47 protein-coding genes and 3 tRNA genes (1 of these 50 running past the window's edge) are annotated in these 57,671 nt (G+C 70.7%); 7 read left to right on the forward strand and 43 right to left on the reverse strand.

The features are described from left to right. Positions 1 to 259 precede the first annotated feature (259 nt). The 3 genes from HZZ10_RS08980 to HZZ10_RS08990 are packed head-to-tail and all read right to left on the reverse strand — an operon-like array spanning position 260 to position 3,741. The gene (locus tag HZZ10_RS08980) at positions 260 to 2,518 is read right to left on the reverse strand and encodes a heavy metal translocating P-type ATPase (RefSeq protein WP_179913251.1); all 2,259 of its coding nucleotides are present in this window, start codon (positions 2,516 to 2,518) and stop codon (positions 260 to 262) included. Positions 2,519 to 2,563: 45 nt separating this feature from the next. Then, on the reverse strand, positions 2,564 to 3,532 hold the full coding sequence (locus HZZ10_RS08985; RefSeq protein WP_179913252.1) for a DUF8832 domain-containing protein: 969 nt from the start codon (positions 3,530 to 3,532) through the stop codon (positions 2,564 to 2,566). Further along, the gene (locus tag HZZ10_RS08990; RefSeq protein ID WP_056136635.1) at positions 3,529 to 3,741 is read right to left on the reverse strand and encodes a heavy-metal-associated domain-containing protein; all 213 of its coding nucleotides are present in this window, start codon (positions 3,739 to 3,741) and stop codon (positions 3,529 to 3,531) included. The genes HZZ10_RS08985 and HZZ10_RS08990 overlap by 4 nt, the downstream gene beginning before the upstream one ends. Positions 3,742 to 3,950: 209 nt before the next feature. Between HZZ10_RS08990 and HZZ10_RS19145 the strand changes: the two genes are divergently transcribed. Together HZZ10_RS19145 and HZZ10_RS08995 are read left to right on the forward strand one after the other, a co-directional pair. Then, positions 3,951 to 4,157, forward strand: coding sequence for a hypothetical protein (locus HZZ10_RS19145; protein WP_218928605.1), 207 nt, complete (start codon positions 3,951 to 3,953; stop codon positions 4,155 to 4,157). Between the two features lie 9 nt (positions 4,158 to 4,166). Further along, entirely contained in the window at positions 4,167 to 5,438 is a 1,272-nt protein-coding gene (locus tag HZZ10_RS08995; protein WP_218928606.1) for an MFS transporter, read from the forward strand. A gap of 235 nt (positions 5,439 to 5,673) precedes the next feature. On the opposite strand, the gene eno is transcribed toward HZZ10_RS08995, so the two are convergent. The 7 genes from eno to HZZ10_RS19150 all read right to left on the reverse strand — a co-directional run bounded on the left by eno (position 5,674) and on the right by HZZ10_RS19150 (position 16,756). Next, positions 5,674 to 6,954 (reverse strand): phosphopyruvate hydratase, encoded by a 1,281-nt coding sequence (gene eno, locus HZZ10_RS09000; protein ID WP_179913253.1) that lies wholly within the window; start codon positions 6,952 to 6,954, stop codon positions 5,674 to 5,676. A 135-nt stretch (positions 6,955 to 7,089) separates the two neighbouring features. Next, positions 7,090 to 7,863 carry a nucleoside triphosphate pyrophosphohydrolase gene (locus HZZ10_RS09005; protein WP_179913254.1) on the reverse strand — a complete coding sequence of 258 codons (774 nt, stop codon included), beginning with the start codon at positions 7,861 to 7,863 and terminating at the stop codon, positions 7,090 to 7,092. A 116-nt stretch (positions 7,864 to 7,979) separates the two neighbouring features. Further along, a complete protein-coding gene (gene pntB / locus HZZ10_RS09010) occupies positions 7,980 to 9,398 on the reverse strand; it encodes a Re/Si-specific NAD(P)(+) transhydrogenase subunit beta (protein ID WP_056136631.1) in 1,419 nt (472 codons plus the stop codon). Between the two features lies 1 nt (position 9,399). Then, positions 9,400 to 10,959 (reverse strand): Re/Si-specific NAD(P)(+) transhydrogenase subunit alpha, encoded by a 1,560-nt coding sequence (locus tag HZZ10_RS09015; RefSeq protein ID WP_179913255.1) that lies wholly within the window; start codon positions 10,957 to 10,959, stop codon positions 9,400 to 9,402. 327 nt (positions 10,960 to 11,286) lie between these two features. Continuing rightward, positions 11,287 to 14,925: a transcription-repair coupling factor gene (gene mfd, locus HZZ10_RS09020; RefSeq protein ID WP_179913256.1), complete on the reverse strand. Its 3,639-nt coding sequence runs from the start codon at positions 14,923 to 14,925 to the stop codon at positions 11,287 to 11,289. 200 nt (positions 14,926 to 15,125) lie between these two features. Further along, on the reverse strand, positions 15,126 to 15,854 hold the full coding sequence (locus tag HZZ10_RS09025; RefSeq protein WP_156382885.1) for a hypothetical protein: 729 nt from the start codon (positions 15,852 to 15,854) through the stop codon (positions 15,126 to 15,128). 83 nt (positions 15,855 to 15,937) lie between these two features. Next, complete coding sequence (locus HZZ10_RS19150) at positions 15,938 to 16,756, reverse strand: phosphotransferase family protein (RefSeq protein WP_218928607.1); 819 nt, start codon at positions 16,754 to 16,756, stop codon at positions 15,938 to 15,940. 175 nt (positions 16,757 to 16,931) lie between these two features. On the opposite strand from HZZ10_RS19150, the gene HZZ10_RS09035 reads away from it, so the two are divergent. Next, positions 16,932 to 17,465, forward strand: a complete 534-nt coding sequence (locus tag HZZ10_RS09035; RefSeq protein WP_179913257.1) for a septum formation family protein — start codon at positions 16,932 to 16,934, stop codon at positions 17,463 to 17,465. Between the two features lie 106 nt (positions 17,466 to 17,571). Here HZZ10_RS09035 and HZZ10_RS09040 read toward each other — a convergent pair whose 3' ends face one another. Together HZZ10_RS09040 and HZZ10_RS09045 are read right to left on the reverse strand one after the other, a co-directional pair. Beyond that, positions 17,572 to 18,759, reverse strand: a complete 1,188-nt coding sequence (locus HZZ10_RS09040; protein ID WP_179913258.1) for a UDP-N-acetylmuramate dehydrogenase — start codon at positions 18,757 to 18,759, stop codon at positions 17,572 to 17,574. A gap of 101 nt (positions 18,760 to 18,860) precedes the next feature. After that, positions 18,861 to 20,234 (reverse strand): MFS transporter, encoded by a 1,374-nt coding sequence (locus HZZ10_RS09045; protein ID WP_228087325.1) that lies wholly within the window; start codon positions 20,232 to 20,234, stop codon positions 18,861 to 18,863. Between the two features lie 260 nt (positions 20,235 to 20,494). Between HZZ10_RS09045 and HZZ10_RS09050 the strand changes: the two genes are divergently transcribed. After that, positions 20,495 to 21,574: a LacI family DNA-binding transcriptional regulator gene (locus HZZ10_RS09050; protein WP_179913259.1), complete on the forward strand. Its 1,080-nt coding sequence runs from the start codon at positions 20,495 to 20,497 to the stop codon at positions 21,572 to 21,574. Between the two features lie 431 nt (positions 21,575 to 22,005). Here the strand turns inward: HZZ10_RS09050 and HZZ10_RS09055 are convergent, their stop codons facing one another. The 6 genes from HZZ10_RS09055 to HZZ10_RS09080 all read right to left on the reverse strand — a co-directional run bounded on the left by HZZ10_RS09055 (position 22,006) and on the right by HZZ10_RS09080 (position 23,917). Further along, positions 22,006 to 22,440, reverse strand: a complete 435-nt coding sequence (locus HZZ10_RS09055; protein ID WP_179913260.1) for a MaoC family dehydratase — start codon at positions 22,438 to 22,440, stop codon at positions 22,006 to 22,008. Next, complete coding sequence (locus tag HZZ10_RS09060) at positions 22,437 to 22,943, reverse strand: FAS1-like dehydratase domain-containing protein (RefSeq protein WP_056136610.1); 507 nt, start codon at positions 22,941 to 22,943, stop codon at positions 22,437 to 22,439. Before HZZ10_RS09060 ends, HZZ10_RS09055 begins: the two co-directional genes overlap by 4 nt. Before the next feature lie 23 nt (positions 22,944 to 22,966). Then, complete coding sequence (rpmG, locus tag HZZ10_RS09065; protein ID WP_082544193.1) at positions 22,967 to 23,137, reverse strand: 50S ribosomal protein L33; 171 nt, start codon at positions 23,135 to 23,137, stop codon at positions 22,967 to 22,969. Positions 23,138 to 23,222: 85 nt separating this feature from the next. Continuing rightward, positions 23,223 to 23,299 (reverse strand) — tRNA-Met (locus tag HZZ10_RS09070). A gap of 64 nt (positions 23,300 to 23,363) precedes the next feature. Beyond that, positions 23,364 to 23,435, reverse strand: a tRNA-Thr gene (locus HZZ10_RS09075). Positions 23,436 to 23,835: 400 nt separating this feature from the next. Next, a tRNA-Tyr gene (locus tag HZZ10_RS09080) sits at positions 23,836 to 23,917 on the reverse strand. Positions 23,918 to 24,093: 176 nt separating this feature from the next. Between HZZ10_RS09080 and rarD the strand changes: the two genes are divergently transcribed. The 3 genes from rarD (at position 24,094) to HZZ10_RS09095 (ending at position 26,676) form a co-directional block, all read left to right on the forward strand. Next, positions 24,094 to 25,101 carry an EamA family transporter RarD gene (rarD, locus tag HZZ10_RS09085; protein ID WP_308507541.1) on the forward strand — a complete coding sequence of 336 codons (1,008 nt, stop codon included), beginning with the start codon at positions 24,094 to 24,096 and terminating at the stop codon, positions 25,099 to 25,101. 190 nt (positions 25,102 to 25,291) lie between these two features. Further along, positions 25,292 to 25,789 (forward strand): YajQ family cyclic di-GMP-binding protein, encoded by a 498-nt coding sequence (locus HZZ10_RS09090; protein WP_200945532.1) that lies wholly within the window; start codon positions 25,292 to 25,294, stop codon positions 25,787 to 25,789. A gap of 2 nt (positions 25,790 to 25,791) precedes the next feature. Then, a complete protein-coding gene (locus HZZ10_RS09095; RefSeq protein WP_179913261.1) occupies positions 25,792 to 26,676 on the forward strand; it encodes an HAD family hydrolase in 885 nt (294 codons plus the stop codon). A 102-nt stretch (positions 26,677 to 26,778) separates the two neighbouring features. On the opposite strand, the gene HZZ10_RS09100 is transcribed toward HZZ10_RS09095, so the two are convergent. From HZZ10_RS09100 to HZZ10_RS09220, 25 genes are all read right to left on the reverse strand, one after another. Further along, entirely contained in the window at positions 26,779 to 28,380 is a 1,602-nt protein-coding gene (locus HZZ10_RS09100) for a methyl-accepting chemotaxis protein (protein ID WP_056136606.1), read from the reverse strand. A gap of 140 nt (positions 28,381 to 28,520) precedes the next feature. Further along, positions 28,521 to 29,423: a zinc metalloprotease HtpX gene (gene htpX, locus HZZ10_RS09105; protein WP_179913262.1), complete on the reverse strand. Its 903-nt coding sequence runs from the start codon at positions 29,421 to 29,423 to the stop codon at positions 28,521 to 28,523. A 181-nt stretch (positions 29,424 to 29,604) separates the two neighbouring features. After that, positions 29,605 to 30,978, reverse strand: coding sequence for an FAD-dependent oxidoreductase (locus HZZ10_RS09110; protein ID WP_179913263.1), 1,374 nt, complete (start codon positions 30,976 to 30,978; stop codon positions 29,605 to 29,607). 126 nt (positions 30,979 to 31,104) lie between these two features. Next, positions 31,105 to 31,584 (reverse strand): LpqN/LpqT family lipoprotein, encoded by a 480-nt coding sequence (locus tag HZZ10_RS09115; protein ID WP_179913264.1) that lies wholly within the window; start codon positions 31,582 to 31,584, stop codon positions 31,105 to 31,107. Continuing rightward, the gene (locus HZZ10_RS09120; RefSeq protein ID WP_056136600.1) at positions 31,584 to 32,279 is read right to left on the reverse strand and encodes a hypothetical protein; all 696 of its coding nucleotides are present in this window, start codon (positions 32,277 to 32,279) and stop codon (positions 31,584 to 31,586) included. The genes HZZ10_RS09115 and HZZ10_RS09120 overlap by 1 nt, the downstream gene beginning before the upstream one ends. Before the next feature lie 109 nt (positions 32,280 to 32,388). Beyond that, a complete protein-coding gene (locus HZZ10_RS19155; protein WP_218928609.1) occupies positions 32,389 to 34,101 on the reverse strand; it encodes a serine/threonine-protein kinase in 1,713 nt (570 codons plus the stop codon). Further along, a complete protein-coding gene (locus HZZ10_RS19495; RefSeq protein WP_179913265.1) occupies positions 34,098 to 36,296 on the reverse strand; it encodes an FHA domain-containing protein in 2,199 nt (732 codons plus the stop codon). The genes HZZ10_RS19155 and HZZ10_RS19495 overlap by 4 nt, the downstream gene beginning before the upstream one ends. A gap of 97 nt (positions 36,297 to 36,393) precedes the next feature. Continuing rightward, positions 36,394 to 37,194: a PP2C family protein-serine/threonine phosphatase gene (locus tag HZZ10_RS09135; RefSeq protein ID WP_179913266.1), complete on the reverse strand. Its 801-nt coding sequence runs from the start codon at positions 37,192 to 37,194 to the stop codon at positions 36,394 to 36,396. A gap of 323 nt (positions 37,195 to 37,517) precedes the next feature. Beyond that, a complete protein-coding gene (locus HZZ10_RS09140; RefSeq protein WP_179913267.1) occupies positions 37,518 to 38,531 on the reverse strand; it encodes a polyprenyl synthetase family protein in 1,014 nt (337 codons plus the stop codon). A gap of 117 nt (positions 38,532 to 38,648) precedes the next feature. Continuing rightward, positions 38,649 to 40,457 carry an NADH-quinone oxidoreductase subunit NuoN gene (gene nuoN / locus HZZ10_RS09145; RefSeq protein ID WP_179913268.1) on the reverse strand — a complete coding sequence of 603 codons (1,809 nt, stop codon included), beginning with the start codon at positions 40,455 to 40,457 and terminating at the stop codon, positions 38,649 to 38,651. Next, complete coding sequence (locus HZZ10_RS09150) at positions 40,454 to 42,127, reverse strand: NADH-quinone oxidoreductase subunit M (protein WP_179913269.1); 1,674 nt, start codon at positions 42,125 to 42,127, stop codon at positions 40,454 to 40,456. Before HZZ10_RS09150 ends, nuoN begins: the two co-directional genes overlap by 4 nt. Positions 42,128 to 42,140: 13 nt before the next feature. Beyond that, positions 42,141 to 44,054, reverse strand: a complete 1,914-nt coding sequence (nuoL, locus tag HZZ10_RS09155; RefSeq protein ID WP_179913270.1) for an NADH-quinone oxidoreductase subunit L — start codon at positions 44,052 to 44,054, stop codon at positions 42,141 to 42,143. Positions 44,055 to 44,082: 28 nt separating this feature from the next. Then, positions 44,083 to 44,382, reverse strand: coding sequence for an NADH-quinone oxidoreductase subunit NuoK (gene nuoK / locus HZZ10_RS09160; protein ID WP_012865773.1), 300 nt, complete (start codon positions 44,380 to 44,382; stop codon positions 44,083 to 44,085). A gap of 1 nt (position 44,383) precedes the next feature. After that, the gene (locus HZZ10_RS09165) at positions 44,384 to 45,259 is read right to left on the reverse strand and encodes an NADH-quinone oxidoreductase subunit J (protein ID WP_179913271.1); all 876 of its coding nucleotides are present in this window, start codon (positions 45,257 to 45,259) and stop codon (positions 44,384 to 44,386) included. After that, the gene (nuoI, locus tag HZZ10_RS09170) at positions 45,256 to 46,035 is read right to left on the reverse strand and encodes an NADH-quinone oxidoreductase subunit NuoI (RefSeq protein ID WP_228087327.1); all 780 of its coding nucleotides are present in this window, start codon (positions 46,033 to 46,035) and stop codon (positions 45,256 to 45,258) included. The genes HZZ10_RS09165 and nuoI overlap by 4 nt, the downstream gene beginning before the upstream one ends. Then, positions 46,028 to 47,401, reverse strand: a complete 1,374-nt coding sequence (gene nuoH / locus HZZ10_RS09175) for an NADH-quinone oxidoreductase subunit NuoH (RefSeq protein WP_179913288.1) — start codon at positions 47,399 to 47,401, stop codon at positions 46,028 to 46,030. The genes nuoI and nuoH overlap by 8 nt, the downstream gene beginning before the upstream one ends. Then, positions 47,401 to 50,052: an NADH-quinone oxidoreductase subunit G gene (locus HZZ10_RS09180; RefSeq protein WP_179913272.1), complete on the reverse strand. Its 2,652-nt coding sequence runs from the start codon at positions 50,050 to 50,052 to the stop codon at positions 47,401 to 47,403. The genes nuoH and HZZ10_RS09180 overlap by 1 nt, the downstream gene beginning before the upstream one ends. After that, entirely contained in the window at positions 50,052 to 51,401 is a 1,350-nt protein-coding gene (gene nuoF / locus HZZ10_RS09185; RefSeq protein WP_179913273.1) for an NADH-quinone oxidoreductase subunit NuoF, read from the reverse strand. Before nuoF ends, HZZ10_RS09180 begins: the two co-directional genes overlap by 1 nt. After that, a complete protein-coding gene (gene nuoE / locus HZZ10_RS09190) occupies positions 51,398 to 52,351 on the reverse strand; it encodes an NADH-quinone oxidoreductase subunit NuoE (protein WP_179913274.1) in 954 nt (317 codons plus the stop codon). The genes nuoF and nuoE overlap by 4 nt, the downstream gene beginning before the upstream one ends. Then, positions 52,348 to 53,703 (reverse strand): NADH-quinone oxidoreductase subunit D, encoded by a 1,356-nt coding sequence (locus HZZ10_RS09195; RefSeq protein WP_179913275.1) that lies wholly within the window; start codon positions 53,701 to 53,703, stop codon positions 52,348 to 52,350. The genes nuoE and HZZ10_RS09195 overlap by 4 nt, the downstream gene beginning before the upstream one ends. Continuing rightward, entirely contained in the window at positions 53,700 to 54,494 is a 795-nt protein-coding gene (locus HZZ10_RS09200) for an NADH-quinone oxidoreductase subunit C (protein WP_056136575.1), read from the reverse strand. The genes HZZ10_RS09195 and HZZ10_RS09200 overlap by 4 nt, the downstream gene beginning before the upstream one ends. Beyond that, positions 54,491 to 55,042 carry a NuoB/complex I 20 kDa subunit family protein gene (locus HZZ10_RS09205; protein WP_056136574.1) on the reverse strand — a complete coding sequence of 184 codons (552 nt, stop codon included), beginning with the start codon at positions 55,040 to 55,042 and terminating at the stop codon, positions 54,491 to 54,493. The genes HZZ10_RS09200 and HZZ10_RS09205 overlap by 4 nt, the downstream gene beginning before the upstream one ends. A 111-nt stretch (positions 55,043 to 55,153) precedes the next feature. Then, complete coding sequence (locus tag HZZ10_RS09210) at positions 55,154 to 55,516, reverse strand: NADH-quinone oxidoreductase subunit A (protein WP_056136572.1); 363 nt, start codon at positions 55,514 to 55,516, stop codon at positions 55,154 to 55,156. Beyond that, positions 55,513 to 56,808: a geranylgeranyl reductase family protein gene (locus HZZ10_RS09215; protein ID WP_179913276.1), complete on the reverse strand. Its 1,296-nt coding sequence runs from the start codon at positions 56,806 to 56,808 to the stop codon at positions 55,513 to 55,515. Before HZZ10_RS09215 ends, HZZ10_RS09210 begins: the two co-directional genes overlap by 4 nt. Positions 56,809 to 57,218: 410 nt before the next feature. Further along, positions 57,219 to 57,671, reverse strand: partial view of a demethylmenaquinone methyltransferase gene (locus tag HZZ10_RS09220; protein WP_056136568.1) — the 3' portion only. Its footprint extends 243 nt past the window's final position; the window shows 453 of its 696 coding nt (coding positions 244–696); the start codon falls outside the window, past its right edge; it ends in the stop codon at positions 57,219 to 57,221.

The following is a 57,671-nucleotide window of genomic DNA, read 5'->3' on the forward strand; positions in this document are numbered from 1 at the left end:
GGGAGGCACAGGCCAATCCTGCCCCGTCGGCCCGGAGGACGCAGCGCGCGACTCGCCAGCCTCCACATCCCTCACACACCCGCGCCCCGTCCGGGCGGCGCACGTGGTCAGGTGCGCCGGGTGGTCACGCCGTCACGCGGTCACGCGGTCACGCGGTCACGCGGTCACGCGACACTGGCGGCGTACCGCGCGGGGTCCGCGTCGAAGGCCGGCCCGCAACCTGCGCAGCCCGGGCGGGGGCTCGCCTCCGGGGATCTCATCACGTGGTGACGCTCCGGAACCCGCGCAGGCGCAGGCTGTTGCCCACGACGAAGACGCTCGAGAGCGCCATCGCAGCCCCTGCGAGCATCGGGTTGAGCATGCCGAGCGCCGCGACGGGGATCGCCGCGACGTTGTAGGCGAAGGCCCAGAACAGGTTGGTCTTGATCGTCCGGAGCGTCGCGCGAGACAACCGGATGGCATCGACGGCGCTGCGCAGGTCGCCACGCACCAGCGTGATGTCGGAGGCCTCGATCGCGACGTCCGCTCCGGTGCCCATCGCCAGGCCGAGGTCCGCCTGCGCGAGCGCCGGGGCGTCGTTGACGCCGTCGCCGATCATCGCGACGACCCTCCCCTCGGCCTGCAGGCGGGTGACGACGTCGACCTTGTCCTTCGGGAGGACCTCGGCGATCACCTCGTCGATGCCCACCTCCGCGGCGATCTGCCGGGCGACGGCCTCGTTGTCCCCGGTGAGGAGCACGGGGGTCAGACCGAGCGCCTTGAGCTGGGCGACGGCCTCGGCGCTCGTCGGCTTGACGGTGTCGGCGACCACGAGGACACCGCGTGCCTGCCCGTCCCAGCCGACAGCGACGACGGTCTTCCCCTCGCCCTCGGCCTGGGTCTTGGCAGCGACCAGCGCAGGGCTGAGCTCCTGGGACCACTCGGCGAGCAAGGACTGGCGACCGACGAGGACGGCACGGCCGTCCACGACACCCTGCACCCCCTTGCCCTCGACGTTGGCGAAGTCCTCAGGGACCGCGAGCGCCCCGACCTCCTGCCTCGCACCCTGGGCGACAGCCTGCGCGATCGGGTGCTCGGAGGCGTCTTCGAGCGAGCCGGCGAGCCGCAGCAGCTCGGCGCGGTCTGTCCCGGGCTCGACCACGACGTCGACGAGGGTCATCTTCCCTGTCGTGACAGTCCCGGTCTTGTCCAGGACGACGGTGTCGATCGCGCGGGTCGACTCGAGCACCTCCGGGCCCTTGATGAGAACGCCCATCTGCGCACCCCGGCCTGTGCCGACCAGGAGCGCCGTCGGCGTCGCGAGCCCGAGCGCGCAGGGGCAGGCGATGACCAGGACCGCGACCGCAGCCGTGAAGGCCGCGCTCACGGGGAAGCCTGCGCCCAGCCACCCGCCGAGCGCTGCGGCGGCGATCACGATGACGATCGGCACGAACACACCGGAGATCCTGTCGGCCAGGCGCTGGACCTCGGCCTTGCCGGTCTGGGCGTCCTCGACGAGACGGGCCATCTGCGCGAGCTGGGTGTCTGACCCGATGCGGGTCGCGCGGACCACGAGGCGTCCACCGGCGTTGGTCGTCGCGCCGGTGACGGCGTCCCCTGCCGAGACCTCGACAGGGACCGACTCACCCGTGAGCATCGACTCGTCCACGGCGGACGTCCCGGACACCACGACACCGTCCGTGGCGATCTTCTCGCCCGGCCGCACCACGAACTCGTCGCCCGCAGCGAGGTCCTCGACCGGGATCTTCGTCTCGACGCCGCCGCGCAGCACCGAGACCTCTTTGGCGCCGAGCTCGAGCAGCGCGCGCAGGGCCGCCCCCGCCTGCTTCTTGGAACGCTTCTCGAAGTACCGACCGGCGAGGATGAACATCGTGACGCCGGCACCCACCTCGAGGTAGATGTTCGCCGCACCGTCGGACGGTGCGAGCGTGAGCTCGAAGGGGTGCGTCATGCCCGGGGTGCCCGCGGTGCCGAAGAACAGCGCGTACAGCGACCACAAGAACGCGGCGGAGGTACCCACCGAGATGAGCGTGTCCATGGTCGCGGTGCCGTGCCGGAGGTTCGCCCACGCGGCCTTGTGGAACGGCCACGCCGCCCACACGATCACCGGGGCGGCGAGGACGAGCGAGGCCCACTGCCAGTAGGTGAACTGCCAGGCCGGGACCATGGCCATCGCGATGACGGGCACCGTCAGCACGACAGCACCGATCAGCCGGTGGCGCAGCGAGACCAGCTCAGGGTCTTCGCCGTCTGCGGTCGGACCGTCCGTGCTCCCGCCCACGGGGGCGGGCAGAGCAGCGCCGTACCCGGTCTTCTCGACCTCGGCTATCAGCATCGCCGGGTCGAACCCGTCCGGGACCATCACCCGGGCCTTCTCGGTCGCGTAGTTCACGGTCGCGACGACGCCGTCGAGCTTGTTGAGCTTCTTCTCGATCCGCATGGCGCAGGAGGCGCAGGTCATCCCGCTGATCTCCAGCTCGATGCCGGCGGTCACGCCCGGAGGGGCAGTCGTGCTCATGTCAGTTCCTTCTCTCGGCTGGTGGGAGTGGGTCCGACCTCTCGGTCAGTGCCCCTCCGGGTGCGGTCCGCTCTCGGGTCCCGCGGGGTCGGCGCCGGGAGCGGCGTCGAGCACGAGCTCGGCGGTGCGGACCTGACCGTCGACCTGGAAGTCCAGGTACAGCAGGTACCGGCCCGCGGTCGGGGTCTGGGCTGCGAAGGTGATCTCCGGCCCGGCTGTCTGACCGGGCTCCGGGTCGCCGCCCTCGGCGTGGACGTGCAGATAGGCGAGGTCGCCGTCGCGCAGCGCGACGAGGTGGCCGAAGGCCCCCAGGTACGGCTCGAGGGCGACGACAGGCTCGCCGTCCCTGGTGACGGTGAAGGTGAGCTCGCTGGCCTCCCCCGCGACCAGCTCGCCGTCGACGGTCACGGTGAAGCCGTCCACCTGGTCGCTCCGGGCCGGCTGCGGGACCACGGGGACCAGGTCCCCGGCGACCTGGACCGTGCGAGTCAGCGTGAGGGACTCCTCGGCGCCGGCCGGCGTGACGTCGGCGTAGACGCGGTAGCTCCCGGCTGCTGCCCACTCCCAGGGCGTCGACCAGGTCCCGGTGGTCTCGTCCAGCTCGGGGTGGACGTGGCGGAACTGGCTGCCGTCGGCCCGCACCACGATCAGGTGCAGGTCCTTCTCGTGCGCTGTCGTGTACTGCGTGACCGGCGCCCCCGAGGCGTCCCGGACCTGGAAGCTCAGCTCGCCGGTCTCACCGACCTGCATCGGTGCGTCGACCGACGAGAGCTCGTACCCGGCGGCGCCGAGCGCGAGGCCCGCGAGCCCGCTGTCCGCAGGTCCGGTCGCTGTGGTCTCTGTCGTCACGGCGCTCTCGGCTCCGTGGTCTTGTCCGTGCTCGTCCATCTCGTCCCCTCTGGTCCAGCTGTCGACGGTGCTCTCGGGCACGACCGCCCCAGCGACGCCGTAGGCGCCACCGAAGGTCAGCGCGATCCCGAGGCCGTAGAGACTCAGTCGCGCCCAGGTCTTCATGCGGACCGCACGGCCGAGTAGCCGGCCTCGTCGACGGCCGCCAGGACCTGTGCGTCGTCGAAGGCACCGGAGCCCGTCACGACGAGCCGGCCTGTCGCGGCGCTCACCTGGATGTCGACGACCCCGGCGACCGCGCCGACCTCCTCGCGGACCGAGAGCTCGCAGTGCCCGCAGGTCATGCCGCTCACCTGGTACTCCTTTGTGGCCATGACGGACCGTCCTCTCATGCGTCTGGATACCCCCACGGGGTACCTCGTGCCCTGGAACGTATACCCCGCTGGGGTATTCCACAAGGGCGGGTCGAGAGATGCCACGTTCGCTGCGCTCCAGAGTCTTGTATACCCCTACGGGGTACGTCCGTGGATCCGAACAAGTTGTTCACCAGCAGGTTCGGCTCGCGCTGACACCCATACCCCCCATGGGTATTTCTTGGCGAGCGCCGGGTCCACCGGCCCATCCTCAGGAGGAGATCTCATGTCTACCCACCCCCCCGCCGTCGTCCAGGAAGCGGTGGCTCGGCCTCGCGCTCATCGCCACGGCCCAGTTCGTGGTCATCATGGACACGTCGATCATCGGAGTCGCCCTCCCGGACATCCAGGCAGACCTCGGCTTCACGCCCGAGTAGTTGTCCTGGGTGTTCAACGCCTACGTCGTCGCCTTCGGGGGCCTGCTCCTGCTGGGCTGTCGCCTTGCCGACGTCTTCGGCGCCCGCAAGATCTTCGCGCTGGGCTGGGTCGTGCTGATCGTCGGGTCTGTCCTCGCCGGAGCCGCGAGCAGCATCGGGCTCGAGATCGCCGGCCGGGCGATCCAGGGTGCCGGGTCGGCGATGATCGCCCCGGCCGCACTGACCCTGCTGATGATGCTGTTCGGCGGCACACGCGACCTGCCGAAGGCCTTCGCCGTCTATGGCGCGGCGGCTCCGGTCGGAGGCAGCGCCGGGGTCTTCCTCGGAGGAGTCCTCACCGAGTACGCGAGCTGGCCCTGGGTCTTCTACGTCACCGTGCCGATCGCGGTCCTGGTGCTCGCGTTCACGGCGTCAGCCCTCCCGCGCACCGAGAAGAAGGCCTCAGGTTCCATCGACGTCGTCGGTGCGCTCACCGTGACCCTCGGTCTGGCGGCGCTCGTCTACGCGGTCGTCAACGCCCCGGAGGTCGGGTGGCTCGCGCTGCCGACCCTCGCCGCGCTGGCCGCCGGCGTCGTGCTGCTGGTGATCTTCTTCGTGGTCCAGGCGCGGAGCCGCAACCCTCTGCTCCGGCTCGGGCTGCTGCGTGCGCCTCTGCTCGCTGCCGCGAACGGCGCACAGCTGATGCTCGGCGCCGCGTGGGTCTCGATGTGGTTCTTCCTCAACCTCTACCTGCAGCAGGTCCTCGGCGCGAGCGCCTTCGCGGCCGGCGCGGCGCTCCTGCCGATGACAGGGCTCGTCGTGCTCGTCATGCTCGCTGTCGCACCTCGGCTCCAGGAACGCTTCGGCGCGAGGTCGCTCATCGTGACGGGGCTGCTGCTGCTCGCAGCCGGGCTCGTGTGGCTGTCCTTCGTCCGTCCTGACGGCAGCTATGCCGTCGACGTGCTGCCCGCCTCGCTCCTGGCCGCCCTCGGCATGTCCCTCACCTTCGTGCCGTCCCTCGGCACGGCGATCAACGCCGCGCCACCCGCTGAGACCGGAGTCGCGTCGGGCCTCGTGAGCACGAGCTACCAGATCGGCTCCGCGCTCGGGCTCGCCGCGCTCACGGCCATCTTCTACGTGGTCGCCGGCACCGACCCCGCACCGGTCGACCTCACAGCCGGTTACTCGGCCGCCTTCGTCGGAGCGGCGGTCCTCGCACTCGTCGGCGCTGTCGTGACGGCCGTCGCGATGTCGAGGCCCCGCGTGGGCACTCACGCGACCGACGCGCCGGTCAACGGCTAGCGGTCGGCGGTCGGCCAGCGGTCGGCATCGACCAGCGGGCGACTGGCGGTCAGCGGCCGGCTGGCGGTCAGCGGCCGGACAGCAGCGTGTGTCTCCTGCTCGTGCCAGGTCGACGCGACCAGCCTCTCGCAGGAGACCACGACCGGTCTCTCACCGGAGACGACGACGCCCGGTGGCCCCTCACGGGACCACCGGGCGTCGTCAGCAGGTCAGCGACCTACCTGTGAGCTGATGCTCAGGCGTTCCAGCGCGGGAAGGCCGAGGCACCGGCGTAGACAGCCGAGTCGCCGAGGGACTCTTCGATACGCAGGAGCTGGTTGTACTTGTTGATGCGCTCGCCACGGGCGGGGGCACCGGTCTTGATCTGGCCAGCGTTGGTCGCGACGGCGAGGTCGGCGATCGTCGTGTCCTCGGTCTCGCCCGAGCGGTGCGAGATCATCGCGGTGAAGCCGGCGCGCTGCGCGAGCTGGACAGCGTCGAGGGTCTCGGTGAGGGTACCGATCTGGTTGAGCTTGACGAGCAGCGAGTTGGCCGAGCGGGCCTTGATGCCCTTGGCCAGACGCTCCGGGTTGGTGACGAAGAGGTCGTCACCGACGATCTGCACCTTGTCGCCCACGAGGGCGACGAGCTCGGCCCAGGAGTCCCACTCGTCCTCGGACAGCGGGTCCTCGATCGAGACGAGGGGGTAGTCGGCGACGAGCTGCGCGTAGTACGCGACCATGTCGGCCGGGCTCGTGGCCTTGCCCTCGAACTGGTAGGCACCCTCGGAGAAGAACTCGGTCGCTGCGACGTCGAGCGCGAGGCCCACGTCGACGCCCGGCTTGAAGCCGGCCTTCTCGATCGCGACGAGGATCAGGTCGAGCGCGGCACGGTTGCTCGAGAGGTTCGGCGCGAAGCCACCCTCGTCACCGAGACCGGTCGAGAGGCCCTCGCTCTTGAGGACGGACTTGAGGGAGTGGTAGACCTCGGCGCCGATGCGCAGGCCCTCGCGGAACGAGGTGGCGCCGATCGGGGCGACCATGAACTCCTGGATGTCGACGTTGGAGTCGGCGTGCGACCCACCGTTGAGGATGTTCATCATCGGGACGGGGAGGACGTGAGCGTTCGGGCCGCCGACGTAGCGGAAGTACTCGAGGCCTGCGGACTCCGCAGCGGCCTGCGAGACGGCGAGCGAGACGCCGAGGATCGCGTTGGCGCCGAGCTTGCCCTTGTTCGGGGTGCCGTCGAGGTCGATCAGCGTGGAGTCGAGCTCGCGCTGCTCCTCGGCCTCGAGGCCGATGATCTCGGGGGCGATCTCTTCGTTGACGGCGTCGATGGCGCCCTGGACGCCCTTGCCGAGGTAACGGCCCTTGTCACCGTCGCGGCGCTCGACTGCCTCGAACGCACCCGTGGACGCACCGGAGGGCACGCCTGCGCGGGCGGACGAGCCGTCGTCGAGGACGACCTCGACCTCGACAGTGGGGTTTCCGCGGGAGTCGAGGATCTCGCGTGCGTAGACGACTTCGATGCTGGCCACAGATGCTCCTTCTAAGGACTACGGGTTTACGACCCAACACTAGTCGGATCCGGGCGGTCCTGGGGCGGGATGTTCGACCTATGGCGCACACGATCACGCCCGAGCCACCCCCGCGTCACCGCTGCGCCACGTCGGTCAGGGGCCCGCGTGACGCTCCACGTCACGGATCTCAGACTCGAGCGTGCGCAGGGCCGCGCGGAGCGCACCTTCGGCGTCGACGTCTGCCGCCTGGGCTCTGCGGACGACGGCGAGCAGCTCCGCGCCGACCTCCTCGGAGGTCAGACCTACCGGGCCGGGCGCCTTTGCCGCCCCGCCGTCCGCTGCCCCGTCGTCCGGCAAGCCCGCACGCTGGGCTCGCGAGACGACCTTCTGCGCGCGCGAGAGTGCGCCCTGGTCGAGAGGGATGCCGTCGAGGACCGACGCACGAGCCTTCTCCTGCTGCTTGATCTGGTCCCAGCGCGTGGTGAGGTGCGCGGCGTCGACGTACTCGTCGTCGCCGAACACGTGCGGGTGGCGACGGTGCAGCTTGGCGACGAGGTCGGCGGCGACGTCGTCGAGGGTGAAGGGGTCACCGTGGTCCTCCGCGGCGATCCGCGCGTGGAAGACGACCTGGAAGAGGACGTCGCCGAGCTCTTCGCGCAGCCCGGCCCTGTCCCCGGTCTCGATGGTCTCGACGAGCTCGTAGGTCTCCTCGAGCAGGTACCTCACGAGCGACTCGTGGGTCTGCTCGGCGTCCCACGGGCACCCGCCCGGGGAGCGCAGCACGTCCATCGCCTCGACGAGGTCGCGGAGCGGGTCGGCGTCGCGGAGCGCGTCGGCGTCGCGGAGCGCGTCGGCGTCGCGGAGCGGGTCGCGGACGGTGCCGGAGGGCTCGGTGCCTGACGGCTCGGTGCGGGCAGCAGAGGTCATGCTCCGATTCTGCCGCAGCCTCGACGCACGACGGGCTCGTCGCCACCACGAGGGTGGACGACGAGCCCGTCAGCGGGGGCTGGGGACGGCCTGCGGTCGCAGGCCGTCCTCCTCGGTCAGACCGAGACCTTCTCCTCCGCGCCGATCGCGGCGACGATGTCGTCGACGCGCTGCTTTGCGTCGCCGAAGAGCATCGCGGTGTTCTCCTTGAAGAACAGCGGGTTCTGGACCCCGGCGTACCCGGTGGCCATCGACCGCTTGAACACGACCACCTGCTTGGCCTTCCACACCTCCAGGACGGGCATCCCGGCGATGGGCGAGCCCGGGTCGTCGAGAGCGGCCGGGTTGACGGTGTCGTTCGCGCCGATGACCAGCACGACGTCGGTCTCGGGGAGGTCGTCGTTGATCTCGTCCATCTCGAGGACGATGTCGTACGGGACCCTGGCCTCGGCGAGCAGCACGTTCATGTGGCCCGGCAGGCGCCCGGCGACGGGGTGGACACCGAAGCGCACGTCGACGCCCTGGGCCCGCAGCCGCGAGACGAGGTCCGCGACGGGGTACTGCGCCTTGGCGACGGCCATGCCGTAGCCGGGGGTGATGACCACGGAGCGGGCTTCCGAGAGCATCTCGGCGACCTCGACGGCGGTGACCTCGCGGTGCTCGCCGTAGTCGGTGTCGTCGGAGCCTGCGGCGGGAGCACCGTCGTCGGAGCCGAAACCGCCCAGGATCACCGAGACGAAGGACCGGTTCATCGCCTTGCACATGATGTACGACAAGATCGCACCGGAGGAGCCGACGAGCGCACCGACGATGATCAGCAGGTTGTTGCTCAGCATGAACCCGGCCGCGGCGGCAGCCCACCCGGAGTACGAGTTGAGCATCGACACGACGACAGGCATGTCGCCGCCTCCGATCGACGCCACGAGGTGCCAGCCGATCGCGAGCGCGACGACCATCATGACGAGCAGCGGCCACACCGAGGGGCTGGCGAGGAACCAGACGAGCAGCCCTGCGCACGCGAGAAGCCCGGCGAGGTTGAGCAGGTTGCGCCCGGGGAGCGTGAGCGGCGAGGACTTGATGCGCGCCGAGAGCTTGAGGTACGCGACGATCGACCCTGTGAAGGTGATGGCCCCGATGAAGATCCCGAGGAACACCTCCACGAGGTGGAGCGTGTCTGCGTGGGTCTCGGTGAGGTAGGAGTTGACGCCGACCAGCACTGCGGCGAGACCGACGAAGCTGTGCAGCATCGCGATCATCTCTGGCATCTGCGTCATCTCGACGCGTCGTGCCTGCCAGGTGCCGACGCCCGCACCGACGACGAAGACCATCGCGATGAGCAGGGCTGTGACCAGGACCGGCCGCTCGCTGCTGTCGAGGCCGAGGGCCACGGTCGCGAGCAGGGCCAGCCCCATGCCGAGCATGCCGAAGATGTTGCCGCTGCGGGCTGTGCTCTGCTTCGAGAGCCCGGCGAGGCTGAGGATGAAGAGGATCGCGGCGAGGACGTACACGGCCTGCGCGAGGGAGGCGAGCGTCATGTCAGGCGTCCTTCCGGAACATGGTGATCATGCGGTAGGCCACGAGGAACCCGCCGAAGATGTTGATGCTGGCGACTGTCGCGGCGACGAGGGCGAGCGAGGTGACCCACCAGTCGTCGCTGCCGATCTGCAGCAGCGCGCCGACGAGGATGATCCCCGAGATGGCGTTCGTCTGGGCCATCAGCGGGGTGTGCAGCGAGTGGCTCACGTTGGAGATGACGTAGTAGCCCACGAAGACGGCGAGCACGAAGACCGTGAAGAACCCGACGAAGGCCGGTGGGGAGAACGCCACGGCCAGCCCGAGGAGCACTGCTCCGAGCCCGTAGGTCGCCAGGCGGCGCTGGCTCTGGCGCCGGGCGGCCTCGGCGGCCAGCCGAGCCGCCACCACGGGGTCGACGGCGGGGACCGCTGCGGCGACCGGGGCCGGCGCTGCTGCCGAGACCTGGACGGGCGGCGGGGGCCACAAGACCTCTCCCCCGAGCGTGACGGTCATCCCGCGCTGCACGACATCGTCCATGTCGAGGACGATCTGGCCGTCCTTGCCGGGCGTGAGCAGCTTCATGAGGTTGACGATGTTCGTGCCGAGGAGCTGCGAGGTGTGCTTGGGCAGCCGGCTCGCGAGGTCGGTCCAGCCGATGATCGTCACGCCGTCGTCGGTGACCACGACGCTCCCGGGGACCGTGAGCTCGCAGTTCCCGCCGCCTGAGGCGGCGAGGTCGACGACGACGCTGCCTGGACGCATGGCCGCGACCATCTCGGCCGTGATGGTCCGCGGAGCAGAGCCCCGCACGAGGGCCGTCGTGATGACGATGTCGGCCCAGGCGCTCTCCTGGGCGTACATGACGGCGGTCAGCCGCTCCTGCTCGTCGGTCATCGCCTGGGCGTAGCCGTCCGAGGACACCTCTTGCTGGGCGGCCTGCGCCTGGACGAACTCTGCGCCCATCGACTCGATCTGCTCACCGGCCTCGGGCCGCACGTCGAACGCTCGGACCTGCGCGCCGAGGCTGACCGCGGCGCCGATCGCCGCGAGCCCGGCGACGCCGCCGCCGATGACGAAGACCTTGGCCGGAGCGGTCTTGCCCGCTGCCGTGACCTGCCCGGCGAACATGCCGCCGTAGGCCTCGGCGGCCTCGATGACCGCGCGGTAGCCCGCGACGTTGGACATGGTGCTGAGGACGTCGAGCGCCTGGGCGCGGGAGATCCGCGGGACAGCGTCGAGGGCGAGGGCGTTGACGCCCTGCTGCCAGAAGGCCTGGACGAGGTCCGGGCGTGCGGCCGGCGCCATCATCGAGACGATCGTCGCCCCCGAGCGCAGCCGCGCGATGTCGTCGTCGGCCGGCGGGTTGACACAGGTGACGATGTCGCTGGCCCACACCTCGTCGTGGCCGACGACCGACGCCCCGGCGGCGACGTAGCTCGCGTCGTCGAAGCTGGCCTCTGAGCCCGCTCCGCTCTCGACAGCGACGTCGTAGCCGAGCGCGACGAGCTGCGCGACCGTGGTGGGGGTCGCCGCGACGAGCCTCTCCCCCGGACGTGTCTCGCGGGGTGCTCCGATCTTCATCGATTCTCCTCGTTCACTGGTCCGTGGACAGGCCGGTCGGCCGGAACCGGGTGCTGGGACTGCGTGCGCCCCGGCTGATGGAGCCTGGTCTACCACACACGGCGGTAAGCGTTTTCCAAGCGGCAGTCGACACTCCGTCACCGGTCTGGTCTGGAGGTGGTGGGGAGGCGTCGTGCGCCGACCCACCGTCCATGGTGACGCACGACTGACCGCGGACGCAGGGACCTAAGCCCTTGCTGACCTGCGTCGCCGGCCGGTCGCGTCGTCGCTGCGGGTACTGGGCACCCGGCCTGCCGTGGGCTCCCGGCCGGCTGCCCAGCGCGCCCGCTACCGGCGCGTCCCGACCGACGCTGCTGCCGACACGTCGCCCGTGATGACAGCGTCGATGAGCTCCGTGGCCCAGGCGAGGATCTCCGCCCCTCGCAGCGGCCGACCGCCGATGCGACCGGTGGTCGGGAAGGGCACGAGGACCGAGCGGATCGCCGGCTTGAGGATCGTGCCGGGGTACAGACGCTTGAGGCGCAGCTCAGCAGACTCGGCGAGGTCGACGGGCGCGAAGCGTACGTACTTGCCCTGGGCCGTGACGTCGGAGAGCCCGGCAGCCCGCGCGTGGTTGCGGAAGGCCGCCACGTCGAAGAGGTTGCCGACCACCTCGGGGACCGCACCGTACCTGTCGACGAGCTCGGCTCGGATGTCCGCGAGGTCGGCGTCGGTCTGGGCCGCCGCGATCTTGCGGTACGCCTCGAGGCGCAGCCGCTCGTGCGCGATGTACTCGTGCGGCAGGTGCGCGTCGACGGGGAGCTCGATGGTGACCTCGGGCGCCTCTTCCTCGGCCTCGCCGCGGAAGGCTGCGACGGCCTCGCCGACCATCCGCACGTAGAGGTCGAAGCCGACCCCGGCGATGTGCCCGGACTGCTCACCGCCCAGCAGGTTGCCTGCGCCGCGGATCTCGAGGTCCTTCATGGCCACGGCCATGCCCGAGCCGAGGTCGGTGTTGGCCGCGATGGTCGCGAGACGGTCGTGCGCAGTCTCCGTCAGGGGACGCTCGGGCGGGTAGAGGAAGTACGCGTACGCCCTGTCCCGCCCACGCCCCACGCGCCCGCGGAGCTGGTGCAGCTGGGAGAGGCCGAGCATGTCGGCGCGCTCGAGGATCAGCGTGTTGGCGTTCGAGATGTCGAGCCCGGTCTCGATGATGGTCGTGCAGACGAGCACGTCGAACTTCTTCTCCCAGAAGTCCATGATCACGCGCTCGAGCTGGTGCTCGCCCATCTTGCCGTGAGCCACCTCGATGCGAGCCTCGGGCACGAGCTCTTTGAGGCGCGCGGCCGTCCGGTCGATCGAGTCGACCTTGTTGTGCACGTAGAACAGCTGGCCCTCGCGGAGCAGCTCACGGCGGATCGCCGCGGTGATCTGCTTGTCGTCGTAGGCCCCGACGTAGGTGAGCACCGGGTGGCGCTCCTCAGGCGGCGTCGCGAGCGTCGACATCTCCCGGATCCCGGTGACAGCCATCTCGAGGGTCCTGGGGATCGGCGTCGCGCTCATCGCGAGGACGTCGACGTTGGTGCGCAGCTGCTTGAGCGTCTCCTTGTGCTCCACGCCGAAACGCTGCTCCTCGTCGACCACGACGAGCCCGAGGTCTTTGAAACGGATGGACCCTGACAGCAGGCGGTGCGTCCCGATGACCACGTCGACGGTGCCGTCCTTGAGACCGTCGACGACCTCCTTCGCCTCCTTGTCGGACTGGAAGCGCGAGAGGCCCTTGACCACGACGGGGAATCCCGCGTAGCGCTCGGCGAAGGTGTCGTAGTGCTGCTGGACGAGCAGGGTGGTCGGGACCAGGACCGCGACCTGCTTGCCGTCCTGCACGGCCTTGAAGGCAGCCCGGACCGCGATCTCGGTCTTGCCGTAGCCGACGTCGCCGCAGACCAGACGGTCCATGGGGATCGTCTTCTCCATGTCCTGCTTGACCTCGTCGATGGTCGCCAGCTGGTCGGGGGTCTCGGTGTACGCGAAGGCGTCCTCGAGCTCGCGCTGCCACGGGGTGTCCGGCCCGAAGGCGTGGCCCTTGGTCGCCATGCGCGCCGAGTAGAGACGGATGAGCTCGGAGGCGATCTCCTTGATCGCCTTCTTCGCCCTGCCCTTCGTCTTGGCCCAGTCCGAGCCGCCCATCTTGTTGAGGGCCGGGGACTCGCCACCGGTGTACTTGGTCACCTGGTCGAGCTGGTCCGTCGGGCAGAAGAGACGGTCTCCGGGCTGGCCGCGGCGCGAGCTCGCGTACTCGATGACGAGGTACTCACGGGTCGCGGCAGCAGCACCGCCACCCAGGGTGCGCTGGACGAGCTCGATGAACTTCCCGACACCGTGCTGCTCGTGCACCACGAAGTCGCCAGCCCTCAGCTGGAGGGGGTCGACGATGTTGCGGCGCTTCGACGGCATCTTGCGCATGTCGCGGGTCGAGGACCCGGCACGGCCTGTCATGTCCGACTCGGAGAAGACGGCGATCTTGAGGTCGGGCGCGACGAACCCTGGGCCGAGCGGCGCCGGGGTCACGAGGACCACCCCGCCCTCGGGGTCCGTGGTGATCTCCCCGACGAGACGCGCCGGTGCGTCGGCGCTGCTCAGCTGCTCGACCATGCGCTTGGCCGGGCCGTGGCCCTCGGTCGTCATGATGAGTCGCCAGCCGGCGTGCTGGAGCCCGCGGACGTCGTCGAGGGCGCGCGAGACGTCACCGTGGTACGCCTCGACCTCACGGGCACCGATGCGCAGCACGTCGGCGTCAGGGTCCTGGACGGGGGCGTCGTCGTCGGTGTCGTCCTCGGGGTTGTCGAGGCCGAAGGGGCTGAGGGTCCACCACCCGAGTCCGCGGCGGGCCGAGAGGTCGCGGGCGTCCTCGATGGTGTCGAAGGACGCGGCGCTGAGGTCGATCGGCGTCGAGCCGCCGGCTGCGGCGGACGTCCAGGCGGCGGCGAGGAACTCCTGGGTGGTCGCCACGAGGTCGTGCGCCCGGCGGCGGACCCGCTCCGGGTCGCTCAGCACGACGAGGGCGTCGTCGGGGACGAGGTCCAGGACCGGCACCATGCGGTCCACGAGGACCGGGGCGAGGGACTCCATGCCCTCGACGGCGATGCCGGCGCCCATCTTGTCGAGCATCTCGGCGGCGCCGGGGAGCTGCTCGACGAGGGCCGAGGCGCGGTCGCGCACGTCGTCGGTGAGCAGCATCTCGCGGCACGGCGGCGCCCAGACGCCGTGATCGGCGATCTCGAGGCTGCGCTGGTCGGCGACGGCAAACCAGCGGATCTCCTCGACCTCCTCGCCCCAGAACTCGACACGCAGCGGGTGGTCCTCGGTCGGCGGGAACACGTCGAGGATCCCACCGCGCACGGCGAACTCGCCGCGGCGCTCGACCATGTCGACGCGTGCGTAGGCGGCTGCGGACAGCCTGTCGGCGACGTCGGCGAGGTCGGCGCGGTCACGGACCTCGAGGCGCACGGGCTCGAGGTCGCCGAGCCCCTCGACGACAGGCTGGAGCAGGGCGCGCACGGGCATGACGAGGACGCGGACCGGTCCTGTCATGCCGAGGTCGGCCGAGGGGTGGGCCAGACGGCGGAACACGGCGAGGCGCTTGGCGACGGTGTCAGACCGCGGAGACAGACGCTCGTGCGGGAGCGTCTCCCACGCGGGCAGCACCGCGACGTCGTCGTAGGGCAGATAGCAGCGCAGCGCCGAGGCGAGGTCGTCGGCCTCGCGGCCCGTCGCCGTGACGACCACGAGCGGGCGCGAGCCGTCGGCGCCGGTCTCCGGGATGAGGCCTTCGCTCGCACGGGCACCGGCCATCGCGGCCAGCAACGGCGGGCGCACGCCCGCCGGGCCGATCACGTCGAGCGCGCCGCGGGACCGCACACGGTCGACCGTGGCGCGCGCGCCCTGGTCCTCGAGGAGAGCGGAGATGATGCCCGTGAGATTCATATGTCCTTCACCAGTGCCGACGATCGGCCGGCCAGACGCCGGTCGTGCGCCCGCGCTGCGCCCGGCACAGCTGGTCGGGGCAACGCGAACAGGCCCGAATCATGAATGATCCGGGCTACGTGGTTCTAGCGTACGACGCACCACCGACATCGCGCGGGGAGGCCCCCGCCAGGACCGAGGAGGCCCCACGGGCACCAGGGTCAGCGCTGGTCGTCGGGGATCGGGATCGGCTGCGGGCCGGGCCGCGGCGTCCGGTCCGGCGGGGTGAGAGGGCCGGGCTCACCACCGGGGCCTGTGGGCACCGGGAGCGGGAGCGGGTCGACCGTCGGTCCCGGGGCTGGTGCGACCGGGGTGCTGGTCGGCGGTGGCTGCTGCTGGAGCAACCACTCCTCGTGCGAGTCAGCGACGATCCCGGCAGCATGCTGCAGGCTCGCCGTCGTCGCGCGGAGCCTGGTCGTCGCCGTCTGCACGTCGCTGAGCCTCGTGCGGTCCACGTCGGCGTCGAGGGCGCTCTGCGCCACCGCGAGCGCGTCGACCAGCCCAGTGCGCGACGCGGGGTCGGCGACCTTGCCGTCCGTCGCCCTGAGGAGCTCGTCGGCGGAGAGGACAGCCGTCTCGAGGGTCGAGCGCGAGGAGTCGAGGTCGGCGAGCGCCGCGTCGAGGTCGGCGTCGGGGGTCGACGTGGCACTCGGCTCAGCCGTCGGTGAGCTGGTGCCTGGGTCGTCGGTCACCGTGCCTCCTGGGACAGGCTCGCGCTGGCTGGCGAGCAGCACGAGCACGACGACCGCTCCGACCACGAGCAGCACGGACAGGAGCGCGAGGAGGATCTGCCTCTGGCGGCGGGCGGACAGCGCGTCCGGTGCGCCGTCGTCGGGCAGATGGTCGAGCGGCGAGCGGTCCTGCGGCATCACGGCCCCTGTCAGTGGCATCGGTGCGGCTCGTTCGAGGGGTGAAATCTACAGGCTCGGAGAGCCTGCTGTCAGACCACTCGTCCGCGGCTCTGGTGAACCTGTCACGCCCGGGCTGTGGACGGAGGCGATGCCGGCGCCGGCCCCGCCGTCGTCGCCAGCTCTGCCTCCGCGAGCGCAGCCCGCACGGGTGCGAGCCCGTCCTCGTCGTACCTGTCGCCGACGTCGTCGAGCATGTACCGGCACGCCCAGGCCGTGGCCCGGGCTGGCACCAGGTCGAGCTGCGCGCTCTCGGTCCACCCCTCGAGGAAGGCTCGCCAGGTCGGGTCCCCGAGCAGCGGGACGGCGTGGGGGTCGAGGTGGAAGATGCTCGCCGTACGCGCCCGGTCGAGGGCGGCAGGCCCGGCCGCGGCGTTGGTCCAGTCGATGACGGCGGTGACCTCGTCGTCGTCGCCGAGCACGATGTTGAGAGGGTGCAGGTCGAGGTGCAGCAGCACGTCCTCCTCGCTCCTGGCGTGGTCGTCGTCCCCTCGAACCCTGGCGAGCCCCGCAGGCGGCCGGACGGTGCTGATCGCGACCTGGGCTCTGCCGCATGCTGCCCCACGCCTGCGCGCCCTGTCGAGGCTCATCCCGTCGAGCGCAGCCGCGTCGGTCCCCGGCGCACGGCGGATCAGTGCCGCTGCACCGTCGCCCGAGGGGCTGTCGTACCGGTCCACGAGCTCGGGCACCGGGACCACGGCTGCTGCGGCCGAGGACGCGAGGTGCTCGTGGTCGAGCACCTGCGGCCAGCTGAGACGCAGCACGACGTCGTCGACTCCGAGCACCCGCCCGGTCGCCCCTCCGAGCGGCACGAGCCGCTCCGGGTCCAGCCCGAAGCTGCGCGACGCGTCGCGCACCAGCCGGGCGACGTCCTGCTCGTCCATGACCTTCCCCTCCCTGCGACAGACCGGTGTCGCGCAGACCGATCATCACCCATGGTGACTTCTCCCCCAGCCTCCCACGAGAATTCAGCCCCTTGACCTGCGCTCACGCGGCTACGATCGGCGTGCCTGCAGCCCTCCGGTCGCAGAGCCCCTCACGAGAGAAGGCACTCCCACCATGTCGCCGTCCCTGTCCCGCCCCTCCGGCCTCCCCCTCCGCGGCCTGTCCGTCGTGGCACTGTCGGCCGTCGCTGCCCTCGCCCTGTCGAGCTGCTCCGTCTTCGACAGCTCGGGTTCCTCGAACGAGCCCCCGCGCGACGAGACGAACGGCCAGATCACCGAGACGGCCGACGCCGACGTCTTCTCGATCAAGGTCGGCGACTGCCTCGACTACGTGGCCCTCGGGTCGGGCGAGATCAACTCGGTCCCCGTGGTCCCGTGCGGCGAGCCGCACGACGGCGAGGTCTACGCGGAGATGTCGCTGCCCGACGGCGACTACCCCGGCGACGACGCCATCAGCCAGCAGGCAGACACCTACTGCTACGACCAGTTCGCGACCTTCGTCGGCATCCCCTGGGACGACTCGTCGCTCGACTACTCCCCGCTGACCCCGACGGCTGACAGCTGGGAAGGCTTCGACGACCGTCTGATCCAGTGCGTCGTCGCCTCGCAGGACGACGTCACCGAGTCCTTCAAGGGCTCGCAGCTCTGAGCTGCTCGGACGACAGGCCACGGGCCGCCCTACCTCTAGGTAGGGCGGCCCGTGGCCTGTGAGCAGGCTGTCGTCTGTGAGCAGACCTCAGAGGGTCAGCTGGGCCTCAGAGCGACACCCCGACGAGCACGGGCTCAGGCACGAGCTCGATACCGAAGGCGGCGTCGACACCGCCCCGGACCTCTCGCGCGAGCCGCACGATGTCGTTCGCGGTCGCGTGGCCACGGTTGGTGAGGGCGAGCGTGTGCCGGGTCGAGACCCTCGCGGCGCTGTCCGGCCCGTCGACGCCGTATCCCTTGCCGAAGCCGGCACGCTCGATGAGCCACGCGGCCGAGACCTTGACGACGCTCGGGTCGATGGTGCCGAGGGCAGGGCCTGTCGTCGTGGTCGGGGTCGCCGTCCGCACGGGGAACACCGGGACGCCCTCGGGCAGGTCCGCGACGAGGTCCGCGGGGATGATCGGGTTGGTGAAGAAGGAGCCGGCGCTCCACCGGTCGTAGTCCGGCTGGTCACCTGTGTCGAGCAGCATCCCCTTGCTGCCGCGCAGCTCGAGGACGGCGTCGCGCACAGCGCTCGTCTCGGCGCGGGCGCCCTCCTCGACCCCGAGCCGGCGGGCGAGCTCGGGGTACACGATGGGCGTCGAGAGCGTCCCGATGCGCAGCTGGAAGCTCACGTCGAGGACGACGTAGCGCGGGCTCGGGTACCACGGCGCCCGCGGGTCGACGTCGCCAGGCTCGCCTGCGCGCGAGTGCGGCATCTGCGTCGAGCGCTTGAGCATCGACGTGCGGTAGCCGAAGTCCAGGTCGACGAGGGACAGTGTGCGCACACGACCGCGCCCGCGGTCCCAGACCCTGACGTTGGCGACAGAGCCGGAGATCTCCTGGCCGTAGGCGCCGATGTTCTGGACGGGGGCTGCGCCGACGGTCCCCGGGATGCCCGAGAGAGACTCGACGCCGACCCAGCCACGGTCGATGACCTCGGCGACTAGCTCGTCCATGCTGTGCCCTGCCGGCGCCGTGAGGTTCGCACCACCGCAGGAGTCGGCGCTCTCGACCCGCAGCCCGGAGCGCTGGTCCTGGATCACGACCCCGGAGAAGCCCTCGTCGGCGACGAGCAGGTTGGAGCCGCCGCCGAGGATCAGCACGGGCTCACCCGCGTCGTCGGCCGCCCGGACGGCGTCGATCAGCTCGGCCTCGGTGGTCGTGCGGACCAGGGTGTCCATGTCCCCGCCGACGCGCAGCGTCGTGAGGTCGGCGAAGGTGGGCTCGGCCAGTGTTCTCAGGTCCTCGGTCACCCCGCCAGTTTAAGACTCCGAGCCCTGTCTGCGCTGCGCTGGGCAGGTGAGGATCTAGCGCAGGCGAGCTGACAGGAGCCAGACCGGCGGGGCAGCACGCCTCAGCCGCGCGAGCGGGCCTCGGCCCGGGCGACGTCGTCGTCCTCGTCCATGAGCACCTCGACGGCGAAGGCGTCGGCGACCATGTTCTCGGCCACCGCCATCTCCATGCCGAGGGTCGTGGTCTCGGTCCGACGCTCGTCGTCGGTCGGCGCCGAACCGTCGACCCGCGAGCTGTCACCCTGGGCACCCGTGGTGTCCTCGGGGACCAGGCGGGCGACGTGCTTGGACAGCAGGATCGAGAGCACCACGAACACGGTGATGCCGGTGAGCGTCTGACGCGCACCGATCGACTCGGCCAGCAGGCCGACCACCGGGGGCGCGACGAGCGAGGACATCGAGGCGAAGGCCGAGACCACCGAGACACGAGCCGCGGCCTTGAGCGGGTCGTCCGAGGCGGCCGCGATGCCGACAGGCACAGCCAGAGCCGCGCCGAAGCCCCAGAGGACGACGCCGACGGCGGAGACCGCGAGGGTCGGGCCGAAGCCGAAGAGCAGGAGGCCGACCATCGAGACCACGCCCGAGGCCCGCAGCACGAGCACGCGCCCGTAGCGGTCGATGAGCCGCGTGCCGAAGATCCGCACGACGGTCATGGCGGTGACGAAGGCACCGAAGACCAGCGCACCGGTGCTCTCCGAGGCAGCGAAGCCGTCGACGACGCTGATCGCCAGCCAGTTGTTGGCCGAGCCCTCGGACAGCGATGCGGCGAGGATGACCACGCCGATGAAGAGGGTGCGCGGCTCGCGCCAGGCACCCAGGGCGGACGCCAGGCTGGCACGCCGGGCGCGGACCACGGCACGGGCACCTGTCGTCCCTGGAGCAGCCTGGACCACACCGCCGCGGATCTCGGCCTTCTGCACCCGACGCACCCGGGCTGTCGACGCACGCTCCCAGCGGACCTCGCCCGCGAGGTGCGTGTCGTGGATGATGTAGCGCACCGAGACCAGGCGCCAGACGAGCGTCAGCGTCGTCATCACGAGGAACTGCACCACGACGGGGACCTCGAGAGCCGAGGACCCGGCGCCGATGAGCGACCCGAGGACGGCGCCGATCGAGAAGGCTGCGTGGAACTGGGGCACGATCGCCCGACCCATCCGCCGTTCGACGCTCGCCGTCTCGACGTTCTGCACCACGTTGAGCAGCGCGATGCTCATACCGTTGAGGAAGATGCCCACGACCAGCACCCAGGTGTGCCCGACCGCGGGGCCGATGCCCTCGAGGGCCAGCGCGAGGAAGCTCGACGAGGCCGCGAAGACGTAGACCGGCGTCCCGCCGAAGCGCAGCACGATCGATCCCGCGAAGGTCACCATGACGAGGGAGCCGACGGCTCCGGCCAGCATCACGGCGCCGAGGTCGGCTGTGGTCAGCCCGAGCATCTCCCGGATGGTCGGCAGGCGCGCCAACCAGCTCGAGGTGTTGACCCCGAGGATGAGGAAGAGCCCGAGGAGGGCGATGCGCGCGTGGTGGAGGGCGCGGTCGGGTGAGGTCGAGGCCTTGATCGTTCTGTTCCTTCGCTGTCGAATCGATTCGAACGCCTGCCACGGTACTGATCGAATCGTTCCGAGGCTTGCTGACAATTGTCAGGTACGCTGGCGGCGTCCGTCAATCAGATGCGCCCAGGGGAAGCGAGGATCACATGTCGGTTCACCGTCCGACGCTCGCGAGCGTCGCCGAGGTGGCCGGTGTCTCGATCTCGACAGCCTCTCTCGCCTTCGCCGCCTCCGGGCCGATCGCCGAGAAGACCCGCGCCCGCGTCATGGCCGCAGCCGAAGAGCTCGGCTACCGCGGCCCGAACCCGCTGGGGCGCCAGCTGCGCTCCGGCCGCTCGGGCATCGTCGGCGTGGTCATCGGCGACAAGCTGCGCCGGTCGTTCCGGGACCCTGTCTCCGTCCAGGTCCTCGACGGCCTGGCCAGCACCCTCGGCTCCCTCGGCCTGGGGGTCCTGCTCATCCCCGGGACGAGCGACGAAGAAGGCCTGCAGACCGTCGACCCGCTCATCGAGACCGCCGCGATGGACGTCGCGATCCTCATCTGGGGTGTCCATGCGAACGACAAGAGCGTCGAGGCGCTCGAGCGCCGCGGCGTGCCGATGGTCGTCGGGGAGGGGCGCCCGCTCGAAGGTGCCCCGCTCGTGGGGATCGACGACCGCGGCGGAACCGCCGAGCTCACGCGGTACCTGACGGATCTCGGCCACGAACGCATCGCCGTCGTCAGCCTGCCCTTCTCGGCCGACAGGCGCTCGGGCGAGGCCACCTCCCTCGACGACATCGAGTGGACCCCGACGCGCAACCGTCTCGCGGGGATGCACGACGCCGGGGTCGACCCCGTGCTCGTGTGGGAGACCGAGGCGTCGCTCGTCGAGCACGGCCACGCCGCCGCGATGGAGGTGCTCTCCCCCGAGCGCTGGCCTGACGTCTCGCAGCGACCGACGGCCCTCGTCGCCCAGTCAGACCTGCTCGCGGCCGGGGCGATCCTCGGCGCCCGCGAGCTCGGCCTGCGGGTGCCGGAGGACGTGTCGATCGCCGGCTTCGACGGCCTCGACCTCCCGTGGCTCGGGGCCGACGTGCTGACGACCGTCCGTCAGCCCCTCGCCGACAAGGGTGCCGCCCTCGGTCACGCCGTCGAGGGGATCCTCGCGGGCGACGAACCTACGGTGACGATCCTCGGCGTCGAGCTCGTCGTCGGCACGACCACAGCTCCCCCAGCACAGAGCTGATCAGTCCCGCGTCTCCCAGAGTCACGAGGTCTCCACCGAGTCGCGAGGTCGTACCCGTAGGCACGAGGTCTCACCCGTGGGCACGAAGTCTCACCCGTGGGCACGAGGTCGCCCCGGAGTCGCGAGGTCGTACCCGTAGGCACGAAGTCGCATCCCCAGTCACGAGGTCGTACTCGGTGGCACGAGGTCGTCCGGACACGCCAAAATCCTGAGGATCCGTGGGCGATACCGCGTGTCCGTACGACCTCGACGAAGAACGTGCGACCTCGTGGGTGTCAGTGCGACGTCGACGAAGGACGTGCGACCTCGTGCGCGAGCATGCGGGGTTGGACGTGAGCGCGCTACCTCATGCGTGAGCGCGCTACCTCGTGCGTGAGCGCGCTACCTGGCGCGCGAGCGCGCTCCCCCGTCAGAGGAAGACCTCACCGGGCTCAGAGGGCGACGACGGCCTGAGACTTGCCGAGGACGCGGGCACCCTCGAAGGTGACCGTGAGGTCGACGCGGGCCGTGCGAGCCTCGAGGTCGATGGCACCGATGACGGCCGACACCTCGACCACGGCCTCTCCCGGGTTCGGCACGGGGACAGGTCGCGTGAATCGCGTCTGGTAGTCGACGACCCGACCCGGGTCGCCCGCCCAGTCTTCGACGAGAGCTACAGCCGCACCCATCGTGAACATGCCGTGGGCGATCACACCGGGGAGACCGACGCCCTGGGCGAAGGTGTCGTTCCAGTGGATGGGGTTGAAGTCTCCGCTGGCACCGGCGTAGCGGACGAGCCTGGAACGGTCGACGGTGACAGTCCTGGTGCCGACGACGGACCCGACCGTGAGGGTCGTGATGTCAGGGACGGGGCTGAGCGTGGTCACAGACCCTCACCTCGGACGGCGAGCGTGGAGCTCACGCTCGAGACGAGCTCGGCACCCTCGGTGCTGGGCGCTGCCTGGCTGGTCGCGGCGTCCGCGTCGGCGGGCAGGGCGTAGATGTCGCAGCGTGTGCTCACCATGGCGAGACCGGCGCGCTCGGTGATCGACACGACGTGCAGGACCGTCACGAGCTCGTCGCCGGCGACGATCGGACGGTGGTGCACGAACCTCTCGTCGGCATGGACCACGCGAGAGAAGTCGACCCCCGCCTCGGGGTCCTCGATGTACTGCGCCTCAGCGCGCTGTGCCACGAGGACCGCGAAGGTCGGGGGTGCGACGATGTCCGGATACCCCAAACCCCGCGCTGTGACCACATCGTGGTGCGCGGGGTGGGACGAACCTACTGCAGCAGCGAACTCACGGATCTTCTCTCGGCCAACCGAGTACGGGGCATTGGCCGGATACTCGCGCCCGACGTAGTCGAGGTTGACCGAGGAGGATGTCATCGCTGCGCTGGTGACCGAGAAGGTCAGCGGGTCTCGCGGTGCGGGTTGTGCTTGCTGCAGCGCGGGCAGAACTTCGCGAGCTCGAGACGGTCGGGGTTGTTCCGACGGTTCTTCTTCGTGATGTAGTTCCGCTCCTTGCACTCGACACAAGCGAGCGTGATCTTGGGGCGAACGTCTGAACTCTTGCTAGCCACGGTCGTGCCACCTCTCGCGCCGCCGGGGGCGCTACGAACTTCGGATGACGCACACCGCCGGCCGGCGCGCGCGTGTTGCCAGTGCTGGTAGCGGGGGCGGGGCTCGAACCCGCGACCTCACGATTATGAGCCGTGCGCTCTGACCAACTGAGCTACCCCGCCGCATCGATGTCCAACGTCTGACGCAGGAGACATAGTCCCACGCCTGACGCCGACACACCAACAGAGCCCCCGATGGGAATCGGACCCATGACCTCAGTCTTACCAAGACTGCGCTCTACCACTGAGCTACGGGGGCAGCGCGGAAAACATTACATGCTCAGGGGCTGGTAGACGAAATCGGCTCCGTGTGGTTCCGATCACGGCCCTGACGCTCCGCGAACGACAACGATACAGCAGCCCAGGAGTGCTTCTGCACACCGCTGCCGACAGCCCGTCGCACCCCCCGGAGAGCACCGCCAGACGGCGGGTTCGCGCGGGATCGGGCGCGGCCAGCTCGCGCCGGACCCACAGGACCGGCAGGGTGCGCCGGGGTCCGCGCGCAAGACCGGTGGGCGACGACAGTGCACGCACGCCGGACCCGCGCGTGACGGCGCAGGCACGCACGACCGGTCAGAGGAGAGCAGAGCAGGCTGCACCCCGACGCCAGACCCGGGAAGCACCGAAGGCGCCACCCTGACGGGTGACGCCTTCTCGTGTGGCAACTGAGGGATTCGAACCCACGTAGTCTGTGACGGCTGATTTACAGTCAGCTCCCTTTGGCCGCTCGGGCAAGTTGCCGTGATGACTTCTGCGGGTAGATCGTGCTGGTCAGCACCCGGACGAGCCGGATGCAGCCACCTACGCTGCAGGAGCACCCCAACAATACAAGAGGGTCCGGCCAGGACGAAATCCGTGGCGCGAAGGTGTCGCAGGACACCCTGACCTGGCAGGCACCAGCGGCGTACGGTGGCGGCGTGACGACATCTCCAGCCTCGCCCACTCCCGCCACCCCGGGGAGTCCCGACGGACCGGGTAGCACCGCCACCGACGCCTCGGCCAGCACCACCTCGACAGACGCAGCCCGCGGATCAGCGCGCTGGGGCCTCACGCTCGGCATCGCCAGCTACGCCATGTGGGGCACGCTCCCCCTCTACTTCCCGCTGCTCCAGCCAGCCGGGGCGCTCGAGATCATCGCGCACAGGATCGTCTGGAGCCTGCTGTTCTGCCTCGTGCTCCTCCTTGCCACCCGGCAGATGCGCGGCTACCTGGCGGTCATGCGCTCGGGCCGCATGCTCGCCGTCCTCTCGGCCGCCGCAGTGCTGGTCGCGGCCAACTGGACCATCTACGTCTTCGCCGTGACGTCGGACCACGTGGTCGACGCTGCCCTCGGGTACTTCATCAACCCGCTCGTCACGGTCTTGCTCGCGGTGCTCGTGCTCAAAGAACGGCTGCGCCCTGCCCAGTGGGTGGCGCTCGGCTTCGGCGGTGCCGCGGTGGTGGTCATCACCGCAGGGCTGGGGACAGTGCCCTGGGTGGCTCTCGGTGTCGCCTTCTCCTTCGGCTTCTACGGGCTGCTGAAGAACCGTGCCGGCCGGACCGTCCCGGCGATCCCCGGTCTCGCGGTCGAGACGACGGTCCTGGCCCCCGTCGCCGTCCTCTACCTCCTCTGGCTGGGCGCACAGGGCACGAGCACCTTCGTCCAGGAGGGCACGGGACACGCGCTGCTGCTCGTGTCCTCAGGCATCGTCACCGCGCTCCCCCTGCTGTGCTTCGGCGCGGCCGCCCGCCTGCTGCCGCTGAGCGTGGTCGGGATGCTCCAGTACCTGGCGCCGATCATGCAGCTCGCGCTCGGGGTGCTCGTGTTCCACGAGGAGATGCCCGTGGTGCGCTGGGTCGGGTTCTCCCTCGTGTGGTGCGCCCTGGTGCTGCTCACGGTCGACGCACTCAGGTCTCTGCGGGTCGCCCGCGTCGCGCAGCGCTGATCTCGCCACCCCGCTCACCGTCTCACCCCGCCTGCCGCTGCTGCCGTCACGCTCCGTTCGCTGTCCCCTCAGGCCCCGCTGAGCACGTCCTGCCGGGTGCCCACGAGCGTCGTCCACACCCCCTCACGCGCCCTGCGCGCATCAGATACCGTTGCCTGAACCCCTATCCCGTCTCACGAGGAGTCTCACCGTGGCCGATTCATCGATGGACATCGTCAGCAAGGTCGACCGCCAAGAGGTCGACAACGCCCTCAACCAGGCGGTCAAGGAGGTCGCGCAGCGCTACGACTTCAAGAACATCGGCGCGTCGATCGCCTGGAGCGGCACCGAGAAGATCGTCATGATCGCGAACTCCGAGGAGCGCGTCCTCGCGATCCTCGACGTGCTGCAGTCCAAGCTCATCAAGCGTGGTGTCTCGCTCAAGCACCTCGACACCGGCGAGAACGAGCCGCAGCTGTCCGGCAAGGAGTACCGCCTCGAGGCGACCCTCAAGGAGGGCCTCGCGGGCGAGAACGCCAAGAAGGTCACCAAGCTGATCCGCGACGAGGGCCCCAAGGGCGTCAAGACGCAGATCACCGGCGACGAGGTCCGCGCCACGAGCAAGTCGCGCGACGACCTGCAGGAGGTCCAGGCGCTCCTCAAGAACGCCGACCTCGACTTTGCCGTGCAGTTCACCAACTACCGCTGACCGTGCCGCTGCCCCGCGTCGTCGCGACAGACCTCGACGGCACGCTGCTGCACTCCGACGGCTCGTTGTCGGAGCGGTCACGTGTCGCGCTGCGCGCCGTCGAGGACGCCGGCGTCCACGTGCTCTTCGTGACGGCGCGCCCGCCGCGCTGGCTCACCGGCCTGGCCGACGCGATCGGCGGGCACGGGCACGTGATCTGCCTCGGCGGCGCGGGGGTCTTCGAGGTCGCGACGTCGCGGGTCAGCGAGGTGCACGCCTTCGGCGAGACGGCGGTCCGCGAGGTCGTCGCCGACCTGCGCCGCGCGGTCCCGGGCATCGCCTTCGGCCTCGAGGGGCCTGACGGACCGTCCTTCGACCCACGGTTCTACGCCGAGGACGACCATGTCGTCGCGGAGGCGCCCCGGGTCCCTGTCGAGGACCTGCTCGACCAGCCTGTCGGCAAGCTGCTCGCACGGCACCGCGAGATGCCCGACGAGACCTTCTTCGACGCCGTCCGGGAGACCGTCGGCGAACGCGCGATGCTCGCCTTCTCGGGGGCCGCAGGTCTCGCCGAGATGACGGCTCCGGGCGTCACCAAGGCGACGGCGCTCGAGCACTGGTGCTCGAGCCGCGGCATCGACGCAGCCGACGTGTGGGCCTTCGGCGACATGCCGAACGACCTGCCGATGCTTCGCTGGGCCGGTCGCTCGATCGCCGTCGCGAACGCGCACCCCGACGTGCTCGCCGCCGCGACCCACAGCACGACCTCGAACGACGACGACGGCGTGGCCCGAGCCCTCGAGGCCCTGGTCCCCGACGTTGTCGAACCTGAGGTCGTCTCTGAGGACCTCACCGAGGAGCTCTCGGGGAGCGTCGAGCAGGACGCAGCCCCCGAGGCCGTCTCCTGACCTGGGTCCACGCCGGATCCTGACCCGGTCCGTCGATCGACGCGGCGGTGCACTCCCTCTCGGGAGGCACCACCACGCGGGCTGGACGCGTGACCGCGCTGCTCAGAAGGTGAAGCGCCGCACCTCGGTGCGCAGCGCCGACGCCATCGCGGCGAGGTCGTTGACCGCCGCCTGCGTCTGCGCGGCGGCCTCGGTCGTGAGCGTGGCGGCACCCGAGACACCCGTGATCGTCGCGGCGATCTCGCCGCTGCCGTCGGCCGCGACCTGGACCGAGCGGCTCATCTCGGCCGTCGTGGCGGTCTGCTCCTCGACCGCAGACGCGATCGAGAGCTGGAACTCGTTGATCTCGGAGATGATCGTCGAGATCTCGCTGATCGCCTCGACGGCCCCGCTCGTGTCGGACTGGATGGACTCGACCCGGCGCGCGATGTCCTGCGTCGCGCGGGCGGTCTCCTGCGAGAGCTCCTTGACCTCGTTCGCGACGACCGCGAAGCCCTTGCCCGCCTCACCGGCGCGCGCAGCCTCGATGGTCGCGTTGAGAGCGAGCAGGTTGGTCTGCTCGGCGATGCTCGTGATGACCTTGACGACGTCCCCGATCTCCCGCGACGAGATGCCCAGACGGCTGACCCGCTCGGTGGTCTGCTCGGCCGAGGCGACTGCCTGCGCGGCGACGCGCGCTGCGTCGTTGGCGGACTGCGAGATCTCCCGGATCGCGGCGCCCATCTCGCCAGCGCCGTCGGCCACACGGCCCACGTTCTGCGACACCTCGTCGGCCGAGGCTGCGACCACGCCCGACTGGGCCGAGGTCTCCTCGGCGGCCGAGGCGATCTGCGCCGCCGTCGCGGAGAGCTCTTCGGAGGCCGCGGCGACACCGTCGGCCGAGCCGACGACCGAGGACATGACCGACCGGACGTCGAGGATCGCAGCGTCGAGGGCCTGCGCCATGCGTCCGATCTCGTCGCCCGAGGTGACACCCGTCGTCGCGAGCAGGTCGCCCTGCGCGAGGCGGTCTGTGGCCTTCTGCACGCGGCGGACGTCGCGCAGGATCGCGCGGGTGACGAAGAAGGCCAGGAGCCCCGAGGCGAGGATCCCGACGGTGAGCGTCACGGCGACGAGGATCATCGCGGCGCGCGCGTTGGCCGCCCCCTCGGCGGCGCGGCTCTCGCCCTGGGCTGCCTGAGCCGTGGTCTCGGCTGTGAAGGGCTCGACGAAGGCCGTGATCATCGGCCGGATGGTCTCCTGGAAGTTCGTCGCGAACCCGGCGTCGTCTCCGGCGTCGGCGAGCGAGAAGAGCTCACCCTCCGAGGCCTCGTAGAAGGCGTCGAGCTTGCTGCGGAAGGAGTCCATGCTCGCGCTGTCGATCTCGAAGGGCGCGTAGTCCTCGATGAGCGCGTCGATCTCGCCGCGGCGCTCGGTGAGCTCGGTGCGCAGGACCTCGCGGGTCTCCTCGTCGGCCATGCCGTACTGGGTGATGCGGGCTCGGTCGCCCTGGAACGCACGCTGGATCTCGCCGAGCACCACCATCGGGGCGACGTTCTCCGTGTAGAGCTGCGCCTGGCCGTCACGCAGCGACGCGATGCGCTGGACCGCGAGCAGTCCGGTGACGAGCGCGGCGACGGCCATGAGGGCGATCGCGGCACCGATCTTCAGACCGAGAGGTCGGTTCGACAGGGAGTGCCACGGGCGGCGGGGGGTGGACGGCATGAGCGTGCTCCTCGATGAACATGGGCGCACCCTGGCGGGTGCTCCACACTCATCGGCCACGCACGTCACGCTGTGACATGTCCCCCGGGTGATATCCGGGGGACGGTGTGACACGGCGTCGGCCGCGCTACCCCGACCTGTCAGTACCGGGTGATCGGCCCGTCCTGCGTCCCCCGGCGGCCTGCAGGTCCGCCGGCCATGCGCTCGAGCCGCTGGATGCGCTCAGGCATCGGCGGGTGGGTCGCGAAGAGCCTGCGGGCCCCACCCCCGCGGAAGGGGTTCGCGATCATCATGTGCGAGACGTCGACGAGACGCTGGTCCTGCGGCAGCGGCGCACGCTGGGTCCCGGACTCGAGCTTGCGCAGCGCGGAGGCCAGGGCGAGCGGGTCACCGGTGAGCTTGGCACCGTCTTCGTCGGCGTCGTACTCGCGGGTCCGCGAGATCGCGAGCTGCACGACCGTCGCGGCGAGCGGGGCGAGGAAGGCCATCGCGAGCATGGCGAGCGGGTTGCCTCCGCGGTCGCGGTTCCCACCGAAGAACATCAAGAACTGCGCGATCCCGGTGATGACACCGGCGAAGGCCGAGGCGACCGACGAGGTGAGGATGTCGCGGTTGTAGACGTGCATGAGCTCGTGACCGAGCACCCCGCGGAGCTCGCGCTCGTCGAGCAGCGTGAGGATCCCCTCGGTGCAGCAGACCGCGGCGTTCTGCGGGTTGCGGCCCGTCGCGAAGGCGTTCGGCGCGGCTGTCGGCGACACGTACAGGCGAGGCATCGGCTGGCGGGCGGCTGTCGAGAGCTCCCGCACGATCCTGTACATCGCGGGCTGCTCGATCTCGCTCACGGGGCGCGCGTGCATCGCGCGGATCGCCAGCTTGTCGGAGTTCCAGTACCCGTAGGCGGTCGTCACGACACCGATGCCGCAGAACAGCACGAGCATCGTGCCGCTGCCCTGCCCCACGAGAGCCCACAGCCCGAGCAGCACGGCCCACATGAGACCGAACAGCACGGCCGTCTTGAGTCCGTTGTAGTGCCTGTGCCCCATCGTGCCCACCTCTGGTCTGAGTCTTGCGTCGTCTATCTGCCACAACGCACGAGCCCCCGTGGGCGTTCCCGTCTCCAGGAAGCTCACAGGGACTCGTCAGCGGCCGGTCAGCCGGGACCGTGCCGTCGGACCGGGGCCATACCGACGCCGGACAGGCCGGGGTCGGTACGGCCGGCGTCGTTCAGCGCCCGAGGGTGATGTCCAGCATCTCCTCGCGCGAGACGACCTTGATGCGCTCGCGCCCGACGGCCTCGCCGAGGGCACGCTCGTGCGCGTCGAGGAGCTCCCAGCCCGACCACTGCACGACCTCGACCCCGCGGTCCGCGAGGAACCCGGTGATCGCGTCGGGCGAGGGCTGGGGCGCTGAGGCGAAGCCGTCCTGGACGCTGTCCTCGACGAGGTGACGGATGGTCTCCGAGGCGTCGGACTTGGTGTGGCCGATGAGACCGACGGGGCCGCGCTTGATCCAGCCTGTGCAGTACACGCCCTCGAGGTGCTCGCCGTCGAGGTCGAGGACCCGGCCCTCGGCGTTGGGCACGACACCCTTGACGTCGTCGAAGGGCAGCTCGGCGAGCGGAGAGCCGAAGTAGCCGACCGCGCGGTACACGGCCTGGACGGGCCAGTCGTGCGTCTCGCCGGTGCGGCTGACGGTGCCGTCGCCGTTGAGGCGGGTGCGCTCGGTGCGCAGCGCGTCGACCTTGCCGTCGCCGTCGGTGTCGAGGATCTCGGCCGGAGCGTGCAGGAAGTGCAGGTGCAGGCGGCGCGAGGCGGAGAAGGTCGACGGGTCCTTGAGGGTCCAGTCGGTGAGGGTCTTGACGACCTGCTTCGTCTGGTTGGACGAGCCGATCGCGGCCATCGAGCCCTCGTCGAACTCGAAGTCCTCGGGGTAGACGATCACGTCGACGTCGGGGACGTGCCCGAGCTCGCGGAGCTCGAGCGGGGAGAACTTCGCCTGCGCGGGGCCGCGGCGGGCGAAGACGTGCACGTCGGTGACGGGCGAGGCCTTGAGACCCTCGTAGACGTTCGCGGGGATCTCGGTGACGAGCAGGTCGTCCGCGTGCTTGGCCAAGACCCGGGCGACGTCGAGGGCGACGTTGCCGGCCCCGATGACCGCGACCTGCTGCGCCTCGAGCGGCCAGGTGGTCGGGACGTGCGGGTGGCCGTCGTACCAGGACACGAAGTCGGCCGCGCCGTAGGAGCCGTCGAGCTCGGTCCCCGGGATGTCCAGGGGGGCGTCGGTGATCGCACCCGTCGAGAAGATCACCGCGTCGTAGAACTCGCGGAGCTCGTCGAGCTTGATGTCGATGCCGTAGTCGACGTTCGACAGCAGGCGGATGTCCCCGCGCTCGAGCACCCTGTGCAGGGCGGTGATGATCTGCTTGATCCGCGGGTGGTCGGGCGCGACGCCGTAGCGCACGAGACCGAAGGGCGCGGGCAGCCGCTCGAAGAGGTCGATGGAGACGTCGAGCTCCGTCTTGGAGAGGATGTCGGCGGCGTAGATGCCGGCCGGTCCGGCCCCGACGATCGCGACGCGCAGCTGACGGTCAGTGCTCACGGAGATGCATGCCTTCCGGTAGGTGTCCCGAGCGCGGCTCGGCAGAGTGGTGCTCCTGGTACTTAGTCTAGGCTTACCCGCGCCGCTCAGGGACGACGGAGGGCCCTGGACAGGCGCACCAGGGGCTCAGCCCGCGAGGCGCAGGCTGTCCTGGATCTCACGGACCTGGCCGAAGAACGCCTCGGTCTGCGGGCCTGTGCACGTGCCCGTGACCTGCACGACGTCGAAGACCGGGCCGTTCTCGAGCACGCACATGCGCAGGGCCTGGACGAGCGTGCCGCCCTTGCCGTCGGAGAAGTACCCCTCGACCCGCATGCCGGGCGCCCCGAGGATCTCCACCGAGTCCTCACGCAGGGTCTGGGTGAACCTGGGCAGGGCCTTGAGGCTCTTGTTGACGGCGGCACGCGAGTCGGCGACGGTGTGGCCGACCCCGAACCTCTGTACCGTGACCAGCACGTTCGGCCGGAACTGCCCCGAGGGGACCTCCGCGGCGAGGGCCAGCGGCAGCCCGACACCGGCGAGGGCGACCCAGCCGTCGGGCTGGTCGATCTCGAGCGCCGGGTACGCCGGGAAGGCCTCGGACGGGAAGGCGAGCGTGCCGGGCATCAGTCTTCGGAGTCCACGTCGAGCAGAGGGAGGTCGGCCGAGGTCACCAGGCGGGAGGTCACCGCGTACTCGACGAGCCGGGCACGACGGTTGGTCGCGAGCTGTTTGGGTCCACCGCGCAGACCCTTGACACCCATGCGGTCCAGCTTGTCGCACACGTTGTCGAGCTTGCGGTTGAACCGTGTGGTCGCCCAGCCCAGGCGCTTGGCGGCCTCTGCGGTCGACGGGATCTCGCTCAGACCGGCGCCGTCGCGCTTGAGCATGGGCTCGCAGAGCGCGACGATCAGCTGCTTCTGGCTCGTGGTGAAGGAGATCACGCCGATGGTCGTCTCGCCGATGAGGGGGTCGTCCGTGAGGACCTCCTGGTAGGGCGAGCCCTCGAGGTGGGCCAGCAGCTCGTAGGTAGTCGGCCCTGCGGTGAAGACGATCGTGGTCGTCTTGAAGACGATGGGCAGCCTGTTGCCGGGCGAGAGCCACGACTGCACGCCGCCGCTCGCGTCGCAGATGGTCGCCGAGATGAGCGACCCGACGTTCGAGAGCCACCAGATGCCGTCCACGTGCGTGATGCGCAAGAACCTGCGGTGCAGGTAGGGGTTGTCGTCGACGGAGAGGTCGGCCTCGCGCCCGATGTCGAAGGGCTCGTCGAGGGACGGCTTGAACCACTCGCCGCAGTAGTCGATCGCCAGCTCGGTCATCGCAGAAGTCCACACTCTCTCTCGTGCCCCGTCAGGGCGTCGTGCTCGCCGCCGGGCTCGGTGCCGACGACGCGTGTGCTCGCCCGCTCGACTCTAGCGGGAAGCGCTGTCAGTCGAGGCATGCCCGCGCCGGGGAGCCGGACAACCGGCCGTCCCGGACGATCGCGACCTCGAGGCAGGGGTTGGAGACCCCGAAGGAGTTGACGCTCGCGCTGAGCACGCTCGTCTGGCGGTACTCCTCGGTCGACGCCGAGCCGATCGTCGTCACCGGGCGGTAGGCGTAGGTGTCGGAGGACCCGGGCTCGGGGTTCTCCCACGAGAACACCACCTGGCTCGAGCCCTCGCTGCCCGTCGCGGTCAGCTCGACCGGGGCGGGCACCGTCGAGGCCTCGAGCAGGTCGGGGCGGCTCATCCGCTCGACGACCACCCCGCCCGCGACGAGGAGCGCGAGCACCGCGGCGACCGACGTGATCGCCGTCGGCGACCTCCAGCGCGAGGGTCGCCTCGGCGGCTGCTGCTGCACGGGCGCGAGCGTGCCGATGCTCAGGCCGGCCGGCTGGCCAGGTCCGCCGGGCGAGCCCGCCTGGGCCTGCGCGACGGCCGGGTCGACCGGACCGACGACCCCGTACCCCGTGGTCACGGGCTGCGCGGCGGGCACCGCGTCGGGGTAGGCGACGGCCGGCACGTAGGGCGAGCCGCCGACGCGCCCGTAGCTGCTGCCCGTGAAGGAGTCGCTGCGGTGGCCCGAGACGGAGTCGACCATGACGCCGTCGCCCGTCGTGCCGGGCTGCAGACCCGAGCGCCAGGAGTCCTCGGAGTGGCCCACCCCGTAGCCCGGGTGGAACCTGTCGCTCGCGAGCCGGATGCGGGTGCCGCCGTCGCCGGTCTCGTCCTGGCCGTCGGTCGGGTCCCTGTCACCGGACAGGTGCGAGATGGTGGTGCTCGTCGAGTCGTCGATGATGTCGATCGACGTGGACGTGAGGTTCAGTCCCGACTGGACCCGCTGGAGGGCGCGCCCGAGGTCGAGCATCGAGGGGTACCGCATGTCGGGTGACTTGGCCATCGCCGCACCGAGCACCTGCTCGAGCTCGGCCGGGACGTCACCGCGGCCGATCGGCGGGAGCGGCTCGTGCGTGATGCGCTGGACGAGCGCTCGCTGGGTGTTGTTGCCCCCGGGGACCTCGAAGGGCGAGCGCCCTGCGAGCAGCGTGTAGATGGTCGCCCCGAGCGACCACACGTCGCTGCGCACACCGCTGCGAGGCTCGGCCGTGAGGTTCTCGGGCGGGGACCACGGGACCGACATGCCGTCGGCCCCGGCCTCGCTCTGCTCGATGGTCGCCGAGATCCCGAAGTCCGTGAGCGCCGGGTGCCCGTAGTCGGTCACCAAGATGTTCGCGGGCTTGATGTCGCGGTGCACGATCCCGTTGCGGTGCGCGGTCTCGACGGCCCCGGCGATCTGGATGCCCACGCGCAGGGTCTCCGCCACGCCGAGAGGCTCGCGCTTGTACCTCGCGGACATGGTCGAGCGGGAGCAGTACTCCATGGCGAGGAACAGCCGGCCGTCGTCGGTCACGTCGGTGTCGAAGATCGTGACGATCGAGGGGTGGCTCGACAAGATCGCCATCAGGTCGGCCTCGGCCGTGAAGGCCGCCCGGGTCGCCTCGTCGGCGCGCTGCGGGAGCAGGACCTTGATCGCGACCTTCCGACGGGGGCGCAGCTCCTGGTAGAGGAAGACGTCGGCGAACCCGCCCGAGCCGATCACGCTCAGGTACTCGTAGCCGGCGATCTCCGGCGGCGCCGAGGGCGGCCTGCGTGCTCTCATGCAAGACCCTCGAAGGTCAGTCGGACCCCGTCGCCGAGGTCGGCGACGTCACCGCTCATGACGAGGGTCGGCTCCTGCGGGTGCAGGCGGCGCGGCGGCTGGCCCGGGCGCAGCAGGGTGGTCCCGTTGACGGTCGTGAGGTCGACGAGGAGGACGTTCCAGCCCTCGAGGCGCACCTCGAGGTGCGAGCGGGAGATGTCCTGGCTCGGGCTCGGCACAGTGACCAGGCGGGGAGCCTGGGCCTGGGCCGTGACCACGTGGGCCTGCGGGTACCGGCCGAGCACAAGAGGCTGCTCGAGCTCGACGACGTCGCCCGTCGAGAGCACGACCCGGCCCAGCGACGGCCTGGGCACCACCTCGGCCTGCGGGTTGAGACCGCCGCCGCACACGGCGCAGGTCGAGCGGACGGGGGTGTTGGCGTGGCCGTAGGCACAGCTGCGGGCCAGGATGGTCGGCACCTGGGAGGGAGCCGCAGCCGGGGCGACCTCGTCTGCGGCAAGCGGGGTACCGGGCAGCTGGACGGTCCACTGCGGGCCTGAGCCCTGCGGGTACAGCGGCGCTGCCGGTGCCGGCGGTGCTGCCGGGCTCGGCGCAGACCAGCCGGCCTGCTCGGGCGCCCGGTCCGAGGTGGGCACGGGGCCGGTCCCTGCGGGGAGCGCCTCCCCCGGGGGCATCTGCGGAGCCGCCTGGTACACCGGGTACGGCGCGTGGCCTGCGGGTGCCGGCTGGTCCGGGTGCTGGTCCGCGACCGACGGCGCAGGCCACGACGCGGCGGCGGGCAGCGGAGCGGCCGGCGCCGGCTCCGGCGGGGGCGGCGGGACCGGGGGCAGCCCTGTGCTCGGAGCGGGCACTGAGGGCGTCACCGCGCTCCCGCCCGCGCTCTCGTCGCGCCCGGCCGCGTCGTGAGCGGCCTCGTCGGGAGCAGCCTTCTTGAACCGTGCCTCGTCGAAGCCTCCGGTCTCGGTCTCGGCCGAACCGGTCTCGTCGACCTGGGCTGCACCGACCGCGCCGTCTCCGCGCTCGCCCTCGTCGAGCCCGGGTTCGACGGGCTCGGCGTGGTCGGGGCCGGTCTCGGCGACTGCTGCGGCGCGCGCAGCGAGCACGCCGCGCACTCCTTCGAGGGAGAACACGGTGTCTTCGAGGTCGTCGTCCGACTCGGCCTCGTCGGTCGAGACAGCCGCGCCTGCTGAGACGGCCTCGTCGTCGGTCTGCGCGCCCGTGGCCACCAGGGCGGGTGCCGCAGAGTCCTGGACGTCGTCGGCCTGCGGTGCAGCCTCGTGCGCGGGGGTCCCCTCGACCTGCTGGATCTCGTCGGCGAGGCCTTCCGGGGGCGCGTCCTCGGCCGCGGGCTCGTCGGTCACGGGGTCGCCGGTCACGGGGTCGTCACCGGTCACGGGGTCGTCACCGGCCGGGTCGTCGCCCGCGAGCTCGTCGGTCGGCGCCTCGGGGAACTCCCCGAGGGTGCGGGCGAAGTCCGGCTCAGCGGGGTGGACGGGGACCATCGCCGGGTCGAGGCCGGAGACCTGCTCCTCGCGCTCGGCGTCGGCAGCCCGTGCGTCCTCGCGCAGCTCGCCACCCTCGCGCACCTCGTCGTCCGCGCCGCTGTCCCCGACGGCGGCGACGGCTGCGACAGCCGCGAGCCCGTCTTCGTCGATCGTGTCGTCGGCGGTCCCGACAGACGCGACGTCCGTCGCCGACGCCCCCGCTGTCGCACCGGCCTCGTGCGGGCGCTGCCAGCTCACCGAGCGGGCCGTGACGACGCCCGTGGTGAGGGCGAGGGTCAGCGCCGCCTCGAGACCGGTCTCTCCGACGGCGAGCTCGTAGCGGTCGACGTCGGTGAAGCGCTTGTCGGCCCACGTGGTCATGCCGAAGGCCTCGATGGTCTCGCTGCCGACCTCACCGGCCAGGTGGACCGAGACCCGGCCACGGGCCACGACGTGCAGGACCCCGGTCTCCTCGCCCTCAGGACCGGACTCGTGGACGACCACGCCGAAGTCCGGGAGCTCGCGCAGCGACGGGTCCAGGACTGTCGTGAGGCTGTCGAGCACGTCGGCCATGCCGTCAGGGCGCCCGAGGGTCTCGAGCGCGGACCAGATGGCCGAGACCGCTGCCGGCTCGACGGCGTCGTCGAGCAGGACGACCACGCCGGGCCTGACGAGGGCGAAGGCCGTTCCGGGCGCGTAGCTGATCGACATCTCTTGTTCATCCTCACACCGGGGTCGGCAGCGCCGCGTGCTCGCGCTGCCGTGGACTTGGTTCTGCCTGGACGGTACTGCGTGGTCGCCCGCTCTGCTACGCGGAGACGGACCGTCCCGTCCAGCTTCCATGCGGGGGCGGCGCGGGGACCTGGTTTGCGGGGGTCGGGGCGACGTCCACCACGACCACCGTGACGTTGTCCCGGCCACCGGCGAGCAGGGCCGCGTTGACGAGCTGGTCGGCGGCGAGCTGGGGGTGCGGCTGCTGGCGGAGCACCTCGGAGATCTGGGCGACCGAGACGTCCTCGGTGAGTCCGTCGGAGCAGATGAGCAGTCGCTCCCCGGGCACGATCGGCAGGCTCCAGCAGTCGGGCTCGGGCTCGACGGTCCCGCCGAGCGCCCGGGTGATCACGTGCCTGCGGGCGAAGGTCCGCGCCTCTTCGGGCGAGACCTCGCCGGCGGCGACGAGCTCCTGGACGAGGGAGTGGTCGACGGTGATCTGCTGGAGCTCGGAGTTCAGGAAGCGGTAGGTGCGGGAGTCTCCGACGTTCGCGACGAGCCAGGTGGGCACCCCGTCGCGCTGGACGACCACGGCCCCGGTCATCGTGGTGCCGGCGTGCCGTCCGGGCTGGGTCGCGATCTGGGTGACTGCCCGGTGCGCCTCGCGGATCGTGGCGTGCAGCTCGTCGAGGGTCACGTTGTCGGACTCTGCGAGGGCGCAGAGGACCTCGACGGCCGCGGCACTCGCCCGGGCGCCGCCCTCGTGACCACCCATGCCGTCGGCGACGAAGTAGACCCCGCGCTCGGCGTGGAAGGCGTCTTCGTTGGCGGCCCGGCGCCGGCCAGGGTGCGTGGTCGCACCCCATCGCAGGGCGCTGACGGCGTGCCGCTGATCCACTGCCCGTCACCTGCCTGTCGGTCTGTCGGTCTGTCGTGCACCGACGTCTCGCGGTCCGTGCTGGGCCGCGTCTGTCGGCGTCCTGGGGGCGCCGCTCCGCCCGTTCGGGCAGGACTGACGCTAGTCGCCCGTCCGAGGTGCTGCGATGGGGACTACTCCCCCGCAGTCACGGGCTTCTCCGGCGTGCGCGGACTGACGTGTCGTGCGAGTCAGAGTCACCGTCGCCGAGCAGGACGCGAGGGGTCGCGTCGAGCGTCTCGACGTCCGCCCGGCGCACCCGGGGCGACGAGCCGTCGCCCCGTGCTGCCCAGCCTGTCGGGGGGTCAGGCTGTCCGGTCGACCAGGGACTCCGCGAAGGCCACGAGGGCGTCCTTCACAGGACCGTCCGGGAGGGGGACGAGCTCGGCGACCGCGTCCTGCGCCCAGGCGACAGCCTGCGCGCGGGTCTCCTCGACGACGGGGTGAGCACGCAGGGCCGCGACAGCCCCGGCGAGCGCCTCGTCGGAGCTGAGGTCGGAGTCGAGGAGGGCGAGGATCGCGAGGTCGTCGGGCGACGGCTGGGAGCTCGCGGCGACGTGGCTGCGCAGCAGGAGGACGGGCATGGTCGGGACGCCCTCGCGCAGGTCGGTCCCCGGGGTCTTGCCGGTGAGCGCACCGTCGGAGGTGAGGTCGATGACGTCGTCGGCCAGCTGGAAGGCGACGCCGACCTTCTCGCCGAAGTTCGCGACGATCTCGACGATCTCCGGGCGGCACCCTGCGTACCTGGCGCCGAAGCGCGCGGAGGTCGCGATGAGCGAGGCGGTCTTGTCCGAGAGCACCTGGAGGTAGTGCTGGACGGCGTCTTCGTCGGGCCTGGGGCCGACGGTCTCGTGCAGCTGGCCGAGGCACAGCCTCTCGAAGGTCTCGGCCTGCCAGCGGACGGCCTCGGGGCCGAGCCCGGCGACGGTCACCGAGGCCCGCGCGAAGAGGAGGTCGCCGGTGAGGATCGCGACAGAGTTGCCCCACACCTCGTGCGCGGCGGGTGCGCCGCGGCGCAGGGGCGCGGAGTCCATGACGTCGTCGTGGTACAGGGTCGCCAGGTGGGTGAGCTCGACGACGACGGCTGCGTCGATGACCTCGGGCCTGGCGGACTCGCCGAGCTCGGCGGTGAGCAGCGCGAGCAGGGGGCGCAGGCGCTTGCCCCCGGCGTCCACGAGGTGGCGGGAGGTCGTGTTCGCGAGCTCGTCCGCGTGCGTCACGGAGTCGCGCAGACGCTCCTCGACGTAGGCGAGCCGTGCGGCCAGCCTCTCGGCAAGGTCAGGGTCCGGCACAGGCAGCCCGATCGAAGCAGTAGTCACGAGGTAGAACCTATCGTCTGTCGTGCCCCGAGCGTGCACTGACACCCGGCGGCAGAGGTCACACCGCTGCTGCGGCGACGATCTCGGTCACCCGAGGCCGCCACCACTGACCAGGCCTCAGCCGATGCCTGTGGCCCACCCGATGAGCTCGAGCAGCGGCGCCGGGAAGACGCCGAGCACGACCACGAGCGCAGCGCACACCGCGACGGCCACGGCTGTGGGGCCCAGGCCCGTGACGACGGTGACCTGGGGCGCACCGTCCGCGAGCAGCACAGACGTCTGCGCCGGGCTGCTGGTCAGGCCCTCCGAGTCGCCCTCGACCCGAGCGCCCGGGCTGGCAGGTCCGTCCGGGACCAGGCCGGCAGGTCCGTCCTGGAGTGTCCCGGCAGGGTCCATGAAGAACATGATGACGATGATCCGGATGTAGAAGAACACCGCCACGGCAGAGGCGAGCACACCGACGACGGCGAGCACCTCGCCCGTCCCGAGCTGCGGGTTGCCCTCGACAGCCGCCGAGAAGGCACCGAACTTCGCGATGAAGCCCGCGGTCAGCGGGATCCCGGCGAAGGACAGCAGGAACACCGAGAAGCACGCGGCGAGCCAGGGGCTGCGCTTGCCGAGCCCTGCCCACTGGCCCAGGTGCGTGGCCTCCCCGAGGACCTCTCCCCCGCTGCCCCGTTCGCGGACGAGGGAGACGACCCCGAAGGCGCCGACCGTGGCGACGCCGTAGGCGACGAGGTAGAAGATCACGGCCTTGATGCCCTGCGGGTTGAAGCCGAGGATCGCGACGAGCACGAAGCCCGCGTGCGCGATCGAGGAGTACCCGAGCATGCGCTTCATGTCGGTCTGGGTGGCACCGACGACCACGCCGACGGCCATCGTGGCGATCGCGACGACCCACATCGCCGTCTTGAAGGACAGCAGCATGTCGAGCGTGCCGCCGAGCCCGCCGAACCAGAGGATCCGCACGAGCGCCCCGAAGGCGGCGATCTTGGTGCACGCCGCCATGAACCCGGTGACCGGGGTCGGGGCGCCCTGGTAGACGTCGGGCACCCATGCCTGGAAGGGCACCGCACCGACCTTGAACAGCAGACCGCAGACGACCATGAGGAACCCGACGAGCCACAGCAGCTCCCAGCCGTCGGGCGAACCGCCCTGCACGACCGCGGTCGACGCCGTGGCCAGGTCGGCGAAGCGCACCGAGCCCGAGTAGCCGTACAGCAGGGCCGATCCGAAGAGGAAGATCGCCGAGGCGAACGCACCGAGCACGAAGTACTTGAACGACGCCTCCTGCGACAGCAGCCTGCGGCGACGGGCCATGCCCGACATCACGTAGAGCGGCAGGGAGAGCACCTCGAGGGCGATGAACATGGTGAGCAGGTCGGCCGCTGCGGGGAAGATCAGCATCCCGCCGATCGCGAAGAGCAGCAGCGGGAACACCTCGGTCTGCTCGAGGCCACGACGACGCGCGAGCTCCTCGTAGTCCGAGCCCGGGATCGCCGCGACGCTCGGCGCGAAGGCGTCCTGCCCGCTCGCGCTGCGGTCGACGACCACGAGCACGGCGAGGAAGGCCACGACGAGGATCGTGCCCTGGAACATCAGCGCGATGCCCTCGATCACGAGCGACCCGCCGAGGACGACGACGGCGCCAGGCTTGTCGGGTCCGAGCCACTCGACGCACTGCCAGACGACCACGAGCAGCGCGGCGACGAGCGCCACGAGGATCAGCGGCACCTGGACCGCGCGCCGGAGCCGCGCGGGGACGAAGGCCTCGACGAGGACCGCGAGCACACCGGCCCCGAAGACGACGAGCAACGGCGCGACGGCGGTCCACTGCACCTCGGGCGGCGTGAAGCTCCCGGCGGCGACGACGGCGGTCGCGGTCGAGCCTGCGGCTGCGCTGGCGGCTGCGGTGGTGAGGATCATGAGTCGCTCCCCTCGGTCTGTGCGTCGGAGAGCGGGACGACGTCGGCGACGCCGACCTGCTCGAGGGTGACTGCTGCGGGGTCGCGGACCAGGTCGAGCGCAGGCCCGGGCACGAAGCCGAGCACGAGGAGCGCGACGACCAGCGGGGCGACCACCCAGCGCTCGCGCGCCGAGAGGTCACGCGTCCCGGCGAGCTCGGGCCGCGCGGGGCCTGTGAAGATCCGCTGATAGGTCAGCAGCACGTAGAGCGCCGCGAGCACGACCACGAAGGCCGAGACGATCGCGGCGACGGGGTACCTGCCGAAGGACCCGACGAGCACCATGATCTCGGAGACGAAGGTCGACAGTCCTGGGAGCGACAGCGCGGAGAGCCCGGCGAGCAGGAAGACCCCCGCCAGGACCGGGGTGACCTTGGCCAGGCCGCCGAGCTCGCTGATCCGGCGCGAGCGGCCTGTCACGGTCCGCCGGACGACGAAGCCGCCGACGAGGAACAGCAGCCCTGTCGAGATCCCGTGGTTGAGCATGTAGAACGAGGCACCCGAGACGCTGAGCTGGGTGAAGGCGAAGATGCCCAGGACGATCACGCCGAAGTGCGACACCGAGGTGTAGGCGACCAGGCGCATGAGGTCGTCCTGCCCGAGGGCGAGCAGCGCGCCGTAGAGGATGGACACGACAGCCAGCACGATCACCACCGGCGCCGCCCACCGGCTCGCGTCGGGGAACAGCGGGAGGCAGAGCGTGAGCATCCCGAAGGTGCCGACCTTGTCGAGCACACCGACCAGCAGGACGGAGGTGCCCGCGGGTGCGTGCTCGGCGGCGTCGGGCAGCCAGGATTGCACGGGGAACATCGGGGCCTTGATCGCGAAGGCGAGGAAGAACCCGAGGAACAGCAGGCGCTCGGTCGTCTGGTCGAGGCCGAGCCCTGTGAGGTTGTCCGTGAGGAAGCCCTGCTCGCCCCCGGGTCCCTGGACGTAGAGCACGATCACCGCGGCGAGCATGACGAGCCCGCCGGCGAGGGAGAAGATGAGGAACTTGATCGCCGCGTACCGGCGGCGGGCGCCGTCGCCGAAGCCGCCGATCATGAAGTACACCGGGACCAGCATGGCCTCGAAGACGACGTAGAAGAGGAAGACGTCGCGCGCGCTGAAGACGAGCACCATGAAGGTCTGCAGCACGAGGACCAGCGCGAGGTAGTGGCGCAGACGCCCCTCGCCGGCCTCGCGGAGGACGACGTCGGTCGGGCTCTCGGGACCGGCAGCACCGGGAACGCCGGACGCGCCGGAGGCGCTGCCGACGCTGCCCTTCGCGCGCCGGGTGCTGGCGGCACCGCTGACGCCCTGCTCGCGCCAGGCGGCGCCGATGACGAGCGGCACGAGGGCCACGCTCAGCACGACGAGCAGGAGTCCGACCCCGTCGACGGCCACGGCATAGCTCGCGCCGATCTGCGGGATCCACGCGTGGGTCTCGGCGAGCTGGTGGACGGCGGCCCTGGAGGTGTCGAAGGCCGCGACGGCGGCGACGACGAGCAGCACCTCGACGAGCGAGAAGGCGAGCGCGACGGGCCGAGCGAGCCTGCGCGAGCCACGGGGCAGCGCCCACAGCACGAGCGCGCCGACGAGCGGCACGACGGCCAGCAGGGTGAGCCACGGGATGTTCGGGTCGATGGTCATCTGTCCGCCCCTCTCAGTTCCACACGAGCAGGACGACGACGACGAGGACACCGAACCCTGCGAGCATCATGGCCGCATAGGACCGGACGTAGCCGTTCTGGATCTTCTTCACGGCCTCGCCGAGCAGACCCAGGGCACCTGCGGCTCCCATGAACCCGCCGTCGACGACCTTCTTGTCGGCGTAGACGAGGGACCGCGTGAGGTACTGCCCGGGGCGCATGACGAGGTTCTCGTTGACGACGTCCTGGTACAGGTCGGCGCGCGCGGCACGGGTCAGGACGCTGCCCGCGGGCGGCTCGACGGGGACCGTCGAGGCACCGTACTGGCGCCAGGCGAGGACGGCCCCGCCGAGCACGAGCAGCAGCGTGAGGACCATGATCACCGGGACGGGCAGCACGGGCTCGTGGTGCTCGACGTGTCCGGTGACGGGCTCGAGCCAGGACGCGAACGCTCCCCCGACCATGAGCAGACCACCGAGGGCTGCGGACCCGACGGCGAGGACCACCATCGGCACGGTCATGAGGGCGGGCGACTCGTGCGGGTGCCGTACCGGCAGCCCCGAGCCGTCGTCGCTCTCGACCCAGCGGCGCTGGCCGTGGAAGGTCATGAAGAACAGCCGTGACATGTAGAAGGCCGTGATCCCTGCACCGACGAGCGCGACAAGACCGAAGACCCAGGGCTGCCAGCCGTGGCCGCCGTCGGCCGCGAAGGCGCTCTCGATGATCTTGTCCTTGCTCCAGAACCCAGAGAAGGGCGGGATGCCGAGGATCGCGAGCCAGCCGAGCCCGAAGGTCACCCAGGTGACCTTCATGACCGCGGAGAGCCCGCCGAACCTGCGCATGTTCACGTCGTCGGACATGCCGTGCATCACCGAGCCTGCTCCGAGGAACATGCCGGCCTTGAAGAACCCGTGGGTCAGCAGGTGGAAGATCGCGAAGGCGTAACCGATCGGGCCGAGGCCCGCGGCGAGCATCATGTAGCCGATCTGGGACATGGTCGAGGCGGCGAGGGTCTTCTTGATGTCGTCCTTGGCACAGCCGACGACAGCACCGAACACCAGGGTGACGGCGCCGACGACGGCGGTGACGAGCAGGGCGTCCGGGGCCAGCGTGAAGACCGGGCCGGATCTGACGACGAGGTAGACACCCGCGGTGACCATGGTGGCGGCGTGGATGAGCGCGGAGACGGGCGTCGGGCCCGCCATCGCGTCCCCGAGCCAGGACTGCAGGGGAAACTGGGCGCTCTTGCCGCAGGCCGCGACGAGCAGCATGAGGGCGATCGCGGTGAGGCGGCCCGTGTCGGTGGTCTCGGCCCCGGCGAAGACCGAGGCGAAGTCGACGGCCCCGAAGGAGCTGAACATCAGCATGAGCGCGACGATCATCCCGACGTCGGCGACGCGGTTGACGATGAAGGCCTTCTTCGCGGCCGTCGCGTTGGCGGGCACGTGGTTCCAGAACCCGATGAGCAGGTAGGACGCGAGCCCCACACCCTCCCAGCCGACGAAGAGCAGCAGGTAGGAGTCCGCGAGCACGAGCAGCAGCATCGCCGCGACGAAGAGGTTGAGGTACGCGAAGAACCTGCGCCTGTCCGCGTCGTGCTCCATGTACGCGACCGAGTACAGGTGGATGAGGGTGCCCACGAAGCTCACGAGCAGCACGAAGGTCAGCGACAGCGGGTCGACCCGCAGGCCGACGTCGACCACGAGCGAGCCGGCGTCGAACCAGCGCCCGACGTGCACGTCGACGACGCGGTCGGCGGCGTCCCAGCCGAGCAGGGTGAGCAGGTACACGGCGCCGAGCACGAAGGTCGCCGCCGAGGCGAGCACACCGAGCCAGTGCCCCCACGCGTCGGCGCGGCGGCCCGCGAGCAGCAAGATCCCGGCACCGACGAGCGGCACGACGACCAGCAACCAGGCAGAGTCGATCACAGAGGTGTCCACAGGTGTCCGCTCCCCGTCAGTTCTTCAGCAGGTTGACGTCGTCGACCGACGCAGACCTGCGGGTTCTAAAGATGGACACGATGATGGCGAGCCCGACGACCACCTCGGCGGCGGCGACGACCATCACGAAGAAGGCGATGACCTGGCCGCTGAGGTCTCCGTGCATGCGCGCGAAGGTGACGAAGGCGAGGTTGGAGGCGTTGAGCATGAGCTCGATGCCCATGAACACGATGATCGCGTTGCGGCGCAGCAGCACCGTCGCGGCGCCGATCGAGAAGAGCAGGGCCGAGAGCACGAGGTAGTTGGACATGTCCATGTCAGCTCTCCTCCTCGGTGGTCCGCGGCGGGGTGGGGTCGTCCGCACCCGGGGCGACAGGGTCTGCCGTCGGCTCGCCGGGCCGGTCCGTGCGGTCCACGTCGTGCGACGGGCCCGAGCCGACACCTCGTGGTCCCTGGCCGGACAGGTGCGCGATCTGCGCGTCGAGCGGCGCCTGCCGCTCCTGCCCGCGCACCCGCAGCACCCGCGAGACCGAGGCCTCGATGGGGCGGCCCTGCGGGTCGAGGGCCGGGACGTCCATCGCGTTGCGCTGGGCATAGACCCCCGGGGCGGGCAGCGGGACGAGCGACTCTCCGCTCGCGACCCGTGCGTCGGCGCGCTCCTTCTGACCCACGCGCGGGGTGAGCCGCTGCTTGTGGGTGAGCGTGAGGGCGGCGAGGGCGGCCGTGATGAGCAGGACGCCGACGACCTCGAGGTTGAACACGAAGTCGCCGAAGAGCACCCGGGCGATCGCGACGGGGTTGGTGTCGGCGTTCGCGGCCTCGAGACCGATCCCTGCGGGGAAGGACACCCGCAGGATCACACCCACGAGCACGGCGCCGAGCCCGATGCCGAGCAGCCAGCCCACGAGCCGCTGGCCACGGATGGTCTCGACGAGGGAGTCCGAGGCGTCCACGCCGACGAGCATGATGACGAAGAGGAAGAGCATCATCACGGCGCCCGTGTAGACGACGATCTGCACGATGCCGAGGAACGGCGCCTCGAGGGCGACGTACATGACGGCCAGGCAGACCATGACGAAGACGACGCAGAGCGTGGCGTGCACGGCCTTGCGGGCGAAGAGCAGCCCGAGCGCGGCGATCACCATGAGCGGCGCGAGGCACCAGAAGAGGACGGCCTCCGCCCCGCTCGTCACGAGCGGCCCGTCCCGGTCGGAGCGGGTGCAGTCGCGGCTGGACCCGGGGCGCCCCGCCCGGCGGCGGCGCGCGCCGTCTCGAGCGTCGGGTCGTCGGGCCTGTGCTCGGCGACCCAGGCGACCTGCTCGGGCGTCGGTCCGGTGACCTCGCCGCGGTAGTACTGGGTGTCCTCGGTCCCGGGGACCATCGGGTGCGGTGCGGCGAGCATGCCGTCGCGCAGCGGGGCCAAGAGGTCCTCCTTCTCGAAGATCAGCCCGGCACGTGTCGGGCCCGTCAGCTCGTACTCGTTGGTCATGGTGAGCGCGCGGGTCGGGCAGGCCTCGATGCACAGGCCGCAGAAGATGCAGCGCAGATAGTTGATCTGGTAGACGCTCCCGTACCGCTCACCGGGTGACCTGTGGCCCCCGTCGGGGAGGTCGGCGTTGCTTGCGCCCTCGACGTAGATGGCGTCCGCGGGGCAGGCCCAGGCGCAGAGCTCGCAACCGATGCACTTCTCGAGGCCGTCGGCATAGCGGTTGAGCTGGTGCCGGCCGTGGTAGCGGGGCTTGGTGGGCACCTTCTCGAAGGGGTACTGCTCCGTGACTGTGGGCCGGAACATCGAGGAGAAGGTCACGCCGAATCCCGCGACGGGCGCGATGAGCTCGCGGACCCCCGACGCGGCCGGGCGCAGCTGCTGGTACCCGGCTGCGCCGTCGGTCGAGCCTGTTGCAGGTCCGCCGGTCGTCTCGCGGCCGCCGTCACCGCTGTGCGTGCCGTGCGTGCCGTGGTCACTCATCGTCGGTCTCCTTCGCGTGGGCCGTCGAGCTGTCGGACGCTGCTGGGACGCCTGGGTCGCCTGGACCTGCGGAGATCGCCGCCGTGGCTCGCTGGCGCCGTGCTGCACGCGGCGAGGGCGGGAGCGACTGACCGGGCAGCGGGGGGACGGGATATCCGCCCGCGAAGGCGTCGAAGGGCTCGCCGGCCGCAGCACCGCCGGCGCCCGTAACTCCCGGCTCCTGCGCCGACGCAGGCTGCTTCTCGGGCCAGAACCTCAGCACCAGCATCGCCAGCAGGGCGACCGCGAAGACCACGACCCCGACGGTCTGGAGGTCGACACCGCTGAACTCGCGGACGCCGCGCACCACAGAGACGCACACGATCCAGGCGAGCGCCGCCGGGATGAGCACCTTCCAGCCGAAGCGCATGAACTGGTCGTAGCGCAGGCGCAGGACCGTCCCGCGGATCCACACGAAGAGGAACATGAAGCCCCACATCTTCACGAGGAACCAGAGGATCGGCCACCAGCCCTCGTTGAACATGCCGTCGTTGATCGCGGAGATCGGGAAGGGGGCGCGCCACCCGCCGAGGAACAGCGTCGTGGCGACTGCGGAGACGTTGATCATGTTGATGTACTCGGCGAGGAAGAACCACGCGAACTTCATCGAGGAGTACTCGGTCATGTACCCGGAGACGAGCTCGCCCTCGGCCTCGGGGAGGTCGAAGGGAAGACGGTTGGTCTCGCCGACCATCGAGATCACGTAGATGAGGAAGGCCGGGAACAGCGGCAGGATCAGCCAGTACTCGGTCTGGTAGTCGACGATGTCACCCGTCGACATCGAGCCGACCATGATGAACACGCTCACGAGGGACAGCCCCATCGCGAGCTCGTAGCTGATGACCTGCGCCGTCGAGCGGACCGAGCCGAGCAGCGGGTAGGTGGAGCCCGAGGACCAGCCGCCGAGCACGATCCCGTACACGCCGACCGACGCGCAGGCGAGGATGTACAGGACCGCGACGGGGAAGTCTGTCAGCTGCGCGGGTGTCGAGATGTTCGTGAAGGGGATGGTCACCTGCGGTCCGAGCGGGATGACCGCGAAGGTCAGCAGCGCGCAGAACACCGAGATCATCGGCGCGACGAGGTAGACGATCTTGTCGGCCGCCTTGACGGTGATGTCTTCCTTGAGCAGCAGCTTCATCGCGTCGGCGAGGGACTGCAGGAGCCCGAAGGGCCCGTGCACGTTGGGCCCTGGCCGCACCTGCATGCGGGCGACCACCTTGCGCTCGAACCAGATCGCGATGAGCACGCTCGTCAGCAAGAACACGAGGATGAGGACGGCCTTGACGAGGTAGGTCCAGAAGGTGTCGTTCGAGAAGTCGACCATCACGCACCGTGCCCTTCGACGGAGGTCGGTGCGGCGCCGGCGGCGCGCACCTGGACGACGGCGCCGGGCGAGACGCCGAGGGTGCTGTGCACCTGCGACCCCGGGGAGTTGAGCGGCACCCAGACGACGTGGTCCGGCATGTCCGTCACGACGAGCGGGAGCGTGATCGCGCCTGTCGACGTGGACACCTCGACCGACGAGGGCAGGTCACCGCCGACAGGGGCCGCACCCCTGCCTGCGCCGGTCACGAGCGCCGCCGCGGTCGCGGCCGACATCCGGGCGACAGGCCGCTTGGCCGTCCCGGCGAGGAAGAGCTCGCCGTCCTGGGCCCGCCCGCAGTCGAGCAGCATCCGCCACCCGGCGAGCACAGCCTGACCAGGCTGGAGCCCCGCAGGCTCGGTCACGGGCTCGGCAGGAGCCTCGACCCGCGCACCGTCCCAGCCGGCGAGCTGCTCGATCTCGGCGCGCACGGCGTCGAGCGAACCCAGACCGAGCGAGACACCCATGACGTCGGCGACGGCGTCGAGCACCCTGTGGTCGGACAGCGCAGAGGAGTCGAGCGCTGCGGGGAAGGGACGGATGCGCCCTTCCCAGCTCCAGTACGCGCCGGCCTTCTCGGCCGGCGGGGCGACGGGGAAGACCACGTCCGCGTGCTCGGTCACGTCGCTCGCCCGCACCTCGAGCGAGACGACGAAGTCCGCCACCTCGAGGGCACCGCGCGCCGCGACAGGGTCGGGCAGGTCGGCGAGCTCGAGACCGCCGACGACCACACCGCGCAGCCGCCCCTCCGCGAGCGCCGAGACGATCCCGGCCGTGTCGAGGCCCGGGGTCTGCGGGAGGGTGTCGACCGACCACGCGGCCGCGAGGTCGACCCGCGCCGCGGCGTCGGAGACCGGGCGACCGCCCGGCAGCAGGGTGGGCAGGGTGCCGGTCTCGACCCCGCCGCGCTCACCAGCACGCCGCGGGACCCAGGCGACCCGTGCTCCTGTGTGCTCGGCGAGCCTCAGCACGGCGGAGAAGCCTCCGGGGACGCCGGCGAGGCGCTCCCCGACGAGGATCACGCCCCGGCCGCCGTCCGCGAGCGCGTCACGGACGTGGGCGAGGTCGTCGTCGGTCCCGACGTCGTCGAGCACCTCGGGCTCGGTCCCCGGCGCGGCGGGGAGCAGCTCTCCGCCGCGGTCGCCGATCCGCAGCAGACCACGCGAGGCGAAGGGCGCGATGCTGAACGCCCGCAGACCGCGAGTCTTGGCGGCCTTGCGCAGCCTGAGGAACACGACCCCGGCTTCTTCCTCGGGCTCGAGCCCGACGAGCAGCACGGCCGAGGCCGACTCGAGAGCGTCGAAGGTGACACCCAGACCAGAACCGGCGACGGCGTGCCCGAGGAAGGCGAGCTCTTCGTCGGAGTGCACCCGGGCACGGTGGTCGACGTCGTTGGTGCCGAGCACCACCCGGGCGAACTTCGCGTAGGCGTAGGCGTCTTCGATCGTCAGCCGACCGCCGGGCAGCACACCGACACCGCCGGCCGAGCGCCTGTCTGCTGTGCACGCGGCCCGCAGACCGGCGGCGGCCGCGTCGAAGGCCTCCATCCAGCTGGCGGGGCGCAGCTCGCCCCGGAAGCCGTCGGCCCCGCGCTCGCGGATCATCGGTGTGTTGATCCGGTCGGGCGCGGTCTGCCACGTGAAGGCGAAACGGTCCTTGTCGGTGATCCACTCTTCGTTGACCGCAGGGTCCTCCCCCGCCAGCCGGCGCATCACGGTGCCGCGGCGGTGGTCGACGCGGATCGCCGACCCCGAGGAGTCGTGCTCGGCGACGGACGGCGTCGAGACGAGGTCGAAGGGACGGGACCGGAACCTGTAGGCGGCCCCGGTCAGGGCACCGACCGGGCAGATCTGCACGGTGTTGCCGGAGAAGTACGACGCGAAGGGCTGACCTGACTCGTCGGGCTCGGCGCCGCCCGTGGGCCTGTCGCCCGGGCCGACGGGGTCCGCGAAGCCGAGCACGTCGGTGTCGAAGCGGCCGATCTGCTGCTGCGCGCCACGCTTCTGCAGGTCGATGAAGGCGTCCCCGGCGATCTGCTTGGAGAACCTCGTGCAGCGCTGGCACAGGACGCAGCGCTCGCGGTCGAGGAGGATCTCGGTCGAGATCGAGATCGGCTTGGGGAAGGTCCGCTTGACGTCGACGAAGCGGCTGCTCGGCCGACCGTTGCTCATGGCCTGGTTCTGCAGGGGGCACTCGCCGCCCTTGTCGCAGACCGGGCAGTCGAGGGGGTGGTTGATGAGCAGCATCTCCATGACCCCCTTCTGCGCCTTGTCGGCGACAGCCGAGGTGTGCTGGGTCTTGACGACCATGCCGGGTGTCGCCTCGAGGGTGCAGGAGGCCTGCGGCTTGGGCATCGGACGGACGTTGCCCTCGCGGTCGGGCATCGCGACGTCGACGAGGCACTGGCGGCACGCACCGGCGGGCTCGAGCAGCGGGTGGTCGCAGAACCTCGGGATCTGCACCCCGACCTGCTCGGCTGCGCGGATGACGAGGGTGCCCTTGGGCACGGAGACCTCGACGCCGTCGAGGGTGAAGCTGATGTGGTCGGGCCGTGCGGGGGGCTCGGCCTGTGCGCCCTTGTCGACAGCGCCTTTGTTGTCGGTGACGGTCATCAGTGGCCTCCTGCGCCGGCTCCTGCGAGCGCAGCGGCCCGCGTCCTCGGCGGATAGTCGAACAGGGCGGAGCGCGCGGGTGGGAACAGCTCGCTCGCGGGGGTGTGCATCCCGGCCTCGAACTCCTCCCGGAAGTACTGGACGGCTGAGGTGATGCACGAGGTGGCACCGTCGCCGAGGGCGCAGAACGCGCGGCCGAGGATGTTGTCGCAGGTGTCGAGGAGCGTGTCGATGTCGCCCTGCGTGCCCTGCCCGGCCTCGAGGCGCCGGAGCACCTGCTTGAGCCAGTACGTGCCCTCACGGCACGGGGTGCACTTGCCGCAGGACTCGTGGGCGTAGAACTCGGTCCACCGGGTCACGGCGCGGACCACCGAGGTGGTCTCGTCGAAGATCTGCAGCGCCCGGGTGCCGAGCATGGAACCTGCGGCGGCGACAGACTCGTAGTCGAGCGGGACGTCGAGGTGCTCGGCCGTGAAGATCGGCGTCGAGGACCCGCCGGGCGTCCAGAACTTCAGCTCGTGCCCCTCTCGGACGCCACCGGCCATGTCGAGCAGCTCGCGGAGGGTGATGCCGAGCGGTGCCTCGTACTGGCCTGGACGCGTGACGTGGCCCGAGAGCGAGAACAGCCCATGGCCGGCCGACCGCTCGGTCCCCATGGAGGTGAACCAGGAGGCCCCGCGGGCGACGATCTGCGGCACGGAGGCGACAGACTCGACGTTGTTGACGACTGTCGGCCGGGCGTAGAGACCGGCGACGGCCGGGAAGGGCGGCTTGAGCCTCGGCTGGCCGCGCAGCCCCTCGAGGGAGTCGAGCAGCGCGGTCTCCTCGCCGCAGATGTACGCACCCGCGCCGGCATGCACGGTGACGTCGAGGTCGAATCCTGAGCCGAGCACGTCCTTGCCGAGGAACCCTGCGGCGTAGGCCTCCTCGACGGCCTTGAGCAGCCTGCGGTAGACGTGCAGGACCTCCCCGCGGACGTAGATGAAGGCGTGGTGGCAGCCGATCGCGTAGGAGGTGATGGCCACCCCCTCGACGAGGGTCTGCGGTGTGGCGAGCATGAGCGGGATGTCTTTGCAGGTCCCCGGCTCGGACTCGTCGGCGTTCACCACGAGGTACCGCGGGCCGCCGTCGGGGGCGGGCAGGAAGCCCCACTTCATGCCCGTCGGGAACCCTGCACCGCCTCGGCCGCGCAGGCCGGAGTCCTTGACGGTCTGGACGACGTCGGCGGCAGGCTGGGCGAGGGCTGCGCGCAGTCCCTCGTACCCGCCGTTCGCCAGGTAGGTCTCCAGCGTCCAGGAGCGCTCGGCCTCCCAGTGCGCGGAGAGGACCGGTGCGAGCTCGGTGCTCATCGCTCCCCCTCGGTGGTCGTCGACGTGGTGTCGGCGGCCGCAGGCTCGGTCTTCTCGTCGGCGGCCGGTGCCGGCTCGTCGGTCGACGTGGTGGTGGCCGGCGAGGTGTCGGCCGGTGTCTCCTCGGTGCGCTCGGCGCTCGACTGCTCGGCGCCTGTCGACGGGGTCGCGTCGGCGGCCCCGCCGCCCTGGGCTGGAGCGTCCTCGTCGGGGGTCTGGTCTTCGGCACCGGTCCCACCCGGGCCGTCGGCGCCTGCAGTCCAGCCGTGCTCGCGCGCCAGCCGGGTCCCCCGGGTGGTGGGCTCGCCGGCTCCGACGCCCTCGTCGGCGCGGCCGTCCGTGAACCCCGCGAGGACGCGGGACATCTGCTTGAAGGAGCACACCGAGGACGCACCGCGGGTCGGTGCGACGTCCTTGCCCAGACGGAGGTCGTCGACGACGCCGCGGGCGCTCACCGGGGTCTGCTGGTCGAAGAACTCCCAGTTGACCATCATCACCGGCGCGTAGTCGCAAGCCGCGTTGCACTCGATGCGTTCGAGGGTCACCGCGCCGTCGTCGGTCGTCTCGTCGTGGCCGATCCCCAGGTGCTCGGACAGCTCGTCGAAGATCTCGTCGCCGCCCATGATCGCGCAGAGCGTGTTGGTGCAGACCCCGACCGTGTACTCACCGTTGGGGCGGCGCTTGTACTGCGTGTAGAACGTCGCGACAGCCGACACCTCGGCCGGGGTGAGGTCGAGGACCCCCGCGCAGAACGTGATGCCCGAGCGCGAGACGTAGCCGTCCTCGGACTGGACGAGGTGCAGCATCGGCAGGAGCGCGGAGCGGGCCTGCGGATACCGGGCGACGATCTGGTGGGCGTCGGCGGTCAGCCGGGCGAGGGTGACCTCGTCGTAGCCGGTCCCCGTGGGGCCGACAGGTCGCTGCCCGGCGGGCTGGGTCTCGAGGCTCATCGGTCCACACCTCCCAGGACTGGGTCGAGCGAGGCGACCGCGACGACGACGTCGGCGACCTGGCCGCCCTCGCACATCAGGGCGACAGCCTGCAGGTTGTTGAAGGACGGGTCGCGGAAGTGCGCCCTGTAGGGACGGGTGCCGCCGTCCGAGACCAGGTGCACGCCGAGCTCGCCTCGGGGGTGCTCGACGGTCTGGAACACCTGCCCGGCCGGGACCCTGAAGCCCTCGGTCACGAGCTTGAAGTGGTGGATGAGAGCCTCCATCGACTGCCCCATGATCTCCCTGATGTGCTCGAAGGAGTTGCCCGCACCGTCGGTCCCGACCGCCAGCTGCGCGGGCCACGCGATCTTCTTGTCGGCGACCATCACGGGTTCACCCACGGAGCGCTCGAGCCGCTCGATGCACTGCGCGGCGATCTTGAGCGACTGGTAGCACTCTTCGATGCGCAGCACGACGCGGGAGTAGCAGTCGGCGTCGGTCGAGGTCGGCACGTCGAAGTCGTAGGTCTCGTAGCCGCAGTACGGCGCGGACTTGCGGACGTCGTAGGGCAGGCCCGCCGAGCGGAGCACCGGACCTGTCACCCCGAGCGCCATGCAGCCCGCGAGGTTGAGGTGCCCTGTGCCGACGAGCCTGGACTTGAAGATCGGGTTGGCGAGCATGAGGTCGCCCAGCTGCGCGAGGTACTTGCGGACCTCGGTGTCCATGTGCCAGAAGTCCTCGGACAGTCCCGCCGGGACGTCCTGCGCGACACCTCCTGGGCGGATGAACGCGTGGTTCATGCGCAGCCCCGTGATCGACTCGAAGATCCGCAAGATCTCCTCGCGGGCCGTGAAGGAGATGGTCATGACCGTCGTCGCGCCCATCTCGTTGCCGCCGGTCCCCAGGCACACCAGGTGGCTCGCGACCCTGTTGAGCTCCATGAGCAGCACCCGGATCACCTGCGCGCGATCGGGGACGTCGTCCTCGATGCCCAGCAGCCGCTCGATCCCGAGGCAGTACGCGGCCTCCTGGAAGAACGGGGCCAGGTAGTCCATCCGCGTGCAGAAGGCGACACCCTGGGTCCAGGTGCGGAACTCCATGTTCTTCTCGATGCCCGTGTGCAGGTAGCCGACCCCGCAGCGCGCCTCGGTCACGGTCTCGCCGTCGATCTCGAGCATGAGGCGCAGGACCCCGTGGGTCGAGGGGTGCTGGGGACCCATGTTGACGACGATGCGCTCTTCGCCCAGCTCGGCGATCTCGGCCGCGATCTCGTCCCAGTCCCCGCCCGAGGACTCGAAGGACGGGACCGACGTGTCGTCGACAGGCGGGCGTGCGGCGTGCGGCGTCCCTGATCTGCTCTGCGTGCTCACGAGTAGGACCTCCTCTGGTCCGGCGGGGGCACCGTCGCACCCTTGTACTCCACGGGGATGCCACCGAGCGGATAGTCCTTGCGCTGCGGGTGGCCCGGCCAGTCGTCAGGCATGGCGATCCGGGCCAGGGCCGGATGACCGTCGAAGACGATCCCGAAGAAGTCCCAGGTCTCGCGCTCGTGCCAGTCGTTCGTCGGGTAGACGGTCGTGGTCGTCGGGATGTGCGGGTGGGAGTCGGGGACGGTGACCTCGAGGCGCAAGGACCGGCCGTGGGTGATCGACGTCAGGTGGTACACCGCGTGGAGCTCTCGCCCGACGTCACCGGGGTAGTGCACGCCCGAGACACCCAGGCTCAGCTCGAAGCGGAGGTCCTGGTCGTCGCGCAGCGCCTGGCACACCGCGACGATGTGCTCCGGCCGCACGTGGATGGTCAGCTCGGTCCGCGCACCCGAACCGGCGGGCGGGTCGACCACCACACCCTCCACAGCAGCGTCGAAGGCTGTCCCACCCTCGGCCAGCACCTCGGCGAGGACGTCGACCACCTCGTCGTACCAGCCGCCGTAGGGCCTCGGCGTCGCGAGCGGCCGGGTGACCGGGCGGACAAGACCGCCGAAGCCTGAGGTGTCCCCCGAGCCGTGAGCGCCGAACATGCCTGTGCGGACCTCGACCACCTCGAGCTCTTCACGCCCCTCGGGAGCGGCCGGGGCCGCGAGCACGTCGCCGCCGGCTGTCACGTCGGTCCGCGGCTCGGCCGCCGACCCTCCCGTCGTGCCGGGGTCTTTCTCCGTCATCGCAGCAGCCCCTTCATCGCGGAGGTCGGGGTCGCCTCGAGCGCGGCGGCCTCGGCGGCGCGGGCTGCCTCCCGGCGGTTGACGCCGAGCGGCTGGTCCTGGATCTGCTGGTGCAGCGCGAGGATCGAGTTGATGAGCATCTCGGGGCGGGGCGGGCACCCGGGCAGGTAGATGTCCACGGGAACGATGTGGTCGACACCCTGGACGATCGCGTAGTTGTTGAACATGCCGCCGCTCGACGCGCACACACCCATCGACAGCACCCACTTGGGCTCGGGCATCTGGTCGTAGACCTGACGGACCACCGGAGCCATCTTCTGGCTCACGCGTCCCGCGACGATCATGAGGTCCGCCTGGCGCGGCGACGCGCGGAACACCTCCATGCCGAAGCGCGAGAGGTCGAAGCGGCTCGCGCCCGCCGCCATCATCTCGATCGCGCAGCACGCGAGCCCGAAGGTCACCGGCCACAGCGAACCCTTGCGGAAGTACCCCGCAAGGTCTTCGACGGTGGTCAGGAGGAATCCTGAGGGAGCTTCTTCGATCCCCATGTCGTCAGTACCTCTCGTCGCGTGGCGTGGCCGAGGTCGGACAGGCTCGCAGCGCGGTCGAGACGCGCGACGGTCCTCCTCGGGAGGTGCAGGTGCGCAGGTGCAGAGTCATCAGTCCCACTCGAATCCGCCGCGGCGCCACTCGTAGACGAAGGGCACGGTGATGAGGGCGAGGAAAGAGAGCATCGCGACGAGCCCGAACATCGCGAGCGTCGAGAAGTCGACGGCCCACGGGTAGAGGAACACGACCTCGATGTCGAAGATGATGAAGGTCATCGCGACCAGGTAGTACTTCACCGGGAAGCGCCCCCCGCCCGTCGCGTGCGGTGTCGGCTCGATCCCGCACTCGTAGGCGTCGAGCTTGGCGCGGTTGTAGCGCTTGGGACCGATGACAGCGCTCGCGGCGACGCCGCCGAGAGCGAGGACCATCGCGATCCCCATGAGGACCAGCAGCGGGACGTAGGGGTTGTTCATGCGTTCGGCACCACCCTCGCGAGCCCGGCGATCACGCGGTCGACGATGTCGCCGCCGTGAGGCTCGTAGCAGTCGGACAGGAGCTTGACGACGATCTTCATGACGAGCGGCCTGGGCAGCCCGTAGGTGGTGCACAGGCGCATGACGCGCGGGTGCTCGATCACCCGGACGAAGATCCGCCCGAGCGTGTAGTAGCCGCCGAGGTCGCGGCTCATGGTGTCGGCGTAGGTCGACAGGGCCCGCTCGCGCGAGTCGTCCGTGGTCCGTGCGGCGGCCTGGGCGATCACGTCGGCGGCGACGCGGCCGGCCTGCATGGCGTAGGCGATGCCCTCACCGTTGAAGGGGCTCACCATGCCGCCCGAGTCACCGACGAGCATGAGTCCGCGGGTGTAGAGCGGCTTGCGGTTGAAGGCCATCGGCAGGGCGGCCCCGCGGACCGGGCCGATCTGGTTCTCGGGGGTGAAGCCCCACTCTTCGGGGGTGTTCTCCATCCACTGCGCGAAGAGCTTCTTGTAGTCGATCTTCGTGGCGGCGGCCGTCGAGGAGACCGACCCGAGGCCGACGTTGACCGTGCCGTCGCCGAGGGCGAAGATCCAGCCGTACCCGGGCAGCAGGTTGGACTTCCCCGGGGCGCCGTCCCACAGCTCGAGCTGGGACTCCATCCACGGGTCGTCGTGGCGGGGGCTGGTGAAGTAGGTGCGGACCGCGACACCCATCGGCCGGTTCATGGCCTTCTCGATGCCGAGCGACGTCGCCATGCGGGCCGAGACACCGTCGGCGGCGATGACGACAGGTGCGCGGTAGGTGGTCTCGTCGCCGGCGCGACGTCCGTCGGCGTCGACGGGCCTGGCGGTGACACCGACCACCCGACCGGTCCGCTCGTCGACGACGGGTCCGGTGACGTTGGTGCGCTCCATGAGCTTGGCGCCGGTCGCCCGGGCGTGCTCGGCGAGGGTCTGGTCGAGGTTCATCCGCGAGCGCGCGAGCCCGTACGACGGGTACGAGCGGAGCTCGGGCCAGGGGAACTCGAAGGACCGTCCGCCCGCGACGGCGCGCAGGCCGATGTTGCGGATCCAGCCGTCTTCCTCGCGGGTGGGCACACCCATCCGGACGAGCTCGCTCACCGCTCGCGGGGTCAGTCCGTCGCCGCAGATCTTGTCGCGAGGGAAGCCTGACTTCTCCATGAGGATGACGTCGAGGCCAGCGGCGGCACAGTAGTGCGCAGCGGCAGACCCGGCCGGGCCCGCGCCGACGACGATGACGTCTGCGTCATCGTTGCCCGTGAGTCTCATGCCGTGCCACCTGTCCGACGCGAGCTGCCTGTGAGGTCTGGGCCGGGGGTCACGCCGTGACAGAGGTCACCGTCGAGCCCCGTACCTGCCGTGCTGGTCCTGCGGGTCGTGCTGCTGATCCTGGCCGTCTCGCGACGACCGCTTGTGAACTTCTTCACAAGCGACGAGGCCACTCTATCCACGGTTCCCTCACATTGTCTGCTTAGGCGACCCTTGCCTGGGCGCAGGTCAGCGACCTGCGGGAGCGCACGGCCAGAGCGCGCCGAACGACGCCGCAGCGTCCGGTGCCGCCGCCCCGCACGGCGGCGCAGACCCGGGCCGCAGACCCGGGCCGCAGCGCCAGGGGCGCACCCGGGCACCGCGTCGGCCGGGCAGCCGGCCGACGCCCGGGTGACGACCCAGGAGACGACTCAGGCCGGGCGTGTCGCCCTGTGCAGCGCGACGATCCCGCCGGTGAGGTTGCGGTAGCCGACAGAGCCCCACCCGGCATCGAGCAGGAGACGGCCGAGGCCCTCCTGGTCGGGCCAGGCGCGGATCGACTCGGCGAGGTACTCGTAGGACCCGGAGTCCTTGGTCACGGCCCCGGCGACCTTCGGCAAGGCACGCATGAGGTACTCGGAGTAGACGGTGCGGAACGGCTTCCACGTCGGCTGGGAGAACTCGCACACCACCAGGCGCCCGCCCGGGCGCACCACGCGCAGCATCTCGCGGAGCCCGCCCACGGTGTCCACCACGTTGCGCAGCCCGAAGGAGATGGTCACGGCGTCGAAAGACGCGTCGGCGAAGGGCAGACGGGTCGCGTCGCCGGCTGTGAAGGGGAGGTCGGGCCTGCGGGACTTGCCGACGCTGAGCATGCCGAAGGA

Source organism: Sanguibacter inulinus, assembly GCF_013415325.1.
GTDB lineage: Bacteria > Actinomycetota > Actinomycetes > Actinomycetales > Cellulomonadaceae > Sanguibacter > Sanguibacter inulinus.

Excerpts from the sequence above, each read along its gene's own strand:
- HZZ10_RS08980 (WP_179913251.1), bottom strand. The coding sequence starts at position 2,518 with ATGAGCACGACTGCCCCTCCGGGCGTGACCGCCGGCATCGAGCTGGAG.
- HZZ10_RS08985 (WP_179913252.1), bottom strand. The coding sequence starts at position 3,532 with ATGAAGACCTGGGCGCGACTGAGTCTCTACGGCCTCGGGATCGCGCTG.
- HZZ10_RS08990 (WP_056136635.1), bottom strand. The coding sequence starts at position 3,741 with ATGGCCACAAAGGAGTACCAGGTGAGCGGCATGACCTGCGGGCACTGC.
- HZZ10_RS19145 (WP_218928605.1), top strand. The coding sequence starts at position 3,951 with ATGGGTATTTCTTGGCGAGCGCCGGGTCCACCGGCCCATCCTCAGGAG.
- HZZ10_RS09005 (WP_179913254.1), bottom strand. The coding sequence starts at position 7,863 with ATGACCTCTGCTGCCCGCACCGAGCCGTCAGGCACCGAGCCCTCCGGC.
- pntB (WP_056136631.1), bottom strand. The coding sequence starts at position 9,398 with ATGACGCTCGCCTCCCTCGCGCAGGCCGTGTACGTCCTCGCCGCGATC.
- HZZ10_RS09015 (WP_179913255.1), bottom strand. The coding sequence starts at position 10,959 with ATGAAGATCGGAGCACCCCGCGAGACACGTCCGGGGGAGAGGCTCGTC.
- mfd (WP_179913256.1), bottom strand. The coding sequence starts at position 14,925 with ATGAATCTCACGGGCATCATCTCCGCTCTCCTCGAGGACCAGGGCGCG.
- HZZ10_RS09025 (WP_156382885.1), bottom strand. The coding sequence starts at position 15,854 with ATGCCACTGACAGGGGCCGTGATGCCGCAGGACCGCTCGCCGCTCGAC.
- HZZ10_RS19150 (WP_218928607.1), bottom strand. The coding sequence starts at position 16,756 with ATGGACGAGCAGGACGTCGCCCGGCTGGTGCGCGACGCGTCGCGCAGC.
- HZZ10_RS09035 (WP_179913257.1), top strand. The coding sequence starts at position 16,932 with ATGTCGCCGTCCCTGTCCCGCCCCTCCGGCCTCCCCCTCCGCGGCCTG.
- HZZ10_RS09045 (WP_228087325.1), bottom strand. The coding sequence starts at position 20,234 with ATGCTCGGGCTGACCACAGCCGACCTCGGCGCCGTGATGCTGGCCGGA.
- HZZ10_RS09050 (WP_179913259.1), top strand. The coding sequence starts at position 20,495 with ATGTCGGTTCACCGTCCGACGCTCGCGAGCGTCGCCGAGGTGGCCGGT.
- HZZ10_RS09060 (WP_056136610.1), bottom strand. The coding sequence starts at position 22,943 with ATGACATCCTCCTCGGTCAACCTCGACTACGTCGGGCGCGAGTATCCG.
- HZZ10_RS09100 (WP_056136606.1), bottom strand. The coding sequence starts at position 28,380 with ATGCCGTCCACCCCCCGCCGCCCGTGGCACTCCCTGTCGAACCGACCT.
- htpX (WP_179913262.1), bottom strand. The coding sequence starts at position 29,423 with ATGGGGCACAGGCACTACAACGGACTCAAGACGGCCGTGCTGTTCGGT.
- HZZ10_RS09115 (WP_179913264.1), bottom strand. The coding sequence starts at position 31,584 with ATGCCCGGCACGCTCGCCTTCCCGTCCGAGGCCTTCCCGGCGTACCCG.
- HZZ10_RS09120 (WP_056136600.1), bottom strand. The coding sequence starts at position 32,279 with ATGACCGAGCTGGCGATCGACTACTGCGGCGAGTGGTTCAAGCCGTCC.
- HZZ10_RS19155 (WP_218928609.1), bottom strand. The coding sequence starts at position 34,101 with ATGAGAGCACGCAGGCCGCCCTCGGCGCCGCCGGAGATCGCCGGCTAC.
- HZZ10_RS19495 (WP_179913265.1), bottom strand. The coding sequence starts at position 36,296 with ATGTCGATCAGCTACGCGCCCGGAACGGCCTTCGCCCTCGTCAGGCCC.
- nuoN (WP_179913268.1), bottom strand. The coding sequence starts at position 40,457 with ATGATCCTCACCACCGCAGCCGCCAGCGCAGCCGCAGGCTCGACCGCG.
- HZZ10_RS09150 (WP_179913269.1), bottom strand. The coding sequence starts at position 42,127 with ATGACCATCGACCCGAACATCCCGTGGCTCACCCTGCTGGCCGTCGTG.
- nuoK (WP_012865773.1), bottom strand. The coding sequence starts at position 44,382 with ATGGACATGTCCAACTACCTCGTGCTCTCGGCCCTGCTCTTCTCGATC.
- nuoI (WP_228087327.1), bottom strand. The coding sequence starts at position 46,035 with ATGAGTGACCACGGCACGCACGGCACGCACAGCGGTGACGGCGGCCGC.
- nuoH (WP_179913288.1), bottom strand. The coding sequence starts at position 47,401 with ATGGTCGACTTCTCGAACGACACCTTCTGGACCTACCTCGTCAAGGCC.
- HZZ10_RS09180 (WP_179913272.1), bottom strand. The coding sequence starts at position 50,052 with ATGACCGTCACCGACAACAAAGGCGCTGTCGACAAGGGCGCACAGGCC.
- nuoF (WP_179913273.1), bottom strand. The coding sequence starts at position 51,401 with ATGAGCACCGAGCTCGCACCGGTCCTCTCCGCGCACTGGGAGGCCGAG.
- nuoE (WP_179913274.1), bottom strand. The coding sequence starts at position 52,351 with ATGAGCCTCGAGACCCAGCCCGCCGGGCAGCGACCTGTCGGCCCCACG.
- HZZ10_RS09200 (WP_056136575.1), bottom strand. The coding sequence starts at position 54,494 with ATGACGGAGAAAGACCCCGGCACGACGGGAGGGTCGGCGGCCGAGCCG.
- HZZ10_RS09205 (WP_056136574.1), bottom strand. The coding sequence starts at position 55,042 with ATGGGGATCGAAGAAGCTCCCTCAGGATTCCTCCTGACCACCGTCGAA.
- HZZ10_RS09210 (WP_056136572.1), bottom strand. The coding sequence starts at position 55,516 with ATGAACAACCCCTACGTCCCGCTGCTGGTCCTCATGGGGATCGCGATG.
- HZZ10_RS09215 (WP_179913276.1), bottom strand. The coding sequence starts at position 56,808 with ATGAGACTCACGGGCAACGATGACGCAGACGTCATCGTCGTCGGCGCG.